Raw genomic sequence first — 57,523 nt, 5'->3', positions numbered from 1 at the left:
TGGCGAACCGGGGGTTAAAACTATTTGGCAAGGTCTGCGACGACTCCATGACATTGCCCAGACTTGGCTTTTACTTTCCCCCAAAACTACTGCTTTTGTCAAGGGCATTCATGTTAAGAAAGATGTGAGTAATGCATAGCTACAAGAGGGGGGAGGACAGCAGATGCTTCGCTTTTGTTGCACGGGAGAAGGGGGATCGGATGCTCTTGCTCCCCTCTCCCCGGCGTGGGAGAGGGGCTGGGGGAGAGGGGTTTAGCTTAAGTTGACACGGGTGCACATCGGTGCGCCCCTACAATTCTAATCCACCGCTTCAACAGACATAGATACAGGCGATACGTCTGGCAAATAGGTTTTTTCCACAACTGGAGTACACCCCAACCACTGTACCGATAACTTCGCAAACTGCTGCGGACAACCACTGACACAAAATCGCGTCGGTAGCGGTGGTGAACTATTTTTTAATCCCATTAAATCCAGTTCTTGCGCCGCCGCCGCCACCACATGTTCAGCCGGATCAATTAATTGGACAGATGCGGGTAAAATTTGTCGCAATACAGGCGCCAACAAGGGATAATGAGTACACCCATAAATCAACGTATCAATTCGCTGCTGAAGTAATGGCGTCAGATACTGCGAAGCCACTTCCGAGGTATAGGGTTCATATAACCGATTTTGCTCCACTAAAGGGACAAATTCTGGACAACTAACTTGCCACACTTGAACCGTGGATTCCACTTCCAATAAAGCGCGTCGATAGGCATTACTCGCCGCCGTCGCCGGGGTAGCAATCACGCCAATCCGACGCCCGACTTGAACGGCTGCACGAGAACCGGGCAGAATTAATCCCAGAATCGGCAGTTGAAACTCACGGCGTAAGGTGTCTAGGGCTAAGGCGTCACTGGTGTTACACGCCAGCACCACCATTTTCACATCTTGCTCAACCATCCAGGTGAGAATCTCGCGCCCAAATTGGATGATTTCCCTAGGCGAACGAGTACCGTAAGGAAGGCGTGCGGTATCGGCAAAATAAAGAATCGATTCATGGGGAAGTTGTCGGTAGAGTTCCCTGAGAACGGTAAGTCCGCCAACACCACTATCGAATACGCCAATACGACGGTGCTGTGCTTCTCCCCTTAAGGTCAAAATCGGATCATTTGTCATTGCTTATTTCTCAGGGAACAGGGAACAGGGAACAGGGAACAGGGAACAGAGAATTCAAAAGTAGATCCTTGTGTCAACGATTAAAAGTTCTGCTGAATGTACTGAAGGATACCACGAGCGATCGCCTGTGCCATTTGGCTACGGTGAGTCGGATTATTTAATTTTGCCGAATCATCTCGACCGGTGACAAACCCCACTTCTACCAAAACCGCTGGCATTGAAGTTTTTCTTAGCACATAAAACCGGGCGCGTCTAACCCCCCGATTCTGTACCGGAACTGTCTGTAAAATGTTATTGTGAATCGTCTGGGCAAGTCGTTGCCCACTGGCGAAATAATAGGTTTCCAATCCATTGACATCTGGGCGGCTGAGACTAATGGCATTCGCATGAATGCTGACAAATAGATTAGCATTGACTCGCTCCGCCATGGTCACACGGGGCGCTAAATCCACGAAATAATCGCTATTGCGGGTTAATACGGCTTGCACACCCTGCTTTTCTAATAATGCTGCCACTTCTTGGGCAATGGGTAAAATAACATCCTTTTCCCGTAATCCGCCAATACCAACAGCGCCGGGATCTTTCCCGCCATGTCCCGGATCAACCATCACCACAATTCGACTGTTGGGAACCGTGGGAAATGAGGTTGGGGGTGCGGGGGATGGACTTGGCGGCGGTACCGGAATCGATTCACGGGGCGGTAATGTGGCTTGTTTTTTTTGTATGGGTAGCGCCAACAGGCGATCGCTAATTTGATTGAGGCTACCAATCTGAGTTCCTGGACTCGGCTGCACCAAAATTACCACGGTGTTAGAGTCTTGCTGGCGCAGCAATACCCGTGATAAAGGACTATTGGCAGTCAGTTGAGGTCCTTTAACCTGATCGGTTAATTGGGCATTGGGGATCGTAATCCGGTACGCCCTCTCATTCGCGTCCCAACGACTGGTGGCTTGGACAGGGCGATCGGCTTCAATCAATAGTTGAGTCTGATTATTTCCCAGTTCAACCGACTGAATTGTTGCTTGTTGATTAATGCTGACTCGTCGATTCGAGGTTTGCGATCGCGAAGGATAAGAGACTAAGACATTACCCGAAGCATTAGAGCGACTTTCTAAACTGGATGCTGAGGTTCCTCTGGGGATAATCACCAACCCGCCAACATCGCTGTATAGTGCCTGCCAATCGGGACTATCTCGGTCAACATTTAAGGTGATCCGAGTCAAGGGGGGTGAATCTTTCAGCCTTTGGAATTGGATTTGGCTAACGCCGTAGCGATTCACGTCCAACGTTTGCTCAACCAGACGGCGGGAGAGATTTAACCCCTCCACCTCAATCTCAATCTGGCGGCGATCGCGACTCCGCTTTACCTTAATCTGATCCGGTTTTCCACCATCGGTATGGATAAAAAATCCATTCCGAGTCACCTGGAAACTATCCACTTGTGTCGCCGATGTTTCCACCGTCACCGTTGGGGGTGAACTCGGTTGAGGAGATTGGCGATCGTTAACCCTGAGCGAAGTCGAAGGGTTAACAGTTCGGACTGGGGGAGGCGGACTGGGTAAACTGGATATCCGTTGTGGATTGGGGATATTCACCGTCCACTGCGTCGGCGAGAGTCCCCTAAATTGTACCTGTTGGGGGTCGAGGGTATAACCTGGGGCTAATTCCACCACAATCCGAGTGGTTTGGTTTTCAAATTGTCCGACTCGGATTTCTTGAATCGCACCGCCCACTTGTTGATTCACCGTCGGGCGTCCCAGTCGAGTTCCGGGCAAATCAATAACCAGCCGAGTCGGATTCGCAATCAGTTGCGCCCTCGGCTGAACCCCCTCATCGGTGGTAAAGACCAACTGATTTTGAGCGCGGTCAAACCGCCAAAACAGCAGTTGACGCGCTTCGGCGGCGGATGTATAGAGAAAAACACTCAAAAAGCTGGAGAGTAGCAGTAGCCAGCGAAATCTCACAATTATTGCTCCTAACTTAAAGCTCGGTGCTGCATACAGCATTTGGGTGGGTGGCGTTTCACTTAAGGCAGTTGCTGAGTTCAAAACCGAACTCAGTCAGGTTGATCGGGTTCACCCTATATCCCGAAGTCCAACTGCTCGCTTTGGTTTCAACCTTGGCTTAAGCCAATGTGACTCACCCAAGTTGAGTTGAGTAGCTGTTATAGACAGTCCGCTTTCAGGGACGTAGAGTAACGAATTTAAGTTTCAAACAAAATAGTATAGTCCCTTTTCGGATGAACAATCCCAACTGCTCCCAGACGCGCCATGGCACGTCTCTACATTGCTCCCCCTGCTTGTACTTCAGGAGAACTGGCGATGATTAAGTCATTCGGGTTTAGACTCTGACAGGGTTTCCACTGGCTCTGATCCGGGGACAGTTTCGGGTTCTTTTAAGACTAATCGCAATAAGGGGGGAGCGATAAACGTGGTTAAAATCACCATCATAATAATCGCCGCTTCAGTTGCCGAGGACAGCGCCCCACTAGCTGAACCGACGCCAGCAAAAACCAGTCCCACTTCGCCTCGGGGAATCATCCCCACACCAATTGCCAAACGATTAATACCCGGTTGACCAAAGACCGTAAAGCCTGTGACTACCTTACCGATAATCGCCACCACGATCAGGAACAGTGCCAAAATCAACCCTTCTCGATTGCTGGGAACCGCTGGATTAAGGACACTTAAATCAGTTTTGGCACCCACCACGACAAAGAAAATCGGGGTGAGGACATCTGCCACAGGTAACACCTGTTCCTCTAATTCCCGGCGTTTATCGGTTTCTGCCAGGATTAAACCAGCGGCAAATGCGCCTAAAATAGCTTCAAGTTGAATCGCGGCGGCAATGTAAGACAGAATCGCGGCAAAAATCAGGGCGGTGAGTAAAAGCTGACCCCTTGTCTTCATTTCATCCACCAAGGCGACAAAGTAAGGACCGAGAAAGCGTCCCACTAAAATGGAACCGACTAAAAAGACACCCGCACTGATGATTAGATAAATAACATTCGCGATCGCGATTTCCCCAGTTTTGGCTAAACTTGCCACCACCGCTAGCACGATGATGCCTAACACGTCGTCTAATACCGCTGCACCAATGATAATTTGACCTTCTTTAGAACTGAGACTGCCAATTTCGGCTAAAACTTTGGCGGTAATCCCAATACTGGTAGCGGTGAGCGCCGCCCCCGCAAAAATGGCTGGAACAGGCGGAACATCGAATAAATAGGTTAACCCAGCGGTTCCGGCGGCAAAGGGAACAATCACCCCCACAATGGCGACAACAGCCGCTTGTGGACCAACTCGGATCAGTTCTTGCAAATCCGATTCCAGTCCAATTTCAAATAGAAGAATCACCACCCCCAGTTCGGCTAAAACTGAGATCACCTCACTCTGAGTGTCAAACACCGACTCAGCCGCCATTGGATTTAAGCCCCCTGTACGTTCCAGGAAGCTGACAATCATGGAGCTAGCGGCATCTGATCCCGCTTCGGGAAAGACCAACAGATGCAGCGCTGAGACTCCCACAACTACCCCACCAACGAGTTCCCCCAGTACAGGTGGCAAGTTAATCCGCGCACAAAGTTCGCCACCTAATTTGCTAGCGAAGTAAATGACGACTAAACTCAGCAATACGCCAGCGAAGATTAATGAACTCTTTTCGGCTTCGCTGGTGGTGGCTTCACTGGCTGCGGCGATCAGAGAGTGGTGGGCAGATAGCCAGGGGAAGCTAAAGGGGGGAGTTAGGGAACTCGCCCAGGTAGTTGCATCAGCTATAGGTTGAGAAAAAAGCATGAATTCCATTCTACAGGGAACAGGGAACAGGGAGCTTGTAGAGACGTGCCATGGCGCGTCTGGGAGCTTGGCTACAGATTAAACTACTGAGTTGCAAAAACTGTAACCCCAGAAATGATAATGCTCTATGGTGTCAAAGTTAAGGCTTAATCTATCGGTGTTTGGAGAATTTATAAAATGACAGATCTATGTTCCCGTTTCCTGAGCCAAAAAAAGTTACAGGTGATGGCTGGGGTTTTGGGTTTAGTGATGCTCGGATGCATAAATCCGGCGATCGCGCAGGAGCGAATGCTACGAACGCTAACGGTAACCGGACAAGGCGTAGAACGAATTCCCACAACCTTGACGCGAGTCCAGTTAGGGGTTGAGGTACAAGGAAAAACAGCGCAACAGGTGCAACAAGAGGTGGCACGTCAGTCAGCGGCGGTAGTGGAGTTGCTGCGATCGCGTAATGTCCAACAACTCCAAACCACCAGTATCCAACTCAACCCTGTCTATAGCTACGAGGACAATCAGCAGCGCCTGATCGGGTATTCTGCCAGTAACACGGTCAGTTTCCGCATTCCCACAGAACAGGCGGGAACCCTTTTGGATGATGCCGTGGCTGCTGGTGCGACTCGCATCGACTCGATTAGCTTTACCGCCCCCGAAAGTGCGATCGCCACGGCTCAAAAACAAGCGCTACGAGAAGCCACCCAAGATGCCCAAGAACAAGCCGATGCGGTGTTAAATGCCTTGAACCTCACCCGTCAAGATATCGTTACCATTCAAATTAATGGTGCCACACCACCGTCTCCACCCATGCCGCTGATGAGCAGGGCGGAGTCCTTTGCCCAAAATGCTCCGACACCAGTTATTGGTGGTGAGCAAGAGGTACAGGCATCTGTCACCCTGCAAATTAGCTACTAACCTTTAGAACTCTGTCTCGCCGTAGCGATCAACGGTGCTGGGATCATTATCGCGTTTAGATCCTAATAAATCCATTCGATCCACCCTGATAACGGGCTTGTGGTAGTTGTGACCATCCCGCGTTGTTAACGGATCAATCTTCAGTGCTCCTTGAATCCCAATCAAACTTCCCTTCCGCACGTAGTTTGCCGCCACTTCTGCTGTCTTCCCCCAAATCTCTAGATTGAACCAGTCAGGCTTCTCACTGTTGCGGCTGCGACGATCCACCGCCAGTGTTAACTTACACAAAACACTGCCCGACTCGAAATACCGGACATCGGGGTCTGCGCCCACCCGACCAACTAAATTAACCACATTGAGACTCATTTTCTTAGTACCCTTGTACTTATTGCCAAACAGTTTAGCGAATTTATACCGTTGTCCACAATCCCTCAAGCCCTACTGGAGGCACGCCAATTGCCGTGATTCACCCTCGCTTGTGACCTTGACTTTCTCCGGATCAGCAATTTTGTCGTCTGAATGATACTTTCAGCTTCGTTTTCAACGATTAATAGCGATGACTTTATCAACTTCACTAGACTCAGCCAAAAAAACGTAATAGAATCCACCTCGGTTACAGTTCAGATACATTGTTTGTTATACATAGAAACATTCGACCTTGGGGGCTTATAAACAAGTGGGTATTTTCAGTCGCTTTTCCCTATCCCGGGACATGGGTATCGATTTAGGTACAGCTAATACTTTAGTATATGTATCTGGCAAAGGCATCGTACTCCAGGAGCCTTCTGTCGTCGCCATGGACCAAGATGAAAAAGTGCCACTAGCGGTGGGAGAGGACGCCAAAAAAATGCTGGGCAGAACTCCAGGTAACGTGGTCGCCTTGCGTCCTTTACGCGATGGTGTGATTGCTGACTTCGATACCGCCGAACTCATGCTCAAGCATTTTATCCGGCGAGTTCACGAAGGGCGTACTTTAGTTCAGCCTCGGATTGTCATTGGGATTCCCAGTGGTGTAACTGGTGTGGAACGGCGGGCAGTTATGGAAGCTGCCTCTCAAGCCGGTGCCAGAGATGTGTACTTGATCGATGAACCTGTTGCTGCTGCCATCGGTGCGGGGCTGCCTGTAGCAGAGCCAACCGGTAATATGATTATTGATATCGGTGGTGGGACGACAGAAGTCGCGGTACTCAGTTTACAAGGTACCGTTTTGAGCGAATCGGTACGGGTTGCTGGTGATGAACTGAGTGAATCGATCACCCAGTACATGAAAAAAGTGCATAACCTGGTGATTGGGGAGCGAACGGCTGAAGAAATTAAAATTCAGATTGGTTCAGCCTACCCGACTCATGAGGACGATGATTTCTCCATGGAAGTACGCGGCTTACACTTGCTGTCTGGTTTACCGCGAACTGTGAGTATCAAGGGACCCGAAATTCGCGAAAGTATGTCCGAACCGCTTTCAGTCATCGTTGATGCGGTCAAACGGACTTTAGAGCGGACACCACCTGAACTCGCTGCCGATATTATTGATCGAGGCATCATGTTAGCGGGTGGTGGTGCCTTACTAAAAGGACTAGATACGTTGATTAGTCACGAAACAGGTATTGTGACTCATGTGGCGGCTGATCCCCTAAGTTGTGTGGTTTTAGGCACAGGTCGTGTTCTAGAGAACTTCAAACAACTAGAACGGGTATTTAGTGGGCGCTCTCGCCATATCTAAGGTGATAATCTCTTAGAGAGCAGTCTTGAGAGGGTTGGTTTACAAGCTGCATGAGAAGTCAACTGCACTATTGCAACTCTGGCGCATCAGCCGGAAGCTGAACGAATACTGGACAGGTTATGTATATATTGCGTCGTTGGTGGGACAAACATGGAGTCGCTGTTGTGCTGGGGGGACTAACTCTAAGCCTTGCTTGGTTCGTTCGCCAAACTCAGGGTGCAGCTCTCTTTGAGGCTTATCAGTTATTGACCCGCCCCTTACAATCAGAACCAACACAAGAAGAGCGTCTGACAAATGCCAAGGTTCTGGAACTCCAACAGCGTCAGATTGAACTTGAGAGCCAAAACCAAAAACTCAAAGAACTGCTGAATTATTCTAAAACCAAAGACCAGCAAGGAATTCTTGCCCCAATCATCGGGCGTAGTGCGGGTCACTGGTGGCAACATGTAACTTTGGGTCGAGGGAGTCGAGATGGGATAAAGGTGCATTCAATTGTTATGGCACCTGGCGGTTTAGTGGGTCAGATTGTTAATGTGACGCCGAATACAAGTCGCGTACTACTAATCAGTGACGCCACTAGCCGAGTCGGGGCGGTGATTAGCCGTAGCCGTAGCATGGGGTTTATTCGAGGACAAGGTTCAAATCGGGCGGTGTTGCAGTTTTTTGACAAAGTACCCGATGTCCGTCGGGGAGATGCGGTTTCCACTTCACCCGTGAGCAAACTGTTTCCTGCTGGGTTACCGTTAGGACGGGTGGAGTCAGTCAACTTGGATAAAAGTCCAGCCCCCGAAGCTGTCATTGAGTTAACAGCGCCTTTAGATGCCTTGGAGTGGGTGATTGTTTATCCCCAATCAAGGACGGTTGATCCCGAATAGAGTAACCAGGGTGCGAAAACGGATACCATAAATTCCCCATCTCTCAGGGGTATAATCGATTTTTGGGAATTTTGGAAATTTTTGAGTAAGTTTTTGTACTTGGAAATTTAGCCGGATTACCAATCAACAAAAACCTAGATGTGATACTTGGGCGGTGAAATGGAGGTCAAAAAAAGGCAAAGCTCATTGAGGATAGCACAGAAGAAACCCTTGAACAACATTTTTAACCTTTCCCAGTTTTCCCCCCAAGTTCGTCAACTACTCAACTGGACGGTAACGGCGGGTTCTGTCCTTGTATGTGTGATGGCTTTACCCACTCGGTTACCGGGCATGGAATTGCTAGGAATTGCCCCGAATTGGTTGTTAATTTGGGTGGTTGCCTGGAGTATCAAACGCACCGCTTTTCAGGGGGCGATGGCAGGGTTAACATTGGGTTTGATTCAAGATGGGATAACTGCCCCTGAACCCACTCATGTCCTGAGTCTAGTGTTAGTGGGAATTTTAACAGCTCGAATGCAGAAGCAGCGATATATTCAGGAAGATTTTATTTCCGTGGCGCTAATTGTATTTGGGATGGCGGTTGTCGCGGAGACGGTGACAGCAATTCAGTACAGTTTTATGGGCGATCGCACGTTAGCAGAAATTTGGATAGATCACCAGCGTATTGCCCTATCCTCAGCGATTCTCAGTAGTTTGTGGGCACCTGTGGTGTATTATCCCCTGAGTCGTTGGTGGGAACAGATACACTTACTCGAACAGTCCTAAATCGGGTGAACGACTTCCGTTTAGCCGTAGGTAGGCTGCGTTCGTTCTGGATTAGCCAGCATATAGGCAATCATCATCTGTTTTCACTTCATCTTTCCCAAAAGATAATCAGCCGCTGCCAGCAGATCATAGCAAGTGTGAGTGGGTTGGAATTGCTGGAGATAACGATAGGAACGAATCCCACATGTAAGCGCTACAGTCGGAATAGATACCGCTTGGGCGGCGAGGAGATCCGCCTCTGTGTCACCAATCATCCACGCCGACTGCGGCTGTAGTGAAAGACAAACCTGTTCGGTTAAGGCTTGTGCTAAAAGTTGTTGCTTGAGTTCAACATTATTCCGATAGGCGGCTTGATCGTCGTAAGTTCCATAAATACCGCTAAACAGACGAGTCAACCCGTAATTTCTCAAAATTTGTGTCGCTTGTTCCTGACAGCGTAACGTCACCAATACCAGCCGGATACCTTGAGAATGGAGTCTGGCTAATGCCCACCGCACTCCCGGTTGCAGCTTATCCAGATGTAACAGTAAGGGCTGATTGACAATTTCTAAGACTCGTGATAGGAAAAACTCAAATTGTTCCCCTTGTACACCAGAACATAGGGCAATGTCTTCATCCGCCACCCGATCCTGTTTCATCTCCCAAAACTGCTGGGCTTCAAGCTGTTGAATCGGTAACGTGATTCCTTGGGCTTGATAAGCCGATCGCGTATCAGCCAGTGCTAGCTTGTAGGTGGTGTAATAGCGCTTAGAGACATCGACAATTGGTCCATCGAAGTCGCAGAAAACCGTCAGTGGCGCTACAGAGGGATTATTTCTGTGGGAGCGATCGCACGGCGGTGATTGCCAGTCGTAGGCAGCCACACCACTCATAAAATATTACTCAATTCAGCTTCTTTTGAAACAGTTTTTTACATCTTAGCAGTTTCGATAGAAATTTTAATCGTTCATCGAGGAATATTCCCCAGCATCCTTATCCGCATCCTAAGATCAGGGAAAGATCTTTCGTGACATAGCTGTAGCGAGATATGAGCTACTGTATCAACCCCCAATGTCCTGAACCCAGTGATCCAGGTAACCTCAACAATCGAATTTGTCGCAATTGTGGCTCATCGTTGTTAATCCAAGGGCGCTATCAGGTGATGCGTCTCCTCAGCGATACCAGTGGCTTTGGGATGGTGTATGAAGCCTACCAAGGAACTCGTCCCAAAATCTTAAAAGTTCTCAAACCTAAGCACAATACCAATCCTAAGGTTATCGAATTATTTCAACAAGAAGCCGCCGTATTAAGTCAGCTTAATCATCCCGGTATTCCTCAAGTTGAATCCGATGGATATTTTCAGGTTATTCCTCAAGGTGGAGAACCGCTGCACTGTATCATCATGGAAAAAATTGAGGGACTGAATTTAAAGCAGTGGATGCGACAACAGGGAAATCATCCCATTTCCGAATCACAGGCACTCAATTGGTTAAAACAACTGGTTGAAATTTTACATTTGGTTCATCGAAAAAACTATTTCCATCGAGATATTAAACCCGAAAATATCATGCTGCGCCCCACGGGTCAATTGGTGTTGATAGATTTTGGTACAGCGAGAGAATTAACCTATACCTATTTAGCAGAAGTGGGTGGTGCTGGGAATGTTACTAAAATTAGTTCAGCGGGGTACACGCCACCGGAACAAGAAAAAGGTCATGCGGTTCCCCAGTCCGATTTTTATGCCTTGGGTCGAACATTTGTCTATTTGTTAACTGCAAAATCGGTAACTGATCCGAGTATGTATGACCCATTAACTGATCGCTGTAATTGGCGCGAACAGGTTTCAAGTATCTCAAAACCATTAGCTGACCTAATTGATAAGCTAATGTCACCGACAGCAGCAACTCGGCATAAGACAACTCAGGACATTATCGATGAATTAGCCACTATTTCATTATCGTCTATTTCCACTCCCCTATCTTCGTCTCCGCAATTACCCAGTAAGACAAAAATGCAAATAGCAACGGTGCCGCAAGCGGAATATGGGATAATTTCTAAGCTTTCTCAGTGTAAACATTTAATCGCTCAAAACAAATGGTTTTGGTTAGGAACTTTAGCGTTATTCGTTGGTGTTGGAGTTTATCAATTGAGGAAAATAGAACCTCAGATTCCGGCAGAAATTGCTACCTATCAATCTATCGAACTGGCTCAAACCATTAATGCAAATGCTAGTTATATTAATTACCTGATGATTAGTCCAGATGGAGAGATGGTAGTTAGTGGAAATGCAGATAAAACCATCCGATTTTGGCATCTAGCTTCAGGTCAAGAAATTCGCCAACTTACAGGATATACCAAGCCTGTTAATTACTTTGCGATTAATTCGGACTGGGATAAACTGGTTACCGGAAGTGGCGATAAGAACATTCAGGTTTGGAATCTGGTTACTCAGGAAAAAAATCAAACCTTATCTGGGCATTCCAGTTTTGTCAATTATTTGGTAATTAGTCCAGATGGGCAGACGTTAGTCAGTGGGAGTGCGGATAAGACGATTAAACTTTGGAATTTAGCCACAGGACAATTAATTCGCACGCTAACCGGACATTCAAGTTCAGTGAATTACCTGGAAATTAGCCCAGATGGGAAAATGTTAGTCAGTGGGAGTGCGGATAAGACGATTAAACTTTGGGATTTAGCCACAGGACAATTAATTCGCACGCTAACCGGGCATTCAAGTTCAGTCAACGCTTTGGAAATTAGTCCAGATGGGAAAACGTTAGTCAGTGGGAGTGCGGATAAAACGATTAAACTTTGGAATTTAGCCACAGGACGAGAAATTCGCACAATGACAGGACATTCAAGTTTTGTGAATGCTTTAGAAATTAGTCCAGATGGTCAAGTTTTAGCCAGTGGGAGTGCAGATAAGACGATTAAACTCTGGCATCTTGCCACAGGACAATTAATTCGCACACTAAAGGGTCATTTAAGTTCTGTTAATTCTATCGCGATTAGCCCAGATGGAGAAACCTTAGTTAGTGGGAGTGCAGATAAAACAATTAAACTCTGGCGCGTACCGAAATTGGAATAGTATTCCAGATACTATAAATCTAATTTTGAATATCCATCGAATATAAGTAGCCAAACGACAACAACTATCCAATGAATTACAATGGGGGACCAGATTGAGCGAGAGTGCCAGTAGGAAATCGTCAAGGTGATTCCTAAAATTAGCGTTGACAACAGAAAACCGGGATTCGTGAAAACTCCGAATGCTTTTTGGTAAAATAAAGCGGCAAATATAGGATGACCGATAACATAAAGAACTATGCTGAGAAAAGCCATAGTAAATTGGATCTTGACTGGATTATTAGGGGTTGGTCTGGGCAGGAGGAGGACACGAAATAGCAGCTCTTCGGCAAAACAGGGAAAAAAGAAGCGACTCACTAAAATTTTGACAATGCCTAGGAAAGATAAAGGTAAAATCCTAATCTCTAAAAGCCCAGAATAAAACCCTATTGGTAAGCAAGTTAAAGCAATAATCAATAACATAAAAACCGTCACTAGCCAACTCTCCAGAGTCGGTACAGTGAGTAGAGCCGAGATGACTTTGTGGTAAATTCTGTCCCTAAAATTCATCTCGGCTGCTCCCCTACTTAGGCGAAATTAACCCAATTACTCACAGTGATCTACTCAGGCAATCCATTAACCGGATCAGGGAAATTGGGACTGACAACATAGATTGTACCAGTACCATCTGCACGACCAATTTGGCTCTTTGGTACTTGTGGTGGAAACTCTAGTTTTTAGGGAACAGGGAACAGGAAAATCCTTCTCCAGCAAGCCTTTGACCAAATTCAATAACTTTTCCTTATCACCATAACTCCCGGAGAGCCATTTGACGCTTGTTAATATTTCTTAGTAATGCTGATTCAGCAAGCCCTAGTTATAGTAGTATTTTCACAATCTCCAAGTCCAAGCAATGACGCACCATATCTTAGTTGTGGAAGATGAGGCAAAACTCGCCAAGTTTATCGAACTGGAACTGCAATATGAAGGATATCAAGTCAGCGTAGCGCCGGATGGGTTCGCGGGTTTAGCAACAGCGCGGGAATCGCAGCCGGATTTGCTGATTCTCGACTGGATGTTACCGGGAGTATCGGGGTTAGAGATTTGTCGCCGTCTGCGGAGTACAGGGGATAAGGTGCCAATTATATTATTAACGGCTAAGGATGAAGTGAGCGATCGCGTGGCGGGGTTGGATGCGGGTGCAGATGACTATGTGGTGAAACCCTTTAGTTTGGAGGAGTTGTTAGCTAGAGTCAGGGCGCATCTGCGACGGAATCAGGAGGAAGACCCGGATACCTTACAATTTGCTGACTTAAGCTTAAACCATTCCACCCGTGAAGTCTATCGGGGCGATCGCCTAATTGAACTCACGGCTAAGGAATTTGATTTACTCGATTATCTAATCTCCCATCCTCGCCAGGTTCTCACCCGTGACCAAATCCTGGAACGAGTCTGGGGGTATGATTTTATGGGGGATTCTAATATTATTGAGGTTTATGTGCGCTATTTGCGCCTGAAACTAGAAGCCAATGGGGAAAAGCGCTTGGTGCAAACGGTGCGGGGGGTTGGTTATGTGTTGCGCGAATCATCAAATTAACCCAGCAAACCCGTAGGGGCTTGGTCTCCAAGCCCTTAGTGCAAACGGTGCGGGGGGTTGGTTATGTGTTACGCGAATAATCTCAAAAGCCAAACCGCAGATGAATCCTCGGATTCAGTTTTTCGTCAACGGGTTTCCCTTCTTTCAGGTGTTGTTCCACAATCCGGCGGACATCACTGGGTTGAACCCGATAATACCAAGTTTCTTCCGGTACAACTCGCACCGTCGGACCACAACTACATTGTCCTTGGCAATCGGTGCCTTTTATCTTAAAGTCTGTATCCTTAGCCACTTCCTCAAACGCCGCCAAGACATCGGCTGAACCTTCGGCTTGACAGGAACGATGTTGACAAACTAGAACTTGCTTGGGTGTGTGATTCGAGGAGTCGGTTGCCACGGATGATTAAATTGAGTTTTATCTGTTCTTTTTTATTTTATAGCAGTCGCCAGGATCATTAGGACATCAGATGAATGCCGCTTATTGCGTCAATGCACGTTTAGTCTAGCCGGGAAATAAATTTCCGGCTGAAAGCTCAAGTAAGCTAAAGCTTAAGCTGTTCGGCATTTAAACCTTAATGTCAATAATAACGAAATCCTTGTAGTGCGTTTAGCGAAGCCATGCCGCAGGCTTTAGCGAAGCCATGCCGCAGGCTTTGCATCTTGCTCGCTACTAATACCCAATTTAAATGCATGACAGCTTACTGGGATAGGTAGCTGTAATCAAACTGTATCCAGATTTTTTTTAGAAGCAGTAAGCTACCTTGTCCTGTAAAATTCCCTCATCAAAAACCAACAAATGACGTTAATTTTTTCCTTTACCATTACCATCTCGCGGCGGATTAGCTGTTGGTTGTTGATCTAGCCACTTTGCCAAACTCTGGGATAGTTGCGCTAATGATTCGACTAATTGCGGAGAAATATCGACTGGTAAATTCCCCGAACGAACATGAAGATCCCGTTGCGGGAAGGGAATTTCCACATCTCGATGGCGGAGAATTACTTCAATCCGAAAATAAAGGTCACTCTTAATTTGGAACTGCTTGCGAGGTTCACTAATCCAAACCAACAAATCAAAATCGAGAGAACTATCACCAAATCCCTTAAAAAAAACTCTGGGTATCGGTTGAGGTAGAACATCACTATGTTCTTTTGCCGCATCAATCAAAGCACATCTAACCGTCTTTAGGTTTGAGCCATACGCCACACCAACAGGTATCTTTAATCGGGATACTGCACTGTGATGCGACCAGTTAATCACCTCCGATTCCAAAAATCGGGAATTAGGAATAATAACTGAAATATCATCTAATGTTTTGATTTCGGTACTGCGAACACTAATATATTCCACCGTTCCCATCAATCCGCCCACATCGACGAAATCGCCAACTTGAATAGGACGTTCAAAGATTAAAACCAAGCCGCTAATAAACTCTTTAGCAATTCCCTGCAATCCCAAGCCAATACCCACCCCCAACACACCCGCAAATACGGTGAGGGAACTAATATCTAAACCCCATAACTGTAATAAGACAAGGCTGCTGATAAAAATAAAGGCATAATTGAAAATAATCGCAATGGTTTCCTGTGCTGCACGACTCAAACCCGTGAACCGTAAAATCCGCGATCGCAAGCCTTGTTTAATCACTTTTGCCAGAATAATCAGCCCGACAAATAAGCTGATCAGGATTAATAACTTCAACACCGAATAGGAGTTATCTCCTAAGGGAATAATGTCTGAGGTTAAACTAGCAATTAAAGTATCAGTAAGGATGTGACTTAATTCTCTGGTTTGGCGAAACTGGGTAGTGATATAAATCAGTGCATACACCCAGATAGCACATCGGATGAGTGTCAGGAGAACTTGTCCGGCGAACTTGGGGCTGTTCGCCTGTTTCGTTCCCTCTAGGGGGGCTGACTCCGCCGCCTCTTTATCCAACTGAGGTTTCAGCCAATCAGACCAAAGCTTACCGAGTAGCCAACTCAATGCGATCGCCAGTAATATGCAACCCATTGAGAGCAGGGTAGCTTGAATCAAATAGATTGGTGTGCGCTCATATTGTGCCTTTTGAATAACCGTTTGCAGTTTTTTTCGCCAAAATTCAGCCTGTTCTTTAGGACTTCTTCCTTCTGGTGTATCATCTGATGTTACAGAAACCAAATGCTGCCCATCAATCTCAATTACGGGTATTTTATCTTTAGAAGTGAGTTCAACACTTATAGGACTTTCCGCCGTTTCCACCAGTTCTTGGAGAACTTGATTCACATACTCAGCTCGTTCTTGGGCGCTGTATTGTTCAGATGGAGTCACTTCAAAAACCTTGCGCCCATCCAGCATAATCGGTGCTGTAGAATTAGTTTGAATGGAATTAGTTTGATTGAAATTATTTTGAGCTAAACTGGGCAAAACGGCAAGTAAACAACCAACCATAAATGCCACAAATAGCGTCCGGACAATCCGCACCCGGACAAAAGAAACGAACTTCATATTAATATTAACCTTTCATCGATAGAGTGCTTTGAGTTTCTTCCCTAGATGGTGGTGATAGTGCTGCGGCTTGCTGTTCCGCCTGTCGTTTGGGTTGCAGGTAGAGATTCTCTAACAAAACAGACGCCCCGGCTATCCAAGGGGGAACAATTAACGCCCCAATAATTCCCAACACCTGTGCGCCACCAACCACCGCCAACAATTGATACAAGGGATGAACTCTCACCGAAGAACCAACTAAAAGGGGATCAAGCACATAAGTTTCCACATTTTGAATAATCACAAACAGGAGAAATACCCATAAAAACGTCCACCCTCCTTGGGCAATTGCCACAATCAACGCCGGAATCGCCCCCAAAACGGGACCAAAAAAAGGAATCAGATTGGTTCCCCCGGCAATCACACCTAAACCTAAAGCAAATTCAGTAATCCCCAAAACTTTTAAACCAATGGTAATGGCAACTCCTAAAATCCCGGAAACTAACACTCGTCCCTGGATATAATTACCCATGCGCCGACTCACTGGTTTAACCTGCGCCGCCAAGCGATCATCCCAGGGTTTGGGGAATAAACTCACAATCCCTTTAATTAAGCGTTTCGCACCGGATAGCATATAGCCCGATAGAAATAACGCCAGAATCACACTGAGAATACCACCCAGAAACCCCCGCGTTACCCCATACGATCGGACAACGAGTTGTTGACTGGAACGAATTGCCCAATTGGTGAGGGTTTGGGTATCAAAAATTTGACTAATGATGGGTTCGCTAATACCCAGGCGCACTGCCAAACGGTCGATTAAGGATTCTAACACTTCTAGATAGTCAGGGAGTCGGCGAAACAGGCGCTGGATTTGCTGTGCCACGGTTGGTCCAATTAACACTCCGACTCCAACTAAAATGGTTAGTAAGCCTAAATAGACCAGGAGAACAGCTAACCAGCGAGGAATTCCCAACTGTTGGGCGCTATTGATGATCGGGGCTAAGGTGGCGGCGAGAACCACCGCAATCATCAGGATCACCAACAGACTACTGAGTTGCCACAGCAGCAGCAGCAGCAAAACGGTAGCAGTAATGAGCAGGATATTTTGAATGGAAATCGCAATCCGCCGTTCAGACATGGCAACGGTTCAGCTTAAAAGACTGTTGACAAACACTAAATATAAGTAGGTGGGGACAATTAAAGTTAACGGTGGAGAACTCGCTTCGCGAGAAGCAAGCTACGTCATTTGTAAGGGTTTCAGGGTTATTTATATAACTTAACATGGTTGAGTTTATTTCCACCAACCTACTTAATAATGTTCAAGCTGATTCACCGTGCCTACATCCTCCAATAATAAAACCTGGGCTGTTCATTTCCCCAACTTTTGACGCAAACGACTCACCAAAATATCCACTTCCGGTAACTTCAACCGAGCAACCAAAACTGCAAAAATCCCCAACGCCACCGACATCGCCAAACTCAGTTGTAAGACTTGTAGCAGTAAATTCTCACTCCCCAAAACCTGTTGCCAGCCCCAACTCACTCCCCAACTGCCCAATCCCGCCACAACACTACTCCCCGCTAACCCCACCAGCGCTATCCCCCATTCCCCTAACGGTAAGCCATGTAGCCGCCGATTTAACACCCACAACAGCCAACTCATCGAAATAATATTGACGCCAATCGTGGCAAAAACTAAACCTGGTGTGGCAAAGGCATTCACCAACAAATAATCCAGCAGGGCATTAATAAAGATATTGGCAATACTAATCCGAAACGGCGTCTCCCCATCCCCCAAGGCATAAAATACCCGAACCAAAACATCCCGTGCTAAATAAAAGAACATGCCGAATCCATACGCCATCAGTACCGGGGCGACAATCTGGGAAGCCTCTGCACCAAAGGCATAGCGTTCATAAATCACTCGAACAATCGGCACCGATAGAGAGATAAAAATCGCCGTCAGCGGTAACATCGTCAAAGCCGTCAACAGTAATCCCTGACGAATTCGCAATTTCAACTCTACCCAATTCTCCGGCGCCGCTAACCGGGAAAATACAGGCAGCATCGGCACCAAGATCATATTAGAAATAATTCCCAGAGGCGTCAGCACAATAAAATTGGAATAGCGCATCGCCGCCGCCGCATTGGGGATAAACGAGGCGAAAAACAGATCGGTATACACATTAATATGTAACATCCCAGAGGATAGCGTCGCTGGTGCCATCACCCGCATCACCTCCTTCACCCCTGGAAGCTGCCAATTAAACCGTAACCGTAACCGCCCCATTCCCGATCGCGACTGGGCAATCAGTTGCATCACCCATTGCCAAATTGCCCCGGCTAGAGTCCCCACAGCTAACACAATACTACCTAGGCGGATATACTCTGGGGTATTCACTTGTCCGCTAAAATAGACAGTCAATATCCCCAACCCCGCAATCACCGCCAAGCTAGAAAATAACGGGCTAACACTAGGTAACCAATATTGATCCGAAGCATTCAGCGTCCCAAAACCAATCCCAATCAACCCCGCCAGAACCGCCAACGGTGCCATAATTTGCAACTGTTGCACCGCCAGCGATCGCGCGGGTTCCTCTAATCCTGGGGCGAGGATATCGATAAAGGTGGGCGCAAATAGAATTAAGATAATCGTCACCAGCAACAATATCCCACTCACCAGAGTCGTCACCGTTTCCACCAGAGGGGCGGCTTCCGATTTATCCCGTTTTGCCAACACACTCACCAAGGCGCTGTGAAACGGACCATTTATCCCACCCAGTAAAATCAGCAGGAAGCCTGGAATCACGTAAGCGTAGGCATAAGCATTCACCACCGGACCCACACCAAACGCCGCCGCGATCGCTTGTTCACGGACTAAGCCAAAAATTTTACTAATCAGGGTGGCAATTGCCACAATTGAGGCAATTCCAGCAAGGGAACGAGACGGTTTAGGCTTGTCAGACACGAAAGGTTACTATTTTTGGTGACTTATCCTATTTAATCCTGAATCGGGTCACACGCTTCAGGTAAATCTCACTAATTATCCACCAACACTTGCACCTCTGGAGTTACAGTAATCTAATCTGCCCGCACAGACGCTTCTGTGCCTTAACTACAATCTTGCACCAATTAAGGGTCAGCCAATTGTATGTAAGGTGTTAAATAAGGTAATCGTTTTCTTGAATAACACTGACAGCAGCAATGACACAAGTTATCCCTGCCCATGAACTAACACTGGCACAGGTTGAAAACCAATTCAATCTTCGGCAAGTTCTAGACGATTCTACCTTCTTCCCTGAAGCGCAGGACAATTTATCAGAACTCAACGATTTAGAAAAGCAAACCTTAGATCGGGTCAAAACAGAGTTTCTCTATCTCAACAAATATCCAATGTTAGAAGATTTGGTAAAAATGGTGGTACTTTCGCCCCTACTATCACTCGCAGGATTTTACCGTCCTCCGCTACATCCAGTCTTGGAAAAACGGGTAGATGTAGCGATAGAGACTAGAGAAAGAACGGTTTGGGGGCGAATTGATATCTTGTTGTTACAGCAACAACTATGGGTTGCGGTTGTTGAGTCAAAACAAGCCGGATTTGCTCTAAAAGATGCAACAGCGCAAACCCTATTTTACATGATGGCAAATCCAAATACTGAGCAACCCACTTTTGGATTAGTCACGAATGGTAGTCATTTTATGTTCATTAAAGTATTGTTCGGTGAGATACCCCAATATACCTTTTCCACAGAGTTCTCTCTATATCGACCAGAGAATGAGTTATATCCTGTCCTTCAGATTTTACAGAGGTTAGCGGCGTTGGCGACAAGGTAGCGATCGCGGATTTTTGTATTGGTTATGACTAACATTTTGTACCTATCACTGTCCTCCCACCTTGGATTCAAACCCAAGGAACCAAAAGTTTAAGCTTAAGTCCTCTAAAGACGACTCACTCCTGGAATAAATTGTAGGTTGGGTTGACGAAGGAAACCCAACCTACAAGCATTACACCGTGGGACTTTGGCTTAATTCATAAGACTTTATTTATCACCCTAAGTACGGGAGAGCCATCCTAACTTGGCTGATGAAGCGGTTAAATAGTGAAACGAGGGGCGATCGCGAAATCCATCCCCCCGAATCCCCTCACCCCACCCAACATCCAGAGATAGACTAACTCATAACTCGCGCGATCGCACGTTCCCTTACTTACCTTGAGGTTGACGAAACCGATAGATATCCTGGATTACCTTTACCCAACCGGATACCAAAGACTCTAGGATGCGATCGCCTTTTTCTTTGGTGGCGGGTGTGGGATCACCCAATGTCCCACTCTGACTCAATTCTTGCGTCAACCAAGCAAAAGGTAACTTCCCCTCCATACTCAATAAACTATCCTCCGGTAATCCTTGAGGATATTCAGCCACCGCCCGTTCCATTTTCACCTGTTCCGGTAATAGGGATAACATCAAACTCGTTTCCGCATCTCCCGCATGAATTCCCAATTCCAACTCCTTAGCTGAAATTAACTCTTTCGCCACATTGGGAACCCGCCAGGTAAACAGAGGAAATACTAGAAAATCGCCATACTTTTGATGAATATCTCGCGCCGCAATTTCCATGATCTGAGGTTGTCCACCGTGGGAATTCATCAGCACTAATTTACGGAATCCCGCCCGATAAATACTATCCGCAACCTCCATTAACACCGCCAGCAAGGTTTGGGCGCTGAGGGTAATCGTTCCGGGAAAATGCCAATGTTCGTTCGATTTCCCGTAAAATAAATTCGGCAATGCATAAGCGGGGATAGTCGGTTCCAGTTGGGCGAGGGCTTTCCCCAGAACCCCCACACCAATCGCCGAATCTACAACTAAGGGCAAATGATGACCATGTTGTTCAATTGCGCCAACGGGTTGAATAATCACCACATTTTCCTTATCGGGCATAGTTTTGATATCTGTCCAGGTAAGATAAGGAAAGAAGCGTTCTGGAGGGATAAAACTGTGCATTTTTGTGTTTTAGTTCTAAATTAGTCTAATTAAACTATAATTACACTCTATCGATAACAAAAACGTTTTAACATGACCCAGCCATTGCTTACCGTCGAATTAGTGCCATCCACATGCTGGTATACCAATGTCCGATCCAATGTCTCCAAAAGCGATTGGGATAAACTCAGACGTCTTACCTATAAGCAAGCCAATTATCACTGCGAAGTTTGTCAAGGGCGCGGAACCAATCATCCTGTTGAATGTCATGAGATTTGGGATTACGACGACCAACATCATATCCAAACACTGATGCGTTTAATTGCTTTATGTCCGGCTTGCCATGAAGTGAAACATATTGGTTTTGCCAATACCAGAGGACGCGGAGAAATCGCCCTGCAACACCTCGCCAAGGTAAATGGTTGGTCACTTGACCAAGCCCAAGACTATGTTGATCACTGTTTTCAGATTTGGCGAGAACGCAGTCAATATGAATGGACGCTGGATATCTCTTACCTAAAAGAGTTTGGCATCAACGTGTAAGATCATGTCTGGTTTAATTGTGATAGTTGGGTACAGCATAACGCATAGGACAGAATAAAAAAAGTTGCCCTAAAAAAGGAAATGATAATGGTTTAGACAAACATGATATAATCTCCATGCATAGACAAAATAAATTTATGTAGGGGCGGGTTTAGGAATTACTCTAGAATATCTCACCGATAACTTCTCAACAAAACCCGCCCTTATATAGGTAGAAGTAGCCTAAGTTACAATTGGCAGAATTGTAGTCGATGCTTCGATTATTGAACTGGCATTTTTAGGGTTGACTTTTGCACTCAGGTTGAAACGAAAGACAAATGACAAATTAAGAACTTTCTTATCTCTCCTCCCATCCTCGCATCTTACCTGGATTCATCAACCCATAAGGATCAACCTGTTCCTTAAACTGTACCTGTTCCATATCAATCATCTTACGTCCCCCATCTTCCAGAATATAAGTATGGGGATTGGCAATAAACGCCCCCTGTTCTTCGTGATAGCGAATAATCTCATTTAACCGTTCCTCTGTGGTATAGCGAACCAGTTGTAATCCGGCTGGAATTGCTTGACCATTTACCCGCAGAAACTCTAAATGCATCATCACTTCATCCCCAAAATGATCATACAATTTCTCTACCCGTTCTAATGTAAAAAAGAAGGTTTGCAAATACGTCAGCGTCGAATCAATACTCCGAGCATGTAATGTCGTATGATTCCAGGTAAACTCAGCTAAACTTGTGCCTTTACTCCCATCTTGAGCAGATTTTTGATAGGTAATTTCCCCGCCATACTCCCGCACTAATTCCTGAAACGGTTCTAAACAAGACTCCGCTATCGTTAATAAAGCACAGTGTTTCCCATCGGGTAGATATTGCTTCAATCCACTAAAATAGGTTGGAATCGGATGAGCATGAATACTAATCAACTTTTTCACCAACCCATCCGCATCACCTAAAGCCTGACCAAACTGGGCAGCCGTGATAAAGTTATCGAAAATAACAATAACCTCTACCCAGGCATAAGCGGGGGCGAGGGGAACTTCTAACTCCGTAATAATCCCATTCGTGCCATAAGCGTGATTCACCTTCTGCACATCATCTCCCCGTAACTCAATCACACGGGGTTCGTCCTCCAGTGTAACCACACGCACCGCCAAAAGATTGCCGCGATCGCGCAATTGCCCGTAATTAATTGAACCAATTCCCCCACTTCCGCCACCAATAAAGCCACCAATCGTGGCGCTGCGGTACGTTGAAGGCACCATCCGCCATTCCCAGCCGATTTTCCGCGCCTGTTTATCAAACGCCGCTAACTTCACCCCCGGTTCCACACAAGTCTTACCCGGTTTAATCCAAAGAATTCCATTCATCCGGGTAGTATCCAAAATCACGCCACCGTACAGCGGAATACATTGCCCATAATTTCCGGTTCCCGCGCCTCGAATCGTCAGGGGAACTTTGTGCTTGACACAGATTCGCGCCACCTGTAAAACTTCTGCTTCAGTCTGAGGGCGTACCACCAGATTCCCTCGCTTATCCTCTAACAGGGGTTGCAGAACCGGACTGAAATGGTAATAGTCTAAAGATAACTTAGCCACCTGAGTCGGTTCAGTAATCGTTTCTATCCCCGCGAATTCCGAGGCTAAGGTATTCCAGTCAAAGGATTGGGCAGGAGTTGAGGTCATTGCTGGTTAAGGATGGGAACAATAACAACGATTGATGAACTGCCGCGTTTGGCTTCACGTTAACTTTCTATCTTACTGCATATCCAAACTGGTAATAGTTCTAACTCTGTGGGGAAGTGAGGAGGGCGGGTTTTGTTGAGAGGTTATCGGTGAGGAGGGCGGGTTTTGTTGAGAGGTTATCGGTGAATAGCTGAATTTAGTCCCTAAACCCGCCCCTACAAATGTCCCTAAACCCGCCCCTACAAATGCGTAACTTTTGTTACATTATGTCCTTCTGCCTTCTTACACTACTGCAAGAAGGCAGAAATAACTGAACAGCTAATATCTCCCCCAGCTTCCCCAGCTTCCCCAGCTCCCCCAGCTCCTCCACACCTACAAAGCTGCTCACATATTTCCACCGCGCTGCACTAGGACTTCCGATAAGCGCGAATCATTGCTTGAGTCCCCTGTTCCCCTCCTTTACCACTATCAAACTCTTGAACCATCTTAAACAAACGGTCAGCAAGTTCCACTCCTGGCAATTCCTGAGGCGATGAATTTAATGTCTCCTGCACCAATCTTAAATCCTTCAGGATATGCTTAATCATAAAACCCGGTTGGAAATCCGACGCCGCAATTTTCGGTCCTAAATTCGACAGCGCCCAAGAACCAGCCGCCCCCGTACTGCAAACCTCTACAATTAAGTTCGGGTCAATATCCTGCTGCTGTGCCAACTGCATCGCTTCACACAACGCCACCGCATGAACCGCCCCCAAAACCTGGTTACACAGTTTAACCGCTTGACCACTCCCCATCGGTCCACACAGGCGAATGGTTTTACCCAAAACCTCCAACAACGGTTTGCTTTCCTCAAAATCTTTAGCCTCTCCGCCCACCATAATCGTCAGCGTGCCATTTTTTGCCCCAATATCACCCCCTGAAATGGGCGCATCCAAAAAGCGCAAGTTATGCTGTTGCAGTTGAGTCCCTATTTCACGCGCCGCCTCTGGACCAATCGTACTGGTATCAATCACCAGCGTACCTGGACGCGCTGATTCGGCAACCCCTCCGGTTCCCAGCAGAACCTCTTTGACATCAGGAACATCACTGACACAGGAAAAGATAACATCTGCCGATGCGACAGCCTCCCGAATCGAAGACACCACCGTTACCCCCGCCTCAGCCGCCACCTCCACACCCGGACGGTTAGGGGTTCGATTCCACGCCTTAACCGCGTAACCCTCTCGTGCCAAATTTGCCGCCATAGGTCCTCCCATGACGCCAAGTCCGATAAAGGCAATCTGTTGATTCATATCTGTTGACTCCATTGTCTGTGCTTCTGATAAGTTGCTCTTGGTGTCATGCCTTTGTCATACTAGAATCTCTTGGAAGAAAATCGGGGAGTCTCAGTCTCACGCCAATCATCGAGTTGGTTTGCCTCAAAAGCGACAGTAAATAAGCAATACGGGATAAACCGACGGAATAGAAAATAACTTATAAAAATAACCAGAATACTTTAGAAATACTATGGTAAATCCCAGCGAGATTCAAGAGTCCACTCGTCCCCAGCAGCAACTCGCGCATCAGCAGGTTGGGAAAATGGCGTTCGCCCTATCCATCGGCATTGGGCTGATTTATCTGGCATTTCTCAAACCGGGGATTTGGGGCTTTGATGGCAATGACATGCTGCATGTTTCCAAGTCATTAGTTACCGAATTTGATTTTAGCGTGCCGCCCGGTTCCGGAGCCTTAGGTCGCGATGGGCAATATTACTCAATTCGATATCCCTTATTACCGATTATTGCCACACCCTTTGTTGCGGTGGGACTGGTGTTGGGTCACTGGTTCAATATACCGACGAACTATTCATCGGCGGTTTGTGCGTTGGTTGTATCAGTAATATTAACGGCTTTAACCACATCGCTGGTGGCTTTGTTGGCATTGCGCTTGGGAAGCAGTCGCACAGGGGCGTATTTAGCCGCCTTATGTTTTGCCTTGGGTACGACAGCTTTGGTCTATTCGCGAGAGTTCTTTGCGGAACCCCTCCTCTCTTTTATAACTGCATCCAGCCTCTATCTAGCCCTGGGAAAAACCAGTCGTGAACATGCAGGTGCGAGTATACTTTCCGGTTTAGCCTTGACCGCAAAACCAGCAGGTATCGTGATTGGACCGGTGTTGTCCGCCTATCTCCTACTCAAGCGGTATCCTCTGCGGAATGCTCTGGGTCCCCTACTGGGTACAATTATGGGGTTCATGCTGTTTATGGCGTATAACTACCTGCGGTTTGGTGGTTTACTATCTAGTGGACAAAATGCCTCGAAATTTACCCTGGATGGAATGGTAGAACGATTCATCGGTTTGATCTTGAGTCCCGGCGCAGGAGGGGGGTTAATCTGGTACTGTCCGCCAACGATTCTGGCAATTATTGGGTTCCGCAAGGCTCTCAAATCTAAACCCCTAGAAGCCTTAGCCATTGTGGGCATATTTGGCGGGTATTGGCTACTTCATTCCTTGTGGGAATTTGGCGGTTGGAGTTGGGGACCTCGATTTTTAGTTCCCGCACTTCCAGGATTGATGGCGCTAGTCGCACTGATTGGGAAAAGGTGGTGGAAGTGGTTAATTGGTTTGACGGTACTCGGGTTCCTCGCCAATGCCCCGACCCTGGTATCGTATTTTCAACGCTACTATGCCGAAGCCCTTGATGGAGGATATATTAACCGAGCCAGAGCCTTATGGGATTCGCCCAGCTATGCTCCTCTGTTTAATGCTTGGGGCGCCGCCTATCGCCAGGTTAGCAGTGCCTTAAGTACAAATATTCGAGATGTCCTAGGGCAAGTTGGAGAACCACCGCCCGGTGACCAAATGACCAGCGCTCAACTGTTACATATTGTGGCGGTATGGTGGTGGGTATTGCCTGCTGTTGGTATCCCGGTTTGGGTGGGTGGACTTTTAGCCGCCCTGTTGATTGGAGCAGGCGTTTGGGTACTGCGTTGGGGCTGGCTGCAAGCTAGAGCCAAAGGATAAACGGGATAGTTGCGACTAGGCAGTGGTTCGACAGGCTCACCAACCGGTTCGATAGGGCTTCGGCGTGAGCGCGGCTCGACTGAACTTCGACAGGCTCAGTTGCCGCGCTCACCAACCGGGCAGAAGGTTTCCAGGAAAATACCAAATCAGTACAGTGTACAGAATTTATGTCTAGGTACTTAGTTGTCAGAAAGAAGCGGTATTTTAATCTTATGACTCAACTGTATTAGCGATACGTGCAATGAAATTAATCATTCAAATTCCTTGTTATAACGAAGAAGCTACCCTAGGGCTAACCCTGTCAGAACTTCCTCGCCAAGTCCCTGGAGTCGATACAGTAGAGTGGCTGATTATCAATGATGGTAGTATCGACCAAACGGTTGAAGTTGCCAAAGCCTGTGGCGTTGACCATATTGTCAACTTTGATCATAATCAGGGTTTAGCCAAGGGGTTTATGGCAGGGATAGAAGCCTGTTTAAAGGCGGGAGCCGATATTATTGTGAATACGGATGCCGATAATCAATACTGTGCGGCAGACATCCCCAAACTAATCGAACCTATTCTACAGGGTCAGGCAGAAATTGTCATAGGTGCTAGACCCATCCAGCAAATTAAGCATTTTTCTCCCGCCAAAAAGTTTTTGCAAAAATTAGGAAGCTGGGTAGTCCGAATCGCGAGTAAAACCAATATCCCGGACGCTCCCAGTGGCTTCCGCGCCATCAGTCGGAATGCGGCGCTGCAACTGAATGTGTTTAGCCAATATACTTATACCCTAGAAATGATTATTCAGGCGGGACAGAAAAACATTGCCATTGCTTCGGTGCCAATTAGAACCAATGATTTCCTGCGCCCGTCCCGTTTAGTTAAGAGTATTCCCGCTTATATCCAGCGCTCCATTCTTACGATTATTCGCATTTTCCTGACCTATCAACCGCTCCAGTTCTTCATTGTTCTGGGGACGCTTCCTTTCGGTTTAGGGTTGATTCTGTGCGTGCGTTGGTTGGTGGTCTTTGATCCGGATAGAAGTCGTGCGCCTAGCTTAATTGTCGCCGCCATTTTAATTCTGATTGGCTTTCAACTGTGGATGTTTGGATTAATTGCTGACTTGATGGCGGTGAATCGCAAGCTGCTAGAAGATATTCAACTGCGGCGGCGACGCGCTGATATTGAAGAGTATAACAAACAAATGACAAATGACATAAGACAATGAATAAAGACCTGTTTGCCCGCGAAGCCCTTGCCCAAATACCCAAACTCCTTACCCTGCTAGACCGCAACCCACACAGTCCTACCTACGGCTGTTTTGACCGCAACTTCTGGCAGTATAAAATTATCGATTTCCCCAGTGGAATGGCTCAGGAGTTTGTTCTGCCTCTGGCATTGGCTTACAATACTCAATTATCCGATAATCCTTTCTACCAACAACCAGCGATGCAAGATTGGGTAGAAGCCGGAATTCTTTATGCGGCTAAAAGCGCTCATCCGGATGGGTCTTGCGATGATTATTTCCCTTATGAACGAGCCGGAGGCGCAGCGGCATTTTCCCTACTTGCCTGTATTGACAGTTATCAAGAATTAGGGTTAAATAATCCAATTGCTTTAAAGTTTTTTGAACAACGAGCCAATTGGCTAGCCCATCATCAAGAAAGTGGACGCCTGACTAATCACCAAGCGTTAATTGTTTTGTGTCTAGACTTACTGTCTAATCTATTACAAGCAACCCAATGGGATAGAGCTAGAGTACAACGTTTAGAACAGGTATTATCCTGGCAAAACCCCGAAGGTTGGTTTATTGAGTACGAAGGTTGTGATCCCGGTTACCATACGTTAACGATTTCGTGTTTAGCGCGGATTTATCAACTCAGACCTGATCCCCGGCTGAAAGAAGCATTAATCAAAGCAGTTAATTTAGCCGCAGAATTTGTGCATCCGGATGGCTCTTATGGGGGAGAATATACCAGTCGCAATACGTACAATTTCTTTCCCCATGGTTTTGAACTGGTGGGACAGTGGTATCCCCAAGCCCTAGAAATTAACGATCGCTTCATGGTTGGACTGGCAAATGGACTGGCTCCTTGCTATGCTGACGATCACATTATTGGTCACCATACCTGGAACTATTTACTCACATGGCGCGATTTTGTGTCAACTCGACCTGAACCCACTCCCCGTTCTCCCGGTCGAGTTTGGTTTAAGGACGCACAAGTTTTAATTGACCGTCGCCAAAATACGGAACTGTATTTAGCCTTAAACAAAGGGGGAGTATTTAAACTGTTTCAGGACAAGCGTTTAGTCGCCTCTGACACTCAATTTTCATTGCAAGTCCTAACGGGTAAAAAGATAAAAAATGCTGTCGGTCATTTAGTTGATACCTATCAAGTCAAAGTTGAGGAAAATGAAATTATGATTGAAGGAGAGTTGGGGTGGGCAAAACAGAAACAAATGACCCCCACAAATTTACTAATTTTGCGAGTTGTCATGCTCACAGTGGGTCGCTTTTTTCCCAACTTAATCCGCAAACTCTTACAAAAAATGCTAATTACAGGCAAACAAAAAGCTCCGTTCCACTTCCGTCGCTTGATCGAGTGGAAAAATGGACAGTGGCATATCACCGATGAGTTGCAAGCTCAGTCCTGGAAAGACGTGATTGCTGCCGGAATAGGAGGCGATCAAACTTCGATTTATGTGGTTATGAGTCGCACGTTTCAACGGGGACAATTACAGCCCTGGTTAGATTTAACCAATGAGGTTAAGAAACTAGATGCTTATGAATGGCTGCGATTAGAGCGAAAATTTTAAAAGTAGGAATCATGAGTCTAAGTTCACTGTTCTGTGACATAAGACTAATAACTAATGACATAAGACTAATAATTAATTTATGAAACGACTAATTTCAATCGCTGTCAGCCTAATCATCCTGGGGGTGATTTACTCAAAAATTGATTTTCCCGAACTCGTTGCCGTTTTTCAAAATAGCGATCGCGTCTGGATGCCTGTAAGCTTGGGAATGGTTGTTCCCTTAACCTTATTCACCTCTTGGCGGTTGCAACAACTCATGCCCAGTGGATCTCGCTTGGGCTTTTTTGAGGCAAATCGGTTAATCTTAGCGGCAAGTGTTTTAAATATGGTGCTGCCGTCCAAGATGGGGGATATTGCCAAAGCCTATTTCATGAAACAGCGTGGTCATTTGAGTGGGACTCTTTCGCTATCGCTGGTAATTTTTGAAAAGGCTTGTGATCTGTTATCCCTGCTGTTATGGTGTGTTTTTGGTTTATTACTCTATCAACCGAAAGATTGGCTATTTTGGCTGATGACGACGGCGGTTGGAATGGGTTTAATCTTGGGAATTTGTCTCTTGGCGTCTCGAAAATTTGCTTATTTTTTCTTTATCGTGGCTCGCAAGATTGCCCCCAAAAAAATGCGCTCCAAACTAGAAACAATGCAAGGCTCTTGGGGCGACATGCATGACTATTTTTGGCGCGATCAACGTCAGCTTCTCAAAATTACTGGAACGTCGATTTTTATTTGGTTTTTACACTTATTACAAATTTGGTTTTTTATCCTAGCGCTGAAGGCGACGACTCCATTTCTAGTCAATCTCGCCTTGTCTCCCCTCGCCATTTTAGCCGGATTGTTACCTCTAACCTTTGCCGGAGTTGGCACACGCGATGCCGCATTAGTATTGTTTTATCAGGACTATCTAGATCCCGCAACTGCCGCCGCCTTGGGATTGTTGTGTACCTCGCGTTACTTTTTACCTGCTATTGGCGGGTTACCGTTCCTGAGTCAATTTTTGGCAACAGTCCGTACAATCAAGGGCAGTCGAGACACGTAGCGCTTAACGTAACTCATCTCACTCAATTTAGTGATTGAAATCACAAGTATTGCGGACTACATATCACTGATAGCGTGATCCGAATCCTAGAAGCTAGTAGTAATGCCCAGATAAGCTTAGCAATACCCCATGTTACTTCCCAGCAGCGACCGTTTAGTTAACAGTCCACCTGATTGGTCGGAGTCAGACAACCCCTTGTGTCCTAATTTGGTTAAGCAAACTCGGCAGTTAGAAGTGTTGAATGAGGAATTAGCGACTCAAATTGCAGAACGTCAAGATATGGAGTTAGCCCTAAGGAAATATCGCAGCATGTTTGAGGGTGCCGTCGAGGGCATCTTTCAAACCACTCCAGACGGGCATTTTATTGACTGCAATCCAGCGCTAGCAAAGATTTATGGTTATGCATCCCCAGTTGAACTATTGGAAACGCTAACCGACATTGGACAACAACTCTATGTCAATCCGGATCGACGCCGGGACTTTATTGAGAAACTGCGATCGCACGATTCAGTTACAGACTTTGAATCCCAGGTGTATCGAAAAGATGGGCAGATCATCTGGATTTGTGAGAATGCTAGGGCGGTGCGCGATCGCGACGGGAATTTACTCTACTATGAAGGATTCGTCACCGATATCACCCAGCGCAAAGTTACCGAAGAATCCTTGCGGCGATCTCAAGCAAAATATAAAGCCCAAGCCGAACAACTGGAGGAGACATTAAATCAACTGCGCCAGACGCAACAACAGTTGATCGAAAAAGAACATCTTTCCACTTTAGGTAAATTACTGGCTGGAGTTGCCCACGAAATTAATAATCCGGTTAATTTCTTATGTAACAATTTTCCTCATGCTCAACAGTATACCACAGACTTATTAAATTTACTCCAACTCTACAGCAAATATAATCCTCAACCTGCACCAGAAATTCAACAGGAAGTAGAAGAAATTGATTTAGAGTTTGTACTTGAAGACTTTCCCAAAACCCTATCATCTATGCAAATGGGGGCTGAACGTCTGCGCCAACTTGTTTATTCCCTCAAAACTCTATCTGGAGCAGACGAAGAGCAATCGATAGATATTCACCAAGGGCTAGATAGCACCCTAGTCATGCTCTACTATCGTTTAAAATCCAAAGGAAACAAGCAAGAAATTAAAGTGTTCAAGGATTATAGCACACTGCCTTTAGTTACTTGTTATCCTTGTGGGTTAAATCAGGTATTTATGAATGTGCTGTGTAATGCCATTGATGCCCTAAAAGATATGCGTTCTCAACCCGCGAATGGGGACAGTGAGCAAACTATAACGCCATCCATCTGGATTCGCACAGAATTAATTGATAATGGGAAATCTGGGGCGTGTGCGGTTATTCGCATTATCGATAACGGACCGGGAATAGATGAGGAACTGAAACAGCGAATCTTTGAGCCTTTTTTTACCACTAAACCTCCGGGAAAAGGTACGGGTTTAGGATTGTCAATTAGCTATCAAATCATTGTTGAAAAACATGGCGGAACGTTTACCTGTAATTCCACACCGGGTCAAGGAACAGAGTTTGTGATTGAAATTCCGATTTGATTTTAACAAATTCCATTCATTTATGGGCGCAGGAAGCCAGGTTAACAGATAGAATGTGATCTGACCCGGTTTGTGCAGTTTCCAAGATAGGCGATGGGCTTGTTTGTAGCACAGATACCCCGTCGTCTGCTCTTTAGTGTATCTCTTGTTTTTACCGTTTTATCTATACCATATAGTAATTACCGTTCAGTATATAATGACTGAAGCAAGTAATCAAGTAACTTTGATGGAATTGCGAAACCGTGCTGGCTTAACTCGCCGACAAGTAGCGATGGAGTTGGGAGTGACGGAAAAAACAATCTACGTGTGGGAGACGAGTTCAAATCCACCTCGCTTGACGGTGGCTCAGGTTCAGCGCTTGATCGAGATGTTGAATTGTTCTATGGCGGAACTGGTTGAAGCGACAGAAAATCGCTCCTAGATTAAGTTATCTGTCAATTGTAATTGTTACACAAGGAAAGTAAGCAGATATGGTGACTATTCCTGTTGGACAACAAGTTTTCTCCTTGGAAGACTATATGCAAAATCCTCCCGATCGCATGGAGTGGATTAATGGTAAACTTGTTGAGAAAAATGGCATGACGTTTAAGCACAGTGTCACTCAATCCAGATTAGATTATTACTGGAGAAGTTATAAAATCTCCAGTGAGAAAGGGGGAGAGGTATTGACAGAAGCCCCCTGTCGTACTAACAAGCAAGGGCGGCGTCCCGATGTTGCTTATATCACTCGCGAATTGCTTGAAGAGTATGGTGAGTTTGAGGTACTTCCTGTCAGTTTTCCGTTAATTGCTGAAGTGGCTTCCCCGACTGACTTAGTTGAGGATTTTTGGGCAAAGGCGACTGAGTATTTGGAGTCAGGTTGTCAGGAAGTTTGGTTAGTTTTACCAGAGAATCGCTTAATATTTGTGCTGACTCAAACTCAAAAGTTATGGTTTGGTAAGGGTGAGGTCGCCAGGACACAGGAGGTATTACAATGATTTAGTGTAGCAGTGGATAAATTATTGGATTGATATTATGTTTGTCTAAACAGTTATTATTTCTATACCTTGCATCCCTACTCTTTGCCTTGTGCCCTTTGTCTTGTCCCTACCAAAACGGGGGTAGTCAGTTTTTCGGCGTTGGTAAGGGCGCACATCTATGCGCCCCTACTTTGTTTCCCTTTTGTAGGTAAGGTTTTTTAATCTCTGTTGGGTAACGCTTACGCTCTACCCAATCTACTATAGCGCTACGCGCCAGGGAATAGGCAATAGGCAACACCTCGACTTACCTCGACTTCGCTCGGTACAAGTCGCTCAGGGTCAAGCGATTTGAATTTTTCTGGATATGTCCTAACCTTAGTGCGTAGTGCTATATAACTTGGTCAAAACGTATTTCTGAATAAAAAGGGAGAATCTCCACGAATCCTCCCTTTGTTATCGCCATTGGCAATTAAACGCTATTCAGTTTCCGGCGAATAATTCCCAAAATAAACGCCATAGCCGGGAATTTCTACCACCCCGTTATACCGTCGGTTGATAAAATCAGACTCATCGGCTCGATAACAGTTGGGGTAGGGCGATAAATCATAATGCACAGGTATTGGACTTAAATTAAACAGACAAATCAGGTTTTGTTCATCACATTGGCGAGTAAACCCGAGTAACGGTTCCTCTGTATCCAATAGGGTTAAATCCCCCTTCAGTAACGCTGGCTGTTTCTTGCGCCAATGAATCAAACGGCGATATTTATTCAGCAGAGACATCCGTTCGTGATCCTGTTGATCAATCGCTTGGTCGCGATGTTCATCGGGAATGGGTAGCCAGGGTTCTTCTGCTGTGGTAAAGCCAGCATTAGGCGCATCTTTGTGCCAAGGGAGAGGGGTGCGTGACCCATCTCGACCCAAAATTGACGGATACCCGGCGAGTCCAAAGGGGTCTTGCATTTTTTCAAAGGGAATCGTGGCTTGGGTTAAACCCAGTTCATCCCCTTGATAAATACAGCACCCTCCCCGCAAGGAAAGCTGGAGGGCGATAAATAGATGGTCAAAGACGGCGTGGGTAAATTTATCATCAATCAGAAACTTCAACCAGCGACTTTTCAGTCGGGGGAAATCATGGGTTCCTCCTGTCCAGCAGATGACGCCCTCTTGGAAATGGCTTTCTACCTGCTCAATCATGTCCCGCACTCGCTGATAACTCAACGGTTCATCGTGCATCAAGGCTGAGTTATAGGCAGTATGTAAGCGTTTCTCTCCTTTAACATATTCACTGGACGTAACCACCGTATCTTCAGCCGAACTAATTTCTGCTAACGTCATGGTTCCGGGATATTGATCCATCAATTCCCGAATTGGTTCGAGAAATTCTAAGGTTTCAGGTTGGCAGAAATTATATTTATTCCATTGGGAGAAAAAGGGATCGTGGGCATCTGCCCCGGCTGGACGTTTCCTATTTTTGGGTCGGGGTGGATTATCCCGTAATTGGCGGTCATGGGCAAAGAAGTTCACCACATCTAGACGGAATCCATCGACCCCCATATCTAACCAAAACCGGGCTACATCCAGAATGGCTTCTCTAACTTCCGGGTTATACCAGTTTAAATCCGGCTGTTCGGCGAGGAAGTTGTGCAGGTAATACTGTTCCCGTTTCGGGTCCCATGTCCACGCACTTCCGCCAAAGGTGGAAAGCCAGTTTGTGGGGGGTGTTCCATCGGGTTTGGCATCCGCCCAGACATACCAGTCGGCTTTGGGATTGTCGTGACTACTGCGACTCTCTAGAAACCAAGGGTGTTCGTTTGAGGTATGGTTCCAGACTTGATCAATGAGTACCTTTAACCCCAAATCATGTGCCTTATTCAGGAGATGCTGGAAATCTTCCATCGTGCCGAACATGGGTTCGATCGCACGATAGTCAGAAATATCATAACCAAAGTCCTTCATCGGGGACTTGAAAAACGGGGAAATCCAAACGGCATCAACGCGAAGGGAGGCGATATAGTCTAATTTTTGCATGATCCCCTTCAGATCACCGATACCGTCGCCGTTACTATCCATGAAGCTGCGGGGATAGACCTGATAGATAACGGCACTACGCCACCACTCATGGGATTTTTGATTGGGTTCCGGTTTTTTAACCGGGTCTGTGGTAGATGTGGGGTTGAGGGTGGATTGTTCACTCATACGCGATTAATTTTATTGTTACCTCTTGTGGCTGATAGCTTACATCTACACCGACTAACGGTTTAGCAGTAGCTTTGTGCAATTCCTGCGGCAATAATCTAGGATTTTCGGGTTCGCTGACAGCTACCAATCTACAGGACTATCCTGACAGGGGGTAGGCGAATGATTCATCCTTCCAGGGTAGGAAGCAGGGGGAGATGAGGGAGCTGGGGGAGCTGGGGGAGCTGGGGGAGCTGGGGGAGCTGGGGAAGATGGGGAAGATGGGAGACAAAATTTCTATTCCCTATTCCCTATTCCCTATTCCCTATTCCCTATTCCCTATTCCCTATTCCCTATTCCCTATTCCCTATTCCCTATTCCCTATTCCCTATTCCCTATTCCCTATTCCCTATTCCCTATTCACTATTCACTATTCACTATTCACTATTCACTATTCACTGTTCACTGTTTACTGTTCCCTCCCCTCACCACAAAACTCCCTGCAGCAGAGCCTAAGTACATTGCTTGAACAAAACTGGAGATATCGCTAGACTCAAATCTAGTGAAGGTTATCGGACATTCTTGAGTGCGCCATCGGCAAATCTTGTTTGGCAAGTCTCAAGGGAGGCAAAATACTCCAGTTTATTGGTGGGAGACAGCTTATGTCCGCAGCAGAGTGGGAATTGGAAACGTTATTAGAGCATCTCAAGTACAGCCGTGGCTGCGACTTGACCGGGTACAAGCGTTCTAGCTTAGAGCGCCGATTCCTTGTCCGGATGCGGCAGTTAAAAATTGACAGCTATGGGGACTACTTGCACTATTTGCAGCGCCATTCGCAGGAATATATCCCTCTATTAAACACGGTCTTAATTAACCTGACCAGCTTTTTTCGCGATCGCGCCTCCTGGGAGTACCTAGCCAACGAACTCATCCCCAAAATCATCGCCAGCAAACAGCCCGATGAATCGATTCGAGTGTGGAGTGCCGCCTGTGCGTTTGGGCAGGAACTCTATAGCCTCATTATCCTATTTGCGGAAGTGTTGGGCATCGAATCCTGTTTACAGCGCCTTCAATTTATTGCCACCGATTGGGATAAGGATGCTCTCTCGCAAGCCCGAAACGGCACGTATAAACCGAGAGACGTCAGCGAAATTACTGCTGATCTGCTGGAGAAATACTTTGAGCAAACCGAACAAGGCGATTATATCTTTCATCGACAACTTCGCCGCACAATCATCTTCGCTCATCATAACCTGGCAAAGCATGCACCCATGTCTAAAATCGATTTGCTGGTATGCCGCAATGCCCTAATGTACTTCAAATCAGACATTCAAATAACCATTCTGATTCGCTTTCATTTTGGACTCAAAAATAACGGCTTTCTCTTCTTAGGTCAGCCAGAGATGGTCATGACTCGCAGACCAATGATTTGTTTGACAGAAGTCCCCCGAACAAATGTACTATAAAAGAGGGTTTGGTGACAAATGGCAAATGATAATTCCTACCGTTAACTTTAATTGCCCCCACCTACTTAGGGCTTGCTGCACAACCCCAAAACCCTTATCTATCAAGGCTTTGAGTAGCATGGACATTGGCTCATCTTCAAGAACATAAGGTAAAACCCTTTCATACCCTTGCACCGCTATCAGGGAAAATGTATCATTGCTCCCCCTGCTCCCTCTGCTTCCCCAGCTCCCTACCCCACTACAAGACTTATTCAGCAACCCCTACTTATGAAAGGGGTTTCCCTAATCTCAGCCGTTAACTTTAATTGTGTCCACCCATTTAATCCTGACAATCAATGAATTGTATTGACTATTTCTGTAAACTTTTAGCCCGTCGAGAATATAGTGTTTTTGAACTCACTCAAAAAGCACAAGCTAAAGGCTTTGATGCCCAGGATATTACTGAATCTATTGAGAATCTGCAACGCCTTAATTATCAATCGGATACTCGTTTTGTCGAAAGCATGATCACGTCCTATCGAGGCAAATATGGCAAAATAGTCATTAAACGTAAATGCCGAGATAAGGGAATTGATTCGGATTTTTTTGAACAAATTTGGCAGTCTCAAACCGAGGAGGAGGAAGAAGGGGTAGAACTGGATGGTTTAAAAGCTAAGGTGGTGCGAAAGTATAAAATTACTGATTTTCATGATATTGATCCGAAAACAAAGCGGAAACTATGGAATTATCTTCAGTATCGTGGGTTTAATCCGGGTGACGTGTTAACCCAGTGGCAGAGGGAACAAGATGAAGATGTTGATTAAAATAAACGATTTAATTAATCAATAGTAAGTAGTCGGAAAAAACAAAACGGTACTGTATGAATCTTTGTAAATTCCCCTAACCCTCTTACTGTTCCCTGATCCTTCCTAATCTCAACCGTTAACTTTAATTTTTCACACCGACTGATAAACTCGTCTCCATCATATTCAGCGCCACAGCTAAATTCGCTTGTGTCCAAAGTAATGGTGTGGCATCACTAGGAACATAGGAGTCATCTTCTCGATGATATGGTTATCTTTTCCAGTAATACCAAGTTGCAGTCTAAGGTAGAATCTGTCATGCTGAGCAGAACGCAGTGAAACGGAGTGACGCGAAGCATCTGTCCAGATTCTTCGCTTCGCTCAGAATGACATGATAGAACGCAACTTGGTATAAGTTGTCCCAGAGAACGATTCAGGTAATTGTAACGGGTAAATCAGGAACAATAATGCTGTATCATATTGTCGATTCTTTTTCGGTTCCGGTTGGATGCATTCGGCAGGTAAAATCGTTTCTAGGGTTGATTCTCCCTGGGCGATTAGCTCAGTTAAAAAAGATGGGGAGAAAGCGCGATCGCACTCCTGTATCTCAGACCACTTTTCTCTTTGATTGAGCAGGGTTTGCAGCGCTTTTAACCCCGAAACGACTCCGCCAACACTAGACGCTTCTAGTTTGCGTTTTTCCTCCCAATGACCACTATCTTCATCTTGCCAATAGCGAATCGCGTGAAAGTAACGGGGAAATAATACCAAAATAGCGAAATCATCGCCTTGAGGATTCAGGATTCCCTGGGTTGCCAATTGGCAGTAAAACCACAAAAAATATCCTAAAGCATCATTTTGAGCATGCGCCCATTTTTGATTTATTTCTGCCATATTTTTGCCATCAAATCGCACATGGGGGCGCTCCATCACATTCTGGGGGTCAGCTTCGCCCTCAATAATCTTGATAAAACGCCATCGATACTTATTGAAATAGCTGATCAGCGCCTTAACGGTTTTCAGCGCAATTTCAACCTCTCCCATAACATAATGAGCGTGAGCAATATAGAGATTATCTCGTACCCAGACACTGGTATAGTCGGTGTATTCGGTGTCACTTTTTAATAGAGCCGCCGCAAATAAGCCATTCTCTAGTGAGGGAAACTGAAATGTGCCTTGGTTTTTGAGAAACTCGAATAACTGCTGAATATCTGACACACTATAGTTAGCTTGCATGAATTCAGTGCTGTTCAACTTAAACTTAAAATCCTAATGAGCCAATCCCGTTGATCGCCCGGTTTACTCTTTATAATTTAATCAGTTGTTTCCTCAATCGTCATAATGAGCCTCAAAGACCGCATCTCTGAAGATATCAAAGTCGCGATGAAGGCGAAAGATAAAATTCGGCTGGAAACGGTTCGCAGTATCAAAAAGCTGATCCTAGAAAAAGAGGTCAGCTTGCGCCCTCAAGGACAAGAGACGCTCACCGAAACTCAGGAACTTGAACTCTTAGCGCAACTTGCCAAACAGCGTCGGGATTCAATGGAACAGTATCGTAACGCTGGACGGGAAGACTTGGCGGAACAAGAAGCCAAAGAGTTAGCCATACTTGAAGAATATCTCCCCGCCCCACTATCCGATCAGGAAATTGAAGCGGTACTGGATGAAATTATTACCCAAACTGGCGCAAGTTCGATGAAAGACATGGGGAAAGTCATGGGACTCGCCATGGACAAACTCAAAGGGCGTGCTGAAGGTCGTAAGATTCAAGCCATGGTTAAAGCTAAGCTAAGTGGATAAGTTGTCATTTGTCATTTGTCATTTGTCAGGGAACAGAGAAGTAGCATACTGAGTTTCTACACCTTCCCATCACCCCATCTCCCTCCATCGGACTATCACGATGAAAGAAACCCCAGATTACATTCTATTTGCTCAACACGGCTGGGCAGATACAGAAGCCGCGATCGCGGAAATGGCGCAAACTCTGGCGACTCCCCAGACGCTGGTGATTACCCCCAATCTGGGTTGGTGGAAAACCTGGTGGCGAATTAAGCCGTTAATCAAGCAGGTGGAGGGAATTGCTACGGAAATAATTGCCAAGTATCCCCAAACCCCGATCCGGATTATTGGTTATTCCCTTGGCGGATTAATCTGGGTAGAACTTCTCAAACAACATCCCGAATGGTGGTCTCAAGTGGAGTCCTTTGTTCTCGTGGCTTCTCCTATTGGCGGGGTGGATTTAGCCCGAAATTTTACATTTTTGGGAATGGGTGTGGGGATAGCTGGGGCAATGCTTGAAAATCGCCGCCAGATGGCGGAATCCATTGCTAAAGTGATTCCCACATTAGTGATTGCGGGCGATATTGGTGGCGGAACAGATGGTGCAGTGACTCTAGACGAAACCAAGGTTCCTGGTGCAAACTTTTTTTATCTGCCCACATTATCTCATCCCACCCTAAAAAATCATCCGGCTGTAGCGGAAGTGATTCGCGACTTTTGGCAAAATCCAGTAATAATTGATGGTTGATTTGTTATTGGTCTTTCGTCATTTGTCATTCGTCCTTTGCAAATTCTCTTCCTCATCTCCTCCATCTTCCTCATCTAACTATCACGATGCCAAAAACCCCAGATTTTATTATATTTGCCCAACACGGCTGGGCGGATACCCACCACGCGATCGCAGCCTTAGCCAAAACTTTAGCCACTCCCCAGTCTCACTTGGTTACACCCAATCTCGGTTGGTTAAAAACCTGGTGGCGCATTGAACCCTTAATTCTACAGGTCGAAGGAATAGCCACTGAAACCATTCGCCAGTATCCGAATACTCCGATCCGAATTATCGGTCATTCCATGGGCGGTTTAATTTGGCTAGAAATTCTCAATCAACATCCCGAATGGTGGTCTCAGATAGAATCATTTGTACTGGTTGCATCCCCCATTGGCGGGTCAGATTTAGCCCGAATAATCGACCCCTTTAGTGTTGGTATCGGTATGGCTGGTGCCCTAGGTATCAATCGCCGCCAGATTGCTCAATCCATCGCCAAAAAGATTCCTACGTTAGTCATTGCTGGTGATATAGATGGGGGTAGCGATAGAACAATTACCGTTGAATCAACCAAGTTTTCCCATGCTAAGTTTGTGAGTATCCCCAATTTAGCCCATGCCCAACTCAAAAATCATCCCACAGTCATCGGAATTATCCGGGAATTTTGGGCAAATCCGACAATAACTAACCCTTACCCCCTAGATTTTACCGCTCAGTTAATTGAACGCTTGCAGTCAGTACCCGGAATGACTGATGCTCATCCGCGAGACTTTCCCCGGAGTCAACCCTACATCACTTTTGCCAACGGATTCACGATTCGCCTCTGGACAAATCCGTTACAAGTTGATCATATTTTTGTCGCGAATCCCGAAGGGGAATGTCTTTACAGTGGGTTCGTTGGCTGGAAACATCGTGGGGCGTTACATCAAGCGTTAGATGAAATTCAGAATCGGTAAACCAGTTGCTAATTTAATCTGAAGTTCCCCCATCCAAAAAATCTTGCACTGCCTCACTGTGCGGCTTTGCGCGATTTTTTAGTCGCCCTACATGGGTACGCTTTTTGAGGGTTTTGAGCGATCAAACCACTACGGAATAAGGCTTGACGCTGGGTATAGTACATCTGCACTGGTGTAACTTCAGATCTCGAACTCTTGCCTTCAACCTCCTATCTACAAATTTATCGGAATCACAACTTTATGTAGCCATGCAGTAAACTCGTCTCGCTTTAGGGTTCCCGCTGCCAAATTCAGCATCACCACTTCCTGATCATCAACCGATGCCTGAATTTCAAACCCATTGAGAACCAGAAACACTTCCATCGAAGCATGAGCTGTTCGCTTATTGCCATCCACAAATGAATGATTCATCACCAAAGAAAACCCCAATGCGGCTGCTTTCTCTACTAACGTGGGGTATAGCTCTTCCCCGCCAAACGTCATCTGCGGCTGAACAACCCCTGACTCCAACGCACCCTGGTCTCGAATTCCAGAAGTACCCCCTGTTTGCTCAATTACGTGATCGTGCAACCTCAACACCTCTTTAACCGACAGATACCGCATCAGGAAAGGCGCTCGTATAGCTCTTTGTTCTTATCCAGCACATAGCTTGCAGCCTGAGCGAAATCATCTTCAGGTTGCTGTTCCAGAGGGGAAAACATCTTCTCAAAACGTGCCTTGAGATCATTCATCCAACTCATTTGAATCACCTCCTCATACTGCAACCGCCCCACTACAATGCCGGGATGGATACCAAGTTTACTGGCAAAGGCGTTAACACTCTCTTTAGATCGCAATTGAGGCAGTTCAGGCTCGTACTCGTGCGGAATCAAAAATTCCTTCGCCCATTGATTGGCTTCTGCTTCTTGCTGCGACTCCAGTTTTTCTCCCTTCTCCCACTCATCCAGAAAAATCTCCTTCTTCCCATGCAGCAGAATGTGTGCTGCCTCGTGAAAGAATGTAAACCAGAAGCGATCATTGGTCTTACCATAGAGCGAAAGTTGAATCAGTGCCTTATGAGGATTCAGCCAGCGAGCTACCCCACTCGTATGCGCCCGTGGAATCGCTGGAACTAAACAGAACACAACTCCTGCATCCAAGCACAACTGACGCATCTGAGGCATGAATTCTTCCGAAGGTAATAAAGTGAGTTGCCGAATTGCTTGAACCGCACTCTTAAACTTGGCTTTGTTGTATTTGGGACAGTTCAATCCTTCCGCCTCAATTTCTCCCCGGCGTAACCAAGCTGAAATTGCCCCCACATCACTTTGCTCAGTCCGAGTGCGGCGGAAAGCCGCCTCCATGTTGGCGTAGTAGTTTTGCCATTCCTTCGGTGAAGCGACGCCAAAAAAACGGAGCAACTCCCGGACAATGGCAGGCTTATTTTTGGTATCTCTACGCTGTTTTAGGATCACCCCTTGATCCATCAGTTCCTTGACAGGCAACTCATCCAACCAAGAAACCCACTTCTGAAAATCCTTTTCTGCTTCCTGTTGAGCGAGTTTGGCACGGTACTGTGCCTCCCGGCTCAACCAAAAACTCGCATTACTGCCTAAGACATTTGCTAACTTAAGCGCTGTTTCCTCGGTAATCGGTGCTTTACCATTGAGCAACAAGCTAACATGCTTGGTGGTGTAACCCAGGCGTTTTGCCAGATCCACCTGACTCCACTCTCGTTCCTCGATTAAATCAGCAATAGTATCTCCAGGGGGCGAGATCCAATCTGGCATAAAAGGTTGTAAGACTTCAGTCATGATAATCCCCTATCCAAATAATGCGGACTTGTGTTATTCGACTCCAATCAATGCCACCGTCCTTAAGTCGGGGCACTGGGTCGTGGTCTGGCTCAAACACCAAGCGTTTTGGCTGCACTAGCTCCAGAGCATACTGTCCTGCTCTGTCTCCCTTTAAAGAGTGAGGATGCCCAGCACAAAGTTCAGTTATCGATGAAGCTGCTATTAAGTCAGCTAATCGGGCTTGTAAATTCCGAGCCATCTGTTCTCCCAACTTACGCTGAGCCAATTTTTCCTGCTCACACAGGGCTTTGAATTTCTTGTCCTTAAAATCAATTTCCATAAGAGTTTACAAAATAAAGTTTACCATATCGGTAAATATTTTACCATATCGGTAAATTTTATTTCTGGACTTGAAGGAAGGCGGGCATTTCCACCAGGTTATCCATCTCTTGCCAGAAGCCTTGCCCAAGCTCTTCCTAGTCTAAGCAGACCTCCTTGAAGGACTGATACAGCGTATTGCAAGTTCGTGAGGTACAGTATTTACCGGCAATCTGCTGTAAAGGGGGTAGTTAACCCGGATTTATAGCAGATCGCTAGGCGTGTATAGCAATAGACATATCGATTAGGACGTTCGGCACCATTGTAGAGACGTTGCATGCAACGTCTCTACATAAATGATGTGTCCTAACAGCCATGGCGGTTGCTATATTTACAACTCCCGTACCTGAAGCTGAGTCCCGATGAGATATTCGTACAAACAAACTGTAACTAGACCAGCGCGAAGCGCTATAGTATAAATACTTATTACATCGTCAAGTGCGGAATGTGAAATTGATCCAAAAAATCCCTCGGCATAAAGTCGAGGGATTCCATATCTTTAATCTAATTCAATACTCTATCCCAACAAATCTGCTTGTTCCAGAGCTTCTTTAGACTCTTCAACTTCCGCCGCCTCTGGTGAACCTTTAAATGCTATTCGCAAGAAAGGTGGCGCTAAGAATGTCGTCAGAATCACCATAATGATAATCGCGGCTTCTAAAGGCTTACTCAAAACCCCACTAGCTGAACCAATTCCCGCAAACACCAATCCCACTTCACCACGAGGAATCATACCAACCCCAATCGCCAAGCGGTTAATTTGAGGTTGACCAATAAATGTCCAACCTGTAACCAATTTTCCGATAATCGCTACCCCAATTAAGAAAACAGCAATCACTAATCCTTCCCGATTTTCCGGAACCGCAGGATTGAGAACACCTAAATCTGCTTTCGCACCCACAGCCACAAAGAAAATGGGGACTAAAATATCGGCAATGGGAACCACTTGCTTATCCAATTCTTTGCGTTTATCCGTTTCATCCAAAACCAATCCCGCTGCAAATGCTCCTAAAATCGCTTCTAATTGGATTACATTCGCTAAGAACGCCATTAAAAACGCAAAGGTAAACGCAGGAATAACCAATTGTCCTCGCGTTTGTAACTTATCCGCGATCGCCACAAAGGAGCGGTTGAAAAACTTACCCAGGAAAATAGAACCGAGCAGGAAAACAGTCGCACTAATAATCAGATAGATAACGTTGAAAACATCAACCTCACCTGTTTTCGCCAGACTAGCAACCACGGCTAAGACGATGATACCCAAAACATCATCAATAACCGCCGCCCCGACAATAATTTGACCTTCTTTTGATTTGAGACGCCCTAATTCCGAGAGAACTTTAGACGTAATCCCAATACTGGTGGCGGTTAACGCTGCACCTGCAAAAATTGCCGGAATCGCGGCAACATTAAAGAAAAACATTAACCCGGCTGTACCCGCTGCAAAGGGGGCGACGACTCCCACCACCGCCACAATTGCCGCTTGATAACCGACTTCTTTGAGATCCCGGAGATCCGATTCTAAGCCAATCTCAAATAAGAGGATGATTACCCCGATTTCAGCTAAAACCGAGACGACTTCACTCTGGGTTTCAAAGACATTGACAACAGCCTCTGGGCTTAAATCACCAATCCATTGCAGCAGCTTCATCAGTAGCGAATCAGCCGCAACTGCGCCACTTTCGGGGAAAACAAGCAGATGCAATGCTGAAGCACCCACAACAACACCGCCGACTAATTCACCTAAAACTGGCGGTAAATCAACTGCCTTGGATAACTCTCCGCCCAGTTTACTGGCAAGATAAATGATAACTAAACTGAGCAACACACCAGCGAGTACAATTGACCCATTTTCTGGCGCTGTTGCTAATATGGGAATTGGTTGTATCAGGTCGGAAAAAATCATGGTCTGCATCTATTGTTTATTTTCAAGTCTGTGAGATTGATTGATGAGTTACCTTTGAGGTTGAGTGACACTCAAATATATTTAGCCCCTCCATAGAGTGCGCTGAGATAAAAGGAATACCTATCGCACAACCCTAACGTGATCAATTTATTGGCAGATCATCTAGCTCGGTTTTTGGGTACAGACCTATCCTTATCGGTCTAGACAAAGGTTTGCATCTGGTTAATTGGCAAAAACAAACCTTATTTTACTAAGTTTAAGTTGTACTATAATTATAAGTCTTTATGGCAAAATTAAGAAAATTTACAGATTTAATATTCTTAATAATTATCCCAATCCTTTCTTATCATCCCTAATTAGAACCGGCTAGTTGCTGATGGCAACATCATCGGATTGAGTGGGATAAGCAGTAGACAATATACCATTTGCTGGAAGTTCATATCTCTTGACCACAGCAACGGCTTGCCGCAATGCTTCTGTCCGATCAACGTGCAAATTATGGGCAGGTAACATTGACAGAATGCCCAATTTTTCCAGGCGTCGTTTAATCTGACCCGTAGCACCAACAATGAAGACTTGACGACCTTTATCAATAGCTTCTTGGATGGAATTTTCAATCGCCAACGAAGAGGTAACACCCAAGTGTGGAACATCACTTAAGTCTACAATCAGGACATCATGATCTGCCATCGCATTTTGCTGACGGGAGATTGCCTTGGATACCCCAAAGATCATCGGTCCACTTAGGTGGAACAATAGGATGCGACCATCAGTTTGATCAATCAGTTCTTTCTCTTCAGGGGTCATCTGGATAGCATCATCGGCATCCGTAATCGTCTTAACATCCTTGGCTTGAAGTTTGGAGAGACGTTCAATGGTCAATAGATTAGCAACGAATACACCAACGCCAACAGCAACAATCAAGTCAACAAATACAGTCAGGATGATCACGCCATACATAATCATGGCGCCCTTAATCGAAACCTTATGCGCTCGCTTCAGGAAACCCCAGTCGATAATATCTATACCAACCTTGAGGGCAATTCCAGCCAGAACCGCCATCGGAATCCAAGCCGTTAGACTAGCAGCACCTAAAATGACGACTAGCAAGATTAAGGCACGAGTTAAACCTGATATGGCAGTTCTAGCACCAGTTTGGATATTCACCACAGTTCCCATGGTTGCACCAGCGCCAGCGATACCGCCACATAATCCGGATGCTAAGTTTCCTAACCCTTGACCAATTAATTCTTTGTTCGAGTTATGCTGACTACGAGTTAAGCTATCGGCAACAACGGAAGTGAGTAGAGCATCAATACAACCGAGCATCGCCAAAACCAAGGCATTAATGAGCATGGTTTGGAATTCTGCCGCGCTAAAAGTTGGAACCTGTAAAGTAGGTAAAGCTTGAGGGATTTCACCAATGCGGCGAATATCGCCCATCTCAGGGAACACAACCAATGCTACTACCGTTCCGATCACCAGCGCGATTAACTGGGGCGGTGGGAAAAACTTCTTAACATTAGACGGCGCAGATTGCAATAAAAATGGCTGTAGTACCAGAATCGTAACCGTCAAAACCGCCAGAGCCGTTTCACCGGGCTGGATATCGCGTATAAGATCAGGTATGTCTTGGATTGTACCCAGGATGCCACCGGAAGGACTATCCTGTCCCAGAAATGGTGCAAGTTGCAGGATGACCAGGATAAATCCAATCCCAGACATAAATCCAGATACTACGGTGTAGGGCATCAGGGTAACGTATCGACCCAACCGCAATGTACCCATAATAATCTGGAATACCCCTGCCATCATGACTACAGTAAATGCCATAGCCATACCCTTTTCTGTACCCGCCGTCGCCGTCAGGTTAGCGATAACGGCAGTCATGACCACGGTCATTGGACCTGTGGGTTCAGAAATGAGAGTGGGTGTACCACCAAATAGGGCAGCAAAGAAGCCAACTAAAACTGCACCCCAAAGACCTGCTAAAGCGCCAGCACCAGAGGCAACACCGAAAGCCAGTGCCATGGGGAGGGCGATAATCGCAGCAGTAATCCCCCCGAATATGTCACCTTGCAGGTTTCTAAAATGTATACGATTCGTGATTCGCATTAGACTCGGAGGAGTGAGAGAACGACGGTACACTCAGAAAGCGTCAAGTCTTTGGAACACTATCTCATAATTTCCGCGAAGAGTTAAGGTTTGTAACGCTTCCTAATATTTCTTCAATTAGATTAACTGACGATGCTCCATTCTTTGCATTTGGATTTTCAATAGAAAGCATAGAGAGAATGCTTATAGCTGGGGAAGCTGGGGGAGCCGTGAGTTAACTGCTCTACGTTACACTGTTCCCTGTTCCCTGTTCCCTAACAAATGACAAATGACAAATGACAAATGACGATCACCGCCGTTAACTTTAATTGTCCCTACCTACTTATCTATGGATTGCATACAGGTCAATAAAATTCGGTCTTATGGCTATACAGGTTATCTGCCAGAAGAGCGGGTACTTGGACAATGGTTTGAAGTGGATCTGACGTTATGGTTAGATTTAGCTCCCGCCGGTGAGAGTGACGACATAAAAGACACTCTGGATTACCGCCAAGCCATTGACACGGTTAAGCAACTGATCGCCAACTCTAAGGTTTCCTTAGTGGAAAAATTAGCCAGCGCGATCGCAGATGCTCTGTTAAAGCTCGATAGAGTCGAGCGAGTACAAGTGCGGCTGAGTAAACCGGCTGCTCCTATCCCTGACTTTGGCGGCACAATTACAATTGATATCACTAGACCGGGTGTGGGGTGACCAGGTGCGGGGTTTCGGGTGTCGGGTGAGTAGCAGAAAATCCTTCGAGGTTGAGAAATTAGGACGCCTCACCATGCCCCCTTTCAACGTTACGCGATCGCTAAATCCGTCTCAGTCGGCTTCCGTGGATGAACGCCTTGCTCCACCTGCATCCATTCCTGAAACACGTCTTCAATAAATATTCGTTTCTTCTTCCCCCTCTCATTGACTACCTGTACTTCAACTTTGAGAGTGGGTAAATACACACCATCTACGATTTGATGCCCATAAGCGACAACTTTACCCACGTTCCCAGTTGAACGATGATGGGCATAGTCGCCAATGTTTAGCATGATATTCATAGTTCCCACAAGCATTCGCTAAATGGACAATGCATACCATAGCAACAGATTCAAGTTATTGCAATACTTCTTAATCTTACGCAGCTATTGTTACATCACTTCATGTTTCTCTCATTTTTCTGTCATTTGTCATTTGTCATTTGTCATTTAGAATACCCAGGAGCAAATCACGAATCCAAAGCTTGCCAGTCTGATTATCCACTCAATAACGCTTCCACAAACTCATAACTTGAGAAGGGACGTAAATCTTCAATCCCTTCCCCAGCACCGACAAACCGAATCGGTAATCCCAATTGCTGCACGATCGCCAAAGCCACACCGCCTTTAGCCGTACCATCCAACTTAGTCAACACCACACCACTCAATTTTGCCGCTTCCGAGAACACCTCAGCTTGACGCAAACCATTTTGACCGAGGGTAGCATCCAATACCAGCAACGATTCCACCTTCGCCTCAGGTGCTTTTTTGTCAATAATCCGGCGAATTTTCGCCAATTCCTCCATCAGATTTTTCTTATTTTGCAAACGCCCTGCGGTGTCTACCAAAAGCAATTCCGTATTTCGGGCTTGAGCGGCTGTGATTGAATCAAATACCACAGCGGCTGGATCAGTATTCTTGCCCGGATTAGCAATCACCTCTGTGCTACTACGTTCTCCCCAAATCTTCACCTGTTCCACCGCCGCCGCCCGGAAGGTATCGGCAGCACCAATCAAACACTTGTAATCCGATTTATTGGCTAAGTGAGCCAGTTTGCCAATCGTGGTGGTTTTTCCCGCACCATTCACCCCAGTCATCAACCAGATATTCAGGGTGTCTTTTTCCGGGAAAAAAGTGGAACCGTAAGACTCGCGACAGGGTTTATCCAGTAAATCCCGGAGAATTTGTTTCAAATAGGCGATCGCCTGTTCAGGAGGCAAGACTTCCTGGCGCATTCTAGCTTGCAGGGTTTCAATAATGTAATCCGTTGCCTCGATACCCACATCTGCTTGCAACAGCAACGCCTCAATTTCCATCACGGCGTCTTGGTTCAACGGACCTTGACCGACAATAGACTTGAGTTGATTGACTAAGCCGCGACGAGTTTTGCCCAATCCAGAACGAAGCTGTTTTAGCCAGCTAATTTCCTCAGGGGAGACATCCTCAGGGGTACGCCCTTGATCGGCTAAGACTTTGGCTGACCACAAAAATTCTTCATCCAAGGCGATATCCGCCTCGGCTTCGGGTTGGGTTGTGGGTGGCGCGACAGATTCTGGTTCTGGCGTCTCAATTGCCGTTGCTTCAAGCCGTTTAAGTCGTTCTTCCCGTTCGGATTTCCTTGCCCAAATCGGCACAGTTGCTGATTCTTCAGCCGCCCCAGGTTCAGGTTCCTCTGTGTCAGTTTCCACGTCGGCTATGGTATCTGAAGCCGTTGGAGCCTCCGTTTCTTCAGGTTCTACTTGTTCGGTGTCGGTTTCCGCCTCAGTTACAACCGGAGATTCTGGGGAGGTGGCTGTACTACTCTGATCAACTCTAACTTCGGCTTCCTCTGCTTCCTCTGCTTCCTCTGCTTCCTCTGCTTCCACCGTTTCCTCTGCTTCCTCTGCTTCCTCTGCTTCCTCTGCTTCCACCGTTTCCGGGGCAGTTTCTATGGCTTCTGTACTCTCTGTTAGTTCAGCCTGGGCAGATTCAGCCGTGTCAGGTTGTACCTCTGGCGCTTCAGTTTCAGCTTCTGAGGGCGCTGACTCCTGCTTTTGCAGGTTTGTATAAGCAGCTTTTGCCCAACTCAGATAATCGTCAGCAACTGTTGATGATTGCTCCTGAGTAGCAGACTCACTCTCCGATTTCGGCGATTCAACCGGGGGAGTGGCTGACTGCTGTTCTTGCTTCTCTTCTTTCTCCTCGGAAGAGGCTGCACTTTTACCAACTTGGCGGCGGAACCAATTAAATACCATTGCACCTAATTAGAGATAGTTGTGAGTTGTCAGTTTTGAGCTTGCTTTCAAGGGAAGCGAGTATGACAAAGGACAAAGGACGAATGACGATCCTCGTTCACCTGGGCTAACCGACTTAACTTAATACTTAACTTATATGAACTTTTCTAGAGCTGAAGACTCCGACTCATTTATGCAGGTAGTGACGCGCCGCAACACGCCATTCACAAATCGATGCCCTTCTTGATCGCTGTAGCGTTTAGCCAGTTCTATGGCTTCGTTAATAGCTACCCGATCAGGAATCCCTAAAAATGCCATTTCTGCCACCGCTATTCGCAAAATATCGCGGTCAATACGGGGTAAGCGATTGATTTGCCAATCTTTGAGTGATTTAACCAGTATTTCGTCAATTTCGACTTGCCTACGACGAATCGCCTGTAGAATTTCTATCGCATAAGCCCGCACGTCGGCTTGATTCGCAAGCTGAATCATTTCCGGGATTTCTACCGCGACACCGATACGGTTAATCGCCTTCTGAGTCAGTTCAATGGCTTCAGCAACCATCGTTTTGGAACTTCGCACGTCGATCGCCCGGGTTTCACTACCAAGGAGGCGATCGCTCCCACGTTTGAGTTCGGCTGAGGCTGTTTCTAAGGCTTCGTTAATTTCATCGGTTAGAGTCCTCACGGCGACTAATACCATCTGGCTCAGTTGTTTTTCATCAAGCTGTTCCGGTTCACGAGACATCTGAGAGAGACCTAAAAGTGCCAGTTCACGAGCAATTCTGCGGGGTTGCATGGTTTTGTCCTTTGTCCTTTGTTCTACTAGCTCCCGAAAAGAAGCTAGCTATGTACATCAATAACCCTCTTCCCCAATCCCTAATTACTAGGAACTAGGAACTTTCTTCCGTGGGTAACATCTGCTGTTGCAGCATATCTGATAGAGGTTGCTCTCGCTTCGTCTTGCCGTATGGCATCTGGAGGGGTACACCCATGGATTCACTCGGTCCAACAATTCCACCAGAGATTAGTACCTTAAAGGCATCTTCGATGGACATGGAAAGATTAATCACTTCCGTTTCCGGCACAATAGCATACCATCCGGTGGTCGGATTCGGAGTGGTGGGGATAAAAATATTCAACATGGTGTCGTTGAGTTTGCCTTGAATTTCACCCGTTGCTGTCCCCGTGACGAAGGCGAGCGCCCACATTCCCTGACGCGGATACTCTACCAAAATCACCCGCCGAAATTTACTGCTGGAATCCTTAAGCAAGGTTTCCAATAACTGTTTGAGTGTTTTATAGACTGATCCAGCCAGGGGAATTGCCTGCAACACTCGTTCTCCTAAATCCAGCAACCACCGCCCGACAATATTACGTGCCATTAAGCCAATCAGTAGAATGCACAGGAGGGGCACCGTTAGCCCTACCAGTAAATTCAAGAGATTGACCAAAATGGGGTGGAGGTTATTATAGGGGTTGAGTTGCTTAGGGATACGGGTAAGAAAATTGATCACCCAATTGGCGATGGTAATCGTCAGCCAGATTGTGGTAGCGAGGGGAATCACTACTAGGAGACCGGCGATTAGGTCGTTTTTTAAGTCCTGCTTGAAGCGTTGGATCACAGAGTATTGATTCTCCTTACAATGGCTCTTAAACGTCTGTCATTGCTCTCTCAATTACTGGTATAAGCTGTTGAAACCTTGACCTGATCACGGCAATCACCGCCAGCTTTCCCAGCCGTTGAGGGGGATGAACTCCTGCTCAACCCCCTTTTGCTGCCCCAGTGAAGCAGTACTCCTGGTCGAGGGTTCTATCTTTAGTTGTAAAGCTTGTTAAGAATTGTTGCAAGTATTGATATCTCGATTTAAGCTTGTTCAAGGGGGGTGTACGGTTAACTATCTTAAAAAACTTGTATCACACCTTACAGTTTATCTAACTGTGGGGGTTTGGGGGAGCAATAAGACCGAGGTGAATCAATACAACATAGGCTAATAGTTCTTGATCTGTTGGTCTTCAGAAAGAGAGTTGGGAATCGGTTCCCTCAATGGTGGGCAGTTGTTCATCCTTAAGTTCCCAAACCTTGAGGGTAATTAGATATTCATAAAATGCCTGTAAGGTACACCAAGTAAAGCCAGCGCGTCCATCCAAGAAGCCTCCGAGGAAAATGTACATATAGAGAAAGCGTAGTAATGGACGAAAGGGCAAGCGTAACGACAGATCTTTAAGGGCATGACGCCGTTCTACTTCCGATCGCCCCAGCAGCAACGCTCCCCAGTTGACAGTGCCTTGTTCAAGCTGGCGTAAGGTTTCCCGGGCTTCATCGGTGGAGTAACGGTTGTGTTTTTCAATCCAACGGCTAAACCCCTTACTACAGGTATAGTGAGGGTAGGTTTCTTGCAAAAACCCTGTAGATCCATGACAGACTTCTCGTTCTGTATGACCATAATCGGTAAACCAGACTTGACCTTTTCGCAGTAAACGAAGTTGGTAACGGGGATACTGAGTACAGTGACGAATCCATCGATTCATGAACATCACCCGTTCGGCGACATAGTATCCCACGTACTGGTTGTCCTTTATCGCCTCTAGGCATTCAGCAAATAGGGCTGGGGTCATCCGTTCATCGGCTTCTAGGATGTAAGCCCATTCATACTTAGTCGGGAGGTTCTCCAGCATCCAAGTACGCTGACGCCCATGACTTTCAAAGGGATGAGATACAACTCGCACAGGATAACGTTGGGCAAATTCTACCGTGCGATCGCTACTACACGAATCCACCACAATGATGTCATCCGAGAGCCGCGCTGAGTTGATGCACGCTTCAATATCTCGTTCTTCGTTGTAGGTGAGGATATAAATCGAGAACATGTCAAAGGTTGTAAAAAAATGAGTCTAGCTAAAGCGGTTTGCTGAAATTGAGAACCCCAATCCGCCTCAATGCCAATCGTAACCGATGGCACATAAAAGCAGAACTGGGGATTACCTACAGCAGTTGGCAACTGGCTCAAATAGAGGTTATTTGTTATCTCGGAATGGGTGATTAGGACGCTTTGGTGTATCTTCTTTGAATCGTAAATCTCGATCAACTGACAATTTAGAGACTATTATCAAACCTTTTTGCCTGTTGCTCGCATAGCAATGACTTGCAGATTAACTGCTCAAGTTCCGCAATCCCATCCAGCCAATGATGCTGTAGCCAATGGCTAACAGTAAGCTGCTTAAACCGATGCGGATACCTCTTTTTAATGCCTCAGTTCGGGCGCGTTGCTCAAGTTCTTGTCTACGACTGCGGATTTGAGTCTGAGCTTGCTCAGTTCTTTGAGCGATCGCTTCGGGATCTGTTTTGAGCGCCTGCAATTGTTCTCGGAGTGCCTGGAGTCGCTGGAGTTGCTCTCCTTGAGCTTGACCGCTTTCAATGGCTTGGTCTAGTCGTTCTAGCTGTTGTGGATCTTCAAGCAGAGTATCAATTTGCTGAACTTGCGTTTCCAGTTGGGTTTCAGCTTGCTGGGCTTGCTGAGTAATCTGTTCTATCGCTTGATTGCTTTGGATGCGGACATTGTTAAAGTGCAAGGGGACAAGCAACAGGAATAGTAAACCCAATAGGCTGGAGAGTAAAAATGCCCAGAATCTCAAGTCCGTTATTGACGATTTTCGCTCCGGTAATGAGCCACCACTGTTATTGCTGATCCAAGATCCTGTTACCAAAAAGGCAATTCCCACCATCGGGATAACACCCCGATCAACGAGCTGGGTGGTTAAATTAAGCTGCCATTCATTCTGAAGGGGGCTAACACCAGGAGAGGGAATAATCAGGATCAGATAATCCAACAGGGACGATAGGATCATGATCAATCCGACTATCTTAAGTGCTAAACCCGCGAACGAAGAATACATAGTACTACTTTTCATTGAACCTGATTCCGCGACGGATACCCCATCGTCTTACGTTGGGTCCGAAATCGCGCCCACTATGGTTTACAAGCAGGTTTTTAATGGTGAGAAACCCAGGAACCTGCAAAACCTGTTTTAGTCCCAACGATACCACTTTGCGTTACTAAGGCAAGTCCTTAGCAATCCCCGCCGTCTACACAGTGGAGTAGTGGAATTTTTTACCCTAGAACCGAGTGTACCCCATACGGTATGGGACAATTAGGGTTCATGTATGACTTGCCCATATTAACTCATGGATATTTGAATGATTACCCTAGGGGTCTACTGCAATTATCCAACGAAACGGGCGGCTAGACCAAGTTACCTGTTGAGCCGGAGGAGCACAGATTGATGAAGAAAATTGTCGAAGTTTTGCCTGATAAAGCCGCGCTGATTGAGCGATCGCGTGATGTTGTCCTCACGAAGATACAGGAGGCAATCCAACGCTCAGGGCGCTGTACCCTGGCTTTAGCGGGGGGCGGTACACCCAAGCCCCTCTATGAAGCCCTAGCTAGCCAGAATCTACCCTGGGATAAACTGCACATCTTTTGGGGTGATGAACGCTATGTTCCAGCCGATCACCCGGATAGCAATCAAGCGATGGCGCGTCAGGCTTGGTTGGATCACGTTGATATTCCAGCCACGAATATTCACCCCATTCCCACAGACGGAGAGTCTCCGGAAGCAGATGCCTCGAAGCATGATACTCAACTGGGGGAGTTCTTTGGTGTAGCCGCTGACGAGTTTCCCCAATTTGATCTGATCTTATTGGGTATTGGTGACGACGCGCATACGGCATCTTTATTTCCTCATACCCAAGCGCTACAGGTTTGCGATCGCCGGATTACTTTGGGCAATAAAGAGGGTCAACCTCGGATCACTTTTACTGTACCCTTGATTAACCAAGCCCATTGCGTGATGTTTCTGGTGGCGGGGGCGGGTAAGCAACCTGCGTTGGCTCAAATCTTCGCGGCTGAGGCTGACCCCTTGACCTATCCGGCGCGGTTTATTCAGCCTCAAGGGGAATTGTGGTGGCTTTTAGATCAGCAAGCCGGTCAAGCGGTGAAAGGCTAATGCTCATTTCCACGACAGAGAATCCGTGAGCCTGATGTAACAAGTTATTAAGGTAGAACGGTTAACTGTGTTTTGATGAAGGAGGAAGGCTCATGCTGACTCGAAGGATTTCGGCGGTTTTGTCCTCAGTAGAAACGTTGCATGCAACGTCTCTACGTGAAACCGCTTTTGTTGCTAATTTTGAATGCGTGAATCTTGAATAGCTTATGATTGTTTGCCCTAACTGCAATCACCAAAATCCAGACGGTGCGACTCAATGCGAAGCCTGCTATACACCTTTACCGGCAAGCATGAGTTGTCCCAACTGTGGTACAACAGTTCAAACAGACGCTAGCTTCTGCGGTCAATGTGGTTTTAACCTGAAAGCCAGTGGCTCAACGGGAAGCCCAGATACACCAGCTCCAGTGTCGGTTCCCGATGTACCCGATTTAGACCCCCCTGACCCTCTAATTGAACCCGAACCTCTTTCAATGAGTTCCCAATCACCCATCCCTGACCCGCAACCCGATCCCCCTCCTGAGCTACCCGTTACCCAGGTTGGGCAATCCGGAACGACAACAGAAGAAGAAGAAAAGCCAGCCCCACCGGAGCCGGAAACAGAACCCCCTCCGCCCCCTGTAGCCACACCAAAGCTAGGTAGTGTCACACAGTTGCAGGTGCAGTCCGTTTATCTGCTGCATCTACAAACCCAGACCAAAATGGAACTCCCCTCCCATCTGAGTGTGATTCATATCGGTAAACCTAACGATCAGATTCCCCCTGATATTGATGTGTCTGGCTTTCCGAATTCTGAGATTGTTTCACGAGTTCATGCAGATATTCGTGTTGAGGGAGATACCTACTATCTTGAAGATGTGGGCAGCGCCAATGGAACATACATCAACCATACGCCGTTACCGAAAGGTGATCGCCATCGCTTACGCAAAGGCGATCGCATTAGCCTAGGCAAAGGGGACATGGTAACGTTTTTGTTCCAAGTCTCCTGAGTCGCTTGCCTATGTACTGAAGCTGAGGGGGGTTAATCATAAAAAGCCTGATTTACAGGTAAATTCTATAATGTTTCCGGAAAAATCTTTTACCGTGTTGACTCCTGACCATTGACAAATAGTTAGGGTTGATCGATGGTATCCCTCAAGGACAACCTGTTCTAGACTCATGGGACACTCTAGAAGTATTCAGTCAGTCGAAAGGACCCACGTTTTTGAATGATGTAATACCGGTGATTACTCTGACCCTGCTGCATCCTCTCCAGTCCGTACCTGTTCAAAGTTGGCCCTTTAAATCGGAATCGGTGATTCGGATTGGGCGGTCTACGGATAATGATGTCATTTTATACAGCGCCGTCGTTTCACGTCACCATGTTGAACTTCGGCGGAATGGTTCAGGTTGGCGAATTATCAGCTTAGGTGCTAACGGAACCTATATCGATGGAAAACGCATTACCCAGACGCCGGTTGTGGATGGGATGATTATCCGTCTAGCTAGTTCAGGACCGAAAATTCAGATTCATCTGCATGACGACATCCGTCCTGTAGAATCGTCAACTCATGCCAAAAAGCGCACGTCTTCTGGTAAGGGTATGCTCGATCAATCTAAAGAAACCCTGGTTGATGCTGAACATCAGCCAACCCAACAAGAATAGTGATCTAAGTAGGGCTTGCTGCACAAAGCCAAAACCATTAACAATCAATACTTTGAGCTTTATTGACAGAGGGTTTGATTCAAGGAAATCGGGTAGCATCCTTCATAAGTCTGGCATCACCTTGCTCAAGACAAATGTACCCTTGCTCCCCCAGCTTCCCCATCTCCCCCAGCTTCCCCAGCTCCCTCAGCTCCCCCAGCTCCCCCAGCTCCCCCAGCTCCCCCAGCTCCCCCAGCTTCCCCAGCTCCCGGAATGGAGGTTTGCCCTAAAGTTTTTTTAACCGGATCTAGCAGATGCTGAGGCTCTAAGGTTAAAGTAAGAGAAAATTTATGATGAATACGAGTCAGCTAAATTGCTAGGGACTTTTAACCTTTTTATAACCTATTGTGATCGATCTGAGATTAGGATGAACTGACATGACTTCTCCCAATAATGAAGACCGAGAGCTTCAGCGCCGGGAACACGATCTGATCCAACGAGAGCGAGAACTCCGACTACGCGAACTGGAAGCGGAAATTAATCAACCTCCTCTCTACCAAACCGTTAAGCATGAGCAACCAGAAGGAAAGCTGCAACGGTGGGGGAGAAAGCTAGTGATGTTCGGTAAGTTCTTAGCCTTTGTCGTGGCGGCGGTTCTGGTTGTACGGGTGAGTGCTGCGATCGCGACGATTATGATTATCGGTGTTATTGGCTTTATTGGCTATAAGATTTTCCTCGAAGGCGATAAGAAGTCTTAGGGAACAGGGAATTTAACTCTTGCATTTGATCGGGGCGGGTTTAGCTCTGTTCGCCGGAAGCCCCACACCATACCTGTACTTCGACAGGCTCAGTAACAACCCAGGTTGGTGTCGGGATGGATAGGCGGGTCATTGTCGGTACAGAAATGACCAATAAATTAATCGGGTGAGTGTTGATT

Annotated in this window: 52 protein-coding genes; 26 read left to right on the top strand and 26 right to left on the bottom strand. The window is 46.4% G+C overall.

The window, feature by feature from the left end:
- Positions 1 to 297: 297 nt before the first annotated feature.
- From murI to RH949_RS17965, 3 genes are all read right to left on the bottom strand, one after another.
- Entirely contained in the window at positions 298 to 1,161 is an 864-nt protein-coding gene (gene murI / locus RH949_RS17975; protein WP_446354992.1) for a glutamate racemase, read from the bottom strand.
- 80 nt (positions 1,162 to 1,241) lie between these two features.
- Complete coding sequence (locus tag RH949_RS17970; RefSeq protein ID WP_446354999.1) at positions 1,242 to 3,167, bottom strand: N-acetylmuramoyl-L-alanine amidase; 1,926 nt, start codon at positions 3,165 to 3,167, stop codon at positions 1,242 to 1,244.
- Between the two features lie 324 nt (positions 3,168 to 3,491).
- Positions 3,492 to 4,955 (bottom strand): cation:proton antiporter, encoded by a 1,464-nt coding sequence (locus RH949_RS17965; RefSeq protein ID WP_446354990.1) that lies wholly within the window; start codon positions 4,953 to 4,955, stop codon positions 3,492 to 3,494.
- A 177-nt stretch (positions 4,956 to 5,132) separates the two neighbouring features.
- Between RH949_RS17965 and RH949_RS17960 the strand changes: the two genes are divergently transcribed.
- The gene (locus RH949_RS17960) at positions 5,133 to 5,864 is read left to right on the top strand and encodes an SIMPL domain-containing protein (protein ID WP_006104566.1); all 732 of its coding nucleotides are present in this window, start codon (positions 5,133 to 5,135) and stop codon (positions 5,862 to 5,864) included.
- Positions 5,865 to 5,867: 3 nt separating this feature from the next.
- Here RH949_RS17960 and RH949_RS17955 read toward each other — a convergent pair whose 3' ends face one another.
- On the bottom strand, positions 5,868 to 6,230 hold the full coding sequence (locus RH949_RS17955; RefSeq protein WP_446354988.1) for a single-stranded DNA-binding protein: 363 nt from the start codon (positions 6,228 to 6,230) through the stop codon (positions 5,868 to 5,870).
- 346 nt (positions 6,231 to 6,576) lie between these two features.
- Between RH949_RS17955 and RH949_RS17950 the strand changes: the two genes are divergently transcribed.
- The 3 genes from RH949_RS17950 (at position 6,577) to mreD (ending at position 9,224) form a co-directional block, all read left to right on the top strand.
- A complete protein-coding gene (locus RH949_RS17950) occupies positions 6,577 to 7,584 on the top strand; it encodes a rod shape-determining protein (protein WP_044208646.1) in 1,008 nt (335 codons plus the stop codon).
- A gap of 119 nt (positions 7,585 to 7,703) precedes the next feature.
- Entirely contained in the window at positions 7,704 to 8,459 is a 756-nt protein-coding gene (mreC, locus tag RH949_RS17945) for a rod shape-determining protein MreC (RefSeq protein WP_006102760.1), read from the top strand.
- A gap of 219 nt (positions 8,460 to 8,678) precedes the next feature.
- A complete protein-coding gene (mreD, locus tag RH949_RS17940) occupies positions 8,679 to 9,224 on the top strand; it encodes a rod shape-determining protein MreD (protein ID WP_198016524.1) in 546 nt (181 codons plus the stop codon).
- Positions 9,225 to 9,307: 83 nt separating this feature from the next.
- On the opposite strand, the gene RH949_RS17935 is transcribed toward mreD, so the two are convergent.
- The gene (locus RH949_RS17935; RefSeq protein ID WP_006102731.1) at positions 9,308 to 10,096 is read right to left on the bottom strand and encodes an HAD family hydrolase; all 789 of its coding nucleotides are present in this window, start codon (positions 10,094 to 10,096) and stop codon (positions 9,308 to 9,310) included.
- A gap of 155 nt (positions 10,097 to 10,251) precedes the next feature.
- Here RH949_RS17935 and RH949_RS17930 point away from each other — a divergent pair, with 155 nt between their 5' ends.
- Positions 10,252 to 12,291: a protein kinase domain-containing protein gene (locus tag RH949_RS17930; protein WP_446354985.1), complete on the top strand. Its 2,040-nt coding sequence runs from the start codon at positions 10,252 to 10,254 to the stop codon at positions 12,289 to 12,291.
- Between the two features lie 11 nt (positions 12,292 to 12,302).
- On the opposite strand, the gene RH949_RS17925 is transcribed toward RH949_RS17930, so the two are convergent.
- Positions 12,303 to 12,752, bottom strand: coding sequence for a CPBP family glutamic-type intramembrane protease (locus RH949_RS17925; protein ID WP_446354983.1), 450 nt, complete (start codon positions 12,750 to 12,752; stop codon positions 12,303 to 12,305).
- A 430-nt stretch (positions 12,753 to 13,182) separates the two neighbouring features.
- On the opposite strand from RH949_RS17925, the gene RH949_RS17920 reads away from it, so the two are divergent.
- Positions 13,183 to 13,866, top strand: a complete 684-nt coding sequence (locus RH949_RS17920; RefSeq protein ID WP_006102617.1) for a response regulator transcription factor — start codon at positions 13,183 to 13,185, stop codon at positions 13,864 to 13,866.
- Positions 13,867 to 13,948: 82 nt separating this feature from the next.
- On the opposite strand, the gene RH949_RS17915 is transcribed toward RH949_RS17920, so the two are convergent.
- The 4 genes from RH949_RS17915 to murJ form a co-directional block, all read right to left on the bottom strand.
- Complete coding sequence (locus RH949_RS17915) at positions 13,949 to 14,263, bottom strand: (2Fe-2S) ferredoxin domain-containing protein (RefSeq protein WP_006102794.1); 315 nt, start codon at positions 14,261 to 14,263, stop codon at positions 13,949 to 13,951.
- Between the two features lie 405 nt (positions 14,264 to 14,668).
- A complete protein-coding gene (locus RH949_RS17910) occupies positions 14,669 to 16,351 on the bottom strand; it encodes a mechanosensitive ion channel family protein (protein ID WP_446354980.1) in 1,683 nt (560 codons plus the stop codon).
- Between the two features lie 7 nt (positions 16,352 to 16,358).
- Positions 16,359 to 17,471 (bottom strand): AI-2E family transporter, encoded by a 1,113-nt coding sequence (locus RH949_RS17905; protein ID WP_446354978.1) that lies wholly within the window; start codon positions 17,469 to 17,471, stop codon positions 16,359 to 16,361.
- 231 nt (positions 17,472 to 17,702) lie between these two features.
- The gene (gene murJ, locus RH949_RS17900; protein ID WP_446354976.1) at positions 17,703 to 19,301 is read right to left on the bottom strand and encodes a murein biosynthesis integral membrane protein MurJ; all 1,599 of its coding nucleotides are present in this window, start codon (positions 19,299 to 19,301) and stop codon (positions 17,703 to 17,705) included.
- Positions 19,302 to 19,537: 236 nt separating this feature from the next.
- On the opposite strand from murJ, the gene RH949_RS17895 reads away from it, so the two are divergent.
- Complete coding sequence (locus RH949_RS17895) at positions 19,538 to 20,167, top strand: restriction endonuclease subunit R (RefSeq protein ID WP_446354974.1); 630 nt, start codon at positions 19,538 to 19,540, stop codon at positions 20,165 to 20,167.
- Positions 20,168 to 20,535: 368 nt separating this feature from the next.
- Here the strand turns inward: RH949_RS17895 and RH949_RS17890 are convergent, their stop codons facing one another.
- On the bottom strand, positions 20,536 to 21,339 hold the full coding sequence (locus tag RH949_RS17890) for a creatininase family protein (protein WP_446354972.1): 804 nt from the start codon (positions 21,337 to 21,339) through the stop codon (positions 20,536 to 20,538).
- A gap of 72 nt (positions 21,340 to 21,411) precedes the next feature.
- Here RH949_RS17890 and RH949_RS17885 point away from each other — a divergent pair, with 72 nt between their 5' ends.
- Positions 21,412 to 21,861: an HNH endonuclease gene (locus RH949_RS17885; protein WP_446354970.1), complete on the top strand. Its 450-nt coding sequence runs from the start codon at positions 21,412 to 21,414 to the stop codon at positions 21,859 to 21,861.
- 337 nt (positions 21,862 to 22,198) lie between these two features.
- Here the strand turns inward: RH949_RS17885 and RH949_RS17880 are convergent, their stop codons facing one another.
- Positions 22,199 to 23,545, bottom strand: a complete 1,347-nt coding sequence (locus RH949_RS17880) for an FAD-binding oxidoreductase (RefSeq protein WP_446354968.1) — start codon at positions 23,543 to 23,545, stop codon at positions 22,199 to 22,201.
- 407 nt (positions 23,546 to 23,952) lie between these two features.
- The gene (locus tag RH949_RS17875; RefSeq protein WP_198016519.1) at positions 23,953 to 24,837 is read right to left on the bottom strand and encodes an NAD(P)-dependent oxidoreductase; all 885 of its coding nucleotides are present in this window, start codon (positions 24,835 to 24,837) and stop codon (positions 23,953 to 23,955) included.
- A 214-nt stretch (positions 24,838 to 25,051) separates the two neighbouring features.
- On the opposite strand from RH949_RS17875, the gene RH949_RS17870 reads away from it, so the two are divergent.
- The 7 genes from RH949_RS17870 (at position 25,052) to RH949_RS17840 (ending at position 32,935) form a co-directional block, all read left to right on the top strand.
- Positions 25,052 to 26,548 (top strand): hypothetical protein, encoded by a 1,497-nt coding sequence (locus RH949_RS17870; RefSeq protein WP_446354965.1) that lies wholly within the window; start codon positions 25,052 to 25,054, stop codon positions 26,546 to 26,548.
- Positions 26,549 to 26,789: 241 nt separating this feature from the next.
- Entirely contained in the window at positions 26,790 to 27,758 is a 969-nt protein-coding gene (locus RH949_RS17865) for a glycosyltransferase family 2 protein (protein WP_006102628.1), read from the top strand.
- Positions 27,755 to 29,347 carry a hypothetical protein gene (locus RH949_RS17860; protein WP_446354963.1) on the top strand — a complete coding sequence of 531 codons (1,593 nt, stop codon included), beginning with the start codon at positions 27,755 to 27,757 and terminating at the stop codon, positions 29,345 to 29,347. Before RH949_RS17865 ends, RH949_RS17860 begins: the two co-directional genes overlap by 4 nt.
- Before the next feature lie 79 nt (positions 29,348 to 29,426).
- Complete coding sequence (locus RH949_RS17855; protein WP_006102690.1) at positions 29,427 to 30,383, top strand: lysylphosphatidylglycerol synthase transmembrane domain-containing protein; 957 nt, start codon at positions 29,427 to 29,429, stop codon at positions 30,381 to 30,383.
- 129 nt (positions 30,384 to 30,512) lie between these two features.
- Complete coding sequence (locus tag RH949_RS17850) at positions 30,513 to 31,958, top strand: sensor histidine kinase (RefSeq protein WP_446354961.1); 1,446 nt, start codon at positions 30,513 to 30,515, stop codon at positions 31,956 to 31,958.
- A 226-nt stretch (positions 31,959 to 32,184) separates the two neighbouring features.
- Positions 32,185 to 32,379, top strand: a complete 195-nt coding sequence (locus tag RH949_RS17845; protein ID WP_232231752.1) for a helix-turn-helix transcriptional regulator — start codon at positions 32,185 to 32,187, stop codon at positions 32,377 to 32,379.
- Positions 32,380 to 32,428: 49 nt separating this feature from the next.
- Positions 32,429 to 32,935, top strand: a complete 507-nt coding sequence (locus tag RH949_RS17840; protein WP_006102786.1) for a Uma2 family endonuclease — start codon at positions 32,429 to 32,431, stop codon at positions 32,933 to 32,935.
- Positions 32,936 to 33,393: 458 nt separating this feature from the next.
- Here the strand turns inward: RH949_RS17840 and RH949_RS17835 are convergent, their stop codons facing one another.
- A complete protein-coding gene (locus tag RH949_RS17835; protein WP_446354958.1) occupies positions 33,394 to 35,115 on the bottom strand; it encodes an alpha-glucosidase family protein in 1,722 nt (573 codons plus the stop codon).
- A 587-nt stretch (positions 35,116 to 35,702) separates the two neighbouring features.
- On the opposite strand from RH949_RS17835, the gene RH949_RS17830 reads away from it, so the two are divergent.
- Positions 35,703 to 36,560, top strand: coding sequence for a CheR family methyltransferase (locus RH949_RS17830; protein ID WP_446354956.1), 858 nt, complete (start codon positions 35,703 to 35,705; stop codon positions 36,558 to 36,560).
- Positions 36,561 to 36,895: 335 nt separating this feature from the next.
- Positions 36,896 to 37,363, top strand: coding sequence for a regulatory protein RecX (locus RH949_RS17825; protein WP_446354954.1), 468 nt, complete (start codon positions 36,896 to 36,898; stop codon positions 37,361 to 37,363).
- A 360-nt stretch (positions 37,364 to 37,723) separates the two neighbouring features.
- On the opposite strand, the gene RH949_RS17820 is transcribed toward RH949_RS17825, so the two are convergent.
- The gene (locus RH949_RS17820) at positions 37,724 to 38,578 is read right to left on the bottom strand and encodes a glycoside hydrolase family 15 protein (RefSeq protein WP_446354952.1); all 855 of its coding nucleotides are present in this window, start codon (positions 38,576 to 38,578) and stop codon (positions 37,724 to 37,726) included.
- Positions 38,579 to 38,683: 105 nt separating this feature from the next.
- Between RH949_RS17820 and RH949_RS17815 the strand changes: the two genes are divergently transcribed.
- From RH949_RS17815 to RH949_RS17805, 3 genes are all read left to right on the top strand, one after another.
- Positions 38,684 to 39,142 (top strand): GatB/YqeY domain-containing protein, encoded by a 459-nt coding sequence (locus RH949_RS17815; RefSeq protein ID WP_006102779.1) that lies wholly within the window; start codon positions 38,684 to 38,686, stop codon positions 39,140 to 39,142.
- Positions 39,143 to 39,242: 100 nt separating this feature from the next.
- Positions 39,243 to 39,869 (top strand): alpha/beta fold hydrolase, encoded by a 627-nt coding sequence (locus tag RH949_RS17810; protein WP_006102693.1) that lies wholly within the window; start codon positions 39,243 to 39,245, stop codon positions 39,867 to 39,869.
- Positions 39,870 to 39,955: 86 nt separating this feature from the next.
- Positions 39,956 to 40,843 (top strand): alpha/beta fold hydrolase, encoded by an 888-nt coding sequence (locus tag RH949_RS17805; protein WP_446354949.1) that lies wholly within the window; start codon positions 39,956 to 39,958, stop codon positions 40,841 to 40,843.
- Positions 40,844 to 41,056: 213 nt separating this feature from the next.
- Here the strand turns inward: RH949_RS17805 and RH949_RS17800 are convergent, their stop codons facing one another.
- The 5 genes from RH949_RS17800 to bicA all read right to left on the bottom strand — a co-directional run bounded on the left by RH949_RS17800 (position 41,057) and on the right by bicA (position 47,017).
- Positions 41,057 to 41,449 (bottom strand): type II toxin-antitoxin system death-on-curing family toxin, encoded by a 393-nt coding sequence (locus tag RH949_RS17800; protein WP_446354996.1) that lies wholly within the window; start codon positions 41,447 to 41,449, stop codon positions 41,057 to 41,059.
- Positions 41,446 to 42,636 carry an ImmA/IrrE family metallo-endopeptidase gene (locus tag RH949_RS17795; RefSeq protein WP_446354947.1) on the bottom strand — a complete coding sequence of 397 codons (1,191 nt, stop codon included), beginning with the start codon at positions 42,634 to 42,636 and terminating at the stop codon, positions 41,446 to 41,448. The genes RH949_RS17800 and RH949_RS17795 overlap by 4 nt, the downstream gene beginning before the upstream one ends.
- The gene (locus RH949_RS17790) at positions 42,629 to 42,958 is read right to left on the bottom strand and encodes a type II toxin-antitoxin system RelE/ParE family toxin (protein WP_446354945.1); all 330 of its coding nucleotides are present in this window, start codon (positions 42,956 to 42,958) and stop codon (positions 42,629 to 42,631) included. Before RH949_RS17790 ends, RH949_RS17795 begins: the two co-directional genes overlap by 8 nt.
- 555 nt (positions 42,959 to 43,513) lie before the next feature.
- Entirely contained in the window at positions 43,514 to 44,902 is a 1,389-nt protein-coding gene (locus RH949_RS17785; protein WP_446354943.1) for a cation:proton antiporter, read from the bottom strand.
- 366 nt (positions 44,903 to 45,268) lie between these two features.
- On the bottom strand, positions 45,269 to 47,017 hold the full coding sequence (gene bicA, locus RH949_RS17780; RefSeq protein ID WP_446354994.1) for a bicarbonate transporter BicA: 1,749 nt from the start codon (positions 47,015 to 47,017) through the stop codon (positions 45,269 to 45,271).
- Between the two features lie 328 nt (positions 47,018 to 47,345).
- Between bicA and folB the strand changes: the two genes are divergently transcribed.
- Positions 47,346 to 47,708 carry a dihydroneopterin aldolase gene (gene folB / locus RH949_RS17775; protein ID WP_044208635.1) on the top strand — a complete coding sequence of 121 codons (363 nt, stop codon included), beginning with the start codon at positions 47,346 to 47,348 and terminating at the stop codon, positions 47,706 to 47,708.
- Positions 47,709 to 47,797: 89 nt separating this feature from the next.
- On the opposite strand, the gene RH949_RS17770 is transcribed toward folB, so the two are convergent.
- From RH949_RS17770 to RH949_RS17750, 5 genes are all read right to left on the bottom strand, one after another.
- Positions 47,798 to 48,040, bottom strand: a complete 243-nt coding sequence (locus tag RH949_RS17770; protein WP_006102738.1) for a hypothetical protein — start codon at positions 48,038 to 48,040, stop codon at positions 47,798 to 47,800.
- A gap of 203 nt (positions 48,041 to 48,243) precedes the next feature.
- Positions 48,244 to 49,980: a signal recognition particle-docking protein FtsY gene (ftsY, locus tag RH949_RS17765; protein WP_446354940.1), complete on the bottom strand. Its 1,737-nt coding sequence runs from the start codon at positions 49,978 to 49,980 to the stop codon at positions 48,244 to 48,246.
- Between the two features lie 132 nt (positions 49,981 to 50,112).
- On the bottom strand, positions 50,113 to 50,757 hold the full coding sequence (gene nusB / locus RH949_RS17760) for a transcription antitermination factor NusB (protein ID WP_446354938.1): 645 nt from the start codon (positions 50,755 to 50,757) through the stop codon (positions 50,113 to 50,115).
- Between the two features lie 94 nt (positions 50,758 to 50,851).
- The gene (locus RH949_RS17755; RefSeq protein WP_006102773.1) at positions 50,852 to 51,583 is read right to left on the bottom strand and encodes a DUF502 domain-containing protein; all 732 of its coding nucleotides are present in this window, start codon (positions 51,581 to 51,583) and stop codon (positions 50,852 to 50,854) included.
- Positions 51,584 to 51,974: 391 nt separating this feature from the next.
- Entirely contained in the window at positions 51,975 to 52,829 is an 855-nt protein-coding gene (locus RH949_RS17750; RefSeq protein ID WP_006102730.1) for a glycosyltransferase family 2 protein, read from the bottom strand.
- A gap of 38 nt (positions 52,830 to 52,867) precedes the next feature.
- On the opposite strand from RH949_RS17750, the gene RH949_RS17745 reads away from it, so the two are divergent.
- Positions 52,868 to 53,005 carry a hypothetical protein gene (locus RH949_RS17745; RefSeq protein WP_006102748.1) on the top strand — a complete coding sequence of 46 codons (138 nt, stop codon included), beginning with the start codon at positions 52,868 to 52,870 and terminating at the stop codon, positions 53,003 to 53,005.
- Positions 53,006 to 53,111: 106 nt separating this feature from the next.
- Here the strand turns inward: RH949_RS17745 and hpsJ-B are convergent, their stop codons facing one another.
- Entirely contained in the window at positions 53,112 to 53,855 is a 744-nt protein-coding gene (gene hpsJ-B, locus RH949_RS17740; RefSeq protein ID WP_232231751.1) for a hormogonium polysaccharide biosynthesis protein HpsJ, read from the bottom strand.
- Positions 53,856 to 54,242: 387 nt separating this feature from the next.
- Here hpsJ-B and pgl point away from each other — a divergent pair, with 387 nt between their 5' ends.
- The 4 genes from pgl to RH949_RS17720 all read left to right on the top strand — a co-directional run bounded on the left by pgl (position 54,243) and on the right by RH949_RS17720 (position 57,344).
- Positions 54,243 to 54,965 (top strand): 6-phosphogluconolactonase, encoded by a 723-nt coding sequence (gene pgl / locus RH949_RS17735; protein ID WP_006102670.1) that lies wholly within the window; start codon positions 54,243 to 54,245, stop codon positions 54,963 to 54,965.
- Between the two features lie 206 nt (positions 54,966 to 55,171).
- A complete protein-coding gene (locus RH949_RS17730; RefSeq protein WP_446354934.1) occupies positions 55,172 to 55,951 on the top strand; it encodes an FHA domain-containing protein in 780 nt (259 codons plus the stop codon).
- A 233-nt stretch (positions 55,952 to 56,184) separates the two neighbouring features.
- On the top strand, positions 56,185 to 56,607 hold the full coding sequence (locus RH949_RS17725; RefSeq protein ID WP_044208715.1) for an FHA domain-containing protein: 423 nt from the start codon (positions 56,185 to 56,187) through the stop codon (positions 56,605 to 56,607).
- Between the two features lie 416 nt (positions 56,608 to 57,023).
- Positions 57,024 to 57,344: a hypothetical protein gene (locus tag RH949_RS17720; RefSeq protein ID WP_006102729.1), complete on the top strand. Its 321-nt coding sequence runs from the start codon at positions 57,024 to 57,026 to the stop codon at positions 57,342 to 57,344.
- Positions 57,345 to 57,523 lie beyond the last annotated feature (179 nt).

The sequence above is a fragment of the Coleofasciculus sp. A1-SPW-01 genome (assembly GCF_040217205.1).
In the GTDB taxonomy this organism is placed as follows: domain Bacteria; phylum Cyanobacteriota; class Cyanobacteriia; order Cyanobacteriales; family Coleofasciculaceae; genus Coleofasciculus; species Coleofasciculus chthonoplastes_A.
Note: the sequence above shows the minus strand (reverse complement) of the source record. Positions and strands in the feature narration are given on the sequence as shown.

Coding starts and splice junctions, on each gene's coding strand:
- RH949_RS17905 (WP_446354978.1), bottom strand. CDS start 17,471: ATGTCTGAACGGCGGATTGCGATTTCCATTCAAAATATCCTGCTCATT.
- RH949_RS17925 (WP_446354983.1), bottom strand. CDS start 12,752: ATGTTATTGATTATTGCTTTAACTTGCTTACCAATAGGGTTTTATTCT.
- RH949_RS17920 (WP_006102617.1), top strand. CDS start 13,183: ATGACGCACCATATCTTAGTTGTGGAAGATGAGGCAAAACTCGCCAAG.
- murI (WP_446354992.1), bottom strand. CDS start 1,161: ATGACAAATGATCCGATTTTGACCTTAAGGGGAGAAGCACAGCACCGT.
- RH949_RS17875 (WP_198016519.1), bottom strand. CDS start 24,837: ATGAATCAACAGATTGCCTTTATCGGACTTGGCGTCATGGGAGGACCT.
- RH949_RS17820 (WP_446354952.1), bottom strand. CDS start 38,578: ATGCAAGCTAACTATAGTGTGTCAGATATTCAGCAGTTATTCGAGTTT.
- RH949_RS17795 (WP_446354947.1), bottom strand. CDS start 42,636: ATGACTGAAGTCTTACAACCTTTTATGCCAGATTGGATCTCGCCCCCT.
- nusB (WP_446354938.1), bottom strand. CDS start 50,757: ATGCAACCCCGCAGAATTGCTCGTGAACTGGCACTTTTAGGTCTCTCT.
- pgl (WP_006102670.1), top strand. CDS start 54,243: ATGAAGAAAATTGTCGAAGTTTTGCCTGATAAAGCCGCGCTGATTGAG.
- RH949_RS17750 (WP_006102730.1), bottom strand. CDS start 52,829: ATGTTCTCGATTTATATCCTCACCTACAACGAAGAACGAGATATTGAA.
- RH949_RS17885 (WP_446354970.1), top strand. CDS start 21,412: ATGACCCAGCCATTGCTTACCGTCGAATTAGTGCCATCCACATGCTGG.
- RH949_RS17805 (WP_446354949.1), top strand. CDS start 39,956: ATGCCAAAAACCCCAGATTTTATTATATTTGCCCAACACGGCTGGGCG.
- RH949_RS17955 (WP_446354988.1), bottom strand. CDS start 6,230: ATGAGTCTCAATGTGGTTAATTTAGTTGGTCGGGTGGGCGCAGACCCC.
- bicA (WP_446354994.1), bottom strand. CDS start 47,017: ATGCGAATCACGAATCGTATACATTTTAGAAACCTGCAAGGTGACATA.
- RH949_RS17880 (WP_446354968.1), bottom strand. CDS start 23,545: ATGACCTCAACTCCTGCCCAATCCTTTGACTGGAATACCTTAGCCTCG.
- folB (WP_044208635.1), top strand. CDS start 47,346: ATGGATTGCATACAGGTCAATAAAATTCGGTCTTATGGCTATACAGGT.
- RH949_RS17860 (WP_446354963.1), top strand. CDS start 27,755: ATGAATAAAGACCTGTTTGCCCGCGAAGCCCTTGCCCAAATACCCAAA.
- RH949_RS17960 (WP_006104566.1), top strand. CDS start 5,133: ATGACAGATCTATGTTCCCGTTTCCTGAGCCAAAAAAAGTTACAGGTG.
- RH949_RS17850 (WP_446354961.1), top strand. CDS start 30,513: ATGTTACTTCCCAGCAGCGACCGTTTAGTTAACAGTCCACCTGATTGG.
- RH949_RS17935 (WP_006102731.1), bottom strand. CDS start 10,096: ATGAGTGGTGTGGCTGCCTACGACTGGCAATCACCGCCGTGCGATCGC.
- RH949_RS17890 (WP_446354972.1), bottom strand. CDS start 21,339: ATGCACAGTTTTATCCCTCCAGAACGCTTCTTTCCTTATCTTACCTGG.
- RH949_RS17835 (WP_446354958.1), bottom strand. CDS start 35,115: ATGAGTGAACAATCCACCCTCAACCCCACATCTACCACAGACCCGGTT.
- RH949_RS17950 (WP_044208646.1), top strand. CDS start 6,577: ATGGGTATCGATTTAGGTACAGCTAATACTTTAGTATATGTATCTGGC.
- RH949_RS17770 (WP_006102738.1), bottom strand. CDS start 48,040: ATGCTAAACATTGGCGACTATGCCCATCATCGTTCAACTGGGAACGTG.
- RH949_RS17825 (WP_446354954.1), top strand. CDS start 36,896: ATGAATTGTATTGACTATTTCTGTAAACTTTTAGCCCGTCGAGAATAT.
- RH949_RS17930 (WP_446354985.1), top strand. CDS start 10,252: ATGAGCTACTGTATCAACCCCCAATGTCCTGAACCCAGTGATCCAGGT.
- RH949_RS17845 (WP_232231752.1), top strand. CDS start 32,185: ATGGAATTGCGAAACCGTGCTGGCTTAACTCGCCGACAAGTAGCGATG.
- RH949_RS17865 (WP_006102628.1), top strand. CDS start 26,790: ATGAAATTAATCATTCAAATTCCTTGTTATAACGAAGAAGCTACCCTA.
- mreC (WP_006102760.1), top strand. CDS start 7,704: ATGTATATATTGCGTCGTTGGTGGGACAAACATGGAGTCGCTGTTGTG.
- RH949_RS17840 (WP_006102786.1), top strand. CDS start 32,429: ATGGTGACTATTCCTGTTGGACAACAAGTTTTCTCCTTGGAAGACTAT.
- RH949_RS17785 (WP_446354943.1), bottom strand. CDS start 44,902: ATGATTTTTTCCGACCTGATACAACCAATTCCCATATTAGCAACAGCG.
- RH949_RS17720 (WP_006102729.1), top strand. CDS start 57,024: ATGACTTCTCCCAATAATGAAGACCGAGAGCTTCAGCGCCGGGAACAC.
- RH949_RS17970 (WP_446354999.1), bottom strand. CDS start 3,167: ATGCTGTATGCAGCACCGAGCTTTAAGTTAGGAGCAATAATTGTGAGA.
- hpsJ-B (WP_232231751.1), bottom strand. CDS start 53,855: ATGTATTCTTCGTTCGCGGGTTTAGCACTTAAGATAGTCGGATTGATC.
- RH949_RS17870 (WP_446354965.1), top strand. CDS start 25,052: ATGGTAAATCCCAGCGAGATTCAAGAGTCCACTCGTCCCCAGCAGCAA.
- RH949_RS17855 (WP_006102690.1), top strand. CDS start 29,427: ATGAAACGACTAATTTCAATCGCTGTCAGCCTAATCATCCTGGGGGTG.
- RH949_RS17815 (WP_006102779.1), top strand. CDS start 38,684: ATGAGCCTCAAAGACCGCATCTCTGAAGATATCAAAGTCGCGATGAAG.
- RH949_RS17790 (WP_446354945.1), bottom strand. CDS start 42,958: ATGGAAATTGATTTTAAGGACAAGAAATTCAAAGCCCTGTGTGAGCAG.
- RH949_RS17810 (WP_006102693.1), top strand. CDS start 39,243: ATGAAAGAAACCCCAGATTACATTCTATTTGCTCAACACGGCTGGGCA.
- RH949_RS17895 (WP_446354974.1), top strand. CDS start 19,538: ATGACACAAGTTATCCCTGCCCATGAACTAACACTGGCACAGGTTGAA.
- RH949_RS17910 (WP_446354980.1), bottom strand. CDS start 16,351: ATGAAGTTCGTTTCTTTTGTCCGGGTGCGGATTGTCCGGACGCTATTT.
- RH949_RS17965 (WP_446354990.1), bottom strand. CDS start 4,955: ATGCTTTTTTCTCAACCTATAGCTGATGCAACTACCTGGGCGAGTTCC.
- RH949_RS17730 (WP_446354934.1), top strand. CDS start 55,172: ATGATTGTTTGCCCTAACTGCAATCACCAAAATCCAGACGGTGCGACT.
- ftsY (WP_446354940.1), bottom strand. CDS start 49,980: ATGGTATTTAATTGGTTCCGCCGCCAAGTTGGTAAAAGTGCAGCCTCT.